Genomic DNA, 56,177 nt, shown 5'->3' on the forward strand with positions numbered 1-56,177 from the left:
CCTGCATCCGGATGAACTGCCGGAGCTGGTCGCAGTCGAAGTGGCCGGTGGTTCACCCGCTTACCTGGCCTGGGTCGCCCAACAGACCCGCCCCGGAGACTGATCGAATGTCGTCATGGATGCCCAATGCGCCGGCGGCCCGCCGCGTGCGCGCCCTGCTGTCGGGCATGGTGCTGTGTTGTGCCTCGTTGCTGGGCACGGGCGCCCGCGCCGCCGTCGATCCCTCGCAACTGCTGCCGGTCGACCAGGTCTTCGTGCTCAGCGCGAGCGCGCCCTCCCGCGATCGGATCGAACTGCACTGGAAGATCGCCGACGGCTACTACCTGTATCGGCACCGGATCGGCGTGCAATCCATCGGCGACGGTTTCGCCGCCGATGCCTTGCAGTTGCCGCATGGCGACAAGCACCACGACGACTTCTTTGGCGACGTCGAGACCTTCCGCACGCAGCTGACGGCCGTGCAACCCGGCACCGCGGCCAGCGGCGCATCCACGGCGACGCTGCGCGTGAAATACCAGGGCTGCGCCGACGCTGGCGTCTGCTATCCGCCGCAGACGCGTACGCTGACGGTCGCATTGCCGGGCGCGGCTGCCGCGCGACCGGCGGCGGATGCCGCGACCGGCGATGCCAGCTTCGCCGCGCTGGGTCGCGCGCTCGGCGCCGGCGCGGCAACGCCGTCCGGCACCCTGCAGGCGGGCATGAGCGCTGCCCAGCCACTGCCGGCGGAGCAGGCGTTCGGCTTCGAGGCGATCGTCGGCGATGCCAACACCCTGCTGCTGCGTTTCACTCCCGCCAAGGGCTATTACCTGTATCGCGACAAGACCGCGCTGCGCCTGTCCGGTGGCAGCGGGATTGCGCTCGGCCAGCCGCGATGGCCGCAGGGCACGCTGCATCGCGACGAGCATTTCGGCAACGTCGTCGTCTATTTCGACCAGGTCGACGTGCCGCTGCCGCTGCGTCGCGCCGCATCCGGCCCAGTCGAGGTGACGCTGACCGCGACGTTCCAGGGCTGCCAGACCGGTGGCATCTGTTATCCGCCGATGGTGCGCAAGGTGTCGCTGGCGTTGCCTGCAGCGATCGCCGCGACGACTGCCGCGGCCGCTGCACCCCTGGCTGCCGATGGCGGCGCCGATGCCAATGCCGCAACTGCCGCGCCGCAGCCAGCGGTCGCCGCTCCGACGCAGGCCGGCAAAGGCGCAATCGCCGCGGTCGCCGGCACACCGCTGCTTGCGGATACCGGGCAATCCGAGGACAGCCGGCTGGCATCGGGGCTGGCCGGGTCCAACCGCTGGCTGACCTTGCTGGGGTTCTTTGGTGCGGGCCTGCTGCTGGCGTTCACGCCCTGCGTGTTGCCGATGATCCCGATCCTGTCCGGGCTGATCGCTGGCCAGCGCACGCGGGTCGGCACCGGCGGCGCATTGCTGCTATCGCTGGTGTACGTCGTGGCCAACGCGCTGGTGTTCACCGCTGCCGGCGTCGTCGCTGGCCTGCTGGGTGCCAACCTGCAGGCGGCGTTCCAGAATCCGTGGATCATCGCCGCGTTCGCGGCGCTGTTCGTGGCGCTGGCGCTGTCGTCGTTCGGCTTGTTCGAGCTGCAGTTGCCGATGGGCCTGCGCTCGCGGCTGGGTGCGATCACCGATCGGCAGCGCGGCGGCTCGCTGGCCGGGGTCGCGGCCATGGGGGCGCTGTCGGCGCTGATCGTCGGTCCCTGCGTCGCGCCGCCGCTGGCCGGCGCGGTGCTCTACATTGGCCAGAGCCACGATCCGGTGCTCGGCGGTGCCGCGCTGTTCCTGCTGGCGATGGGCATGGGCATGCCCTTGCTGGCCTTCGGCGCCGCTGCCGGACGCGGGATGCCGACCAGCGGGCCGTGGATGATGACGGTCCAGCGCGTGTTCGGCTTCCTCTTCCTCGGGCTGGCGATCTGGATGTTGTCGCGCATCGTGCCGGCCGTGGTCGCGCTGGGGCTGTGGGGATTGCTGGCGCTGGCCGTGGCCGCCTGGGCCTCGACCGTGGCGACGTCGACATCGCGTGCGCGCTGGCTCGCCCGGTTCGCGGCGCTGGTGCTGGCGGTCGTCGGCGCGGCACAGCTGCTGGGCGCGCTGGGTGGCGGCAGCGATCCGCTGCAGCCGCTGGCGGGCGCGTTCGGTTCGCGCCTGCCGGCGACCGGCCTGGCGTTCCGCACCATCAAATCCTCCGCCGACCTGGACCGCGAGATCGCGGCCGCCGCCGCCGCCGGCAAGCCGCTGATGTTCGACTTCTATGCCGACTGGTGCGTGAGCTGCAAGGAAATGGAGAAGTACACCTTCACCGATCCGTCGGTGCACGCGGCCCTGGCCGACTTCGTGCTGCTCAAGGCGGATGTCACCGCGAATGACGCGACCGACCAGGCATTGATGCAGCGCTTCGGCATCATCGGCCCGCCCGCCACGCTGTTCTTCGGGAACGGCGCCGAACAGCGCGGCCTGCGACTGGTCGGCTACGAGGCCACGGCGCCGTTCGTTGCCCGCGTCCGCCGCGTGGCGCGATGAGGCCAACCGCCCGGATCCTGCTGGTCGCCGTGGTCGCGGGGGGCCTGGGCCTGACGGCCAGCCTGCTGACCACCGGTCCCGGCCCCTTGCTGCGCAGCGAGCTGGGCCAACGCGCGCTGGGGGCATTGCTGGCCGCACGTGCGCCGGAACCGGCCGCGGGCACCGTGGTGGCCAAGCCAGGCGAGCCCCTCCCGGCCATGACCCTGCCCGACCTGCGCGGCCAACCGGTCTCCCTGCCGACGGCCTATGCCGGGCGTCCGTTGCTGATCAACCTGTGGGCATCATGGTGCGGCCCCTGCGCCAGCGAAATGCCCGAATTGCAACGCTTCTCTCGACAACAGGCAGCCAATGGCGTGCAAGTGGTCGGCATCGCGCTCGACGATCCCGCCGCCGTGAAGGCCTTCGTCAAGCGCCTCGGCGTGAGCTATCCCGTGCTGCTGGACGCGCCCGGCCCAGCCGATGCCGGGGTGCGGCTGGGCAATCCAGCCGGCGTGCTGCCGTATACCGTACTGGTTTCCCCGCAGGGGATACTGCTGAAGCAGCGGATCGGCCCGTTCGGTCCCGGCGAAGTAGCGACCTGGGCAGCGCCGTGAACCCACGGCGGACAATCGCCTAAAACCCGGCAACGTCGTCGAACTGGACACCATCGCCGGGGTCACGCAGACTGCGCGTCCCCCGCCCGGTGTCGACGGATGGCCAAGCTGCTGGTCCTGCACGGTCCCAACCTCAACCTGCTCGGCACACGCGAGCCGGCGGTGTACGGCCACACCTCGCTGGACGCCATCGATACAGATCTGCGCAGCCGCGCCGAATCGGCCGGGCATGCGCTGGAGAGCTTCCAGTCCAATGCAGAGGCTGCCCTGGTCGACCGTGTGCAGGCCGCGCGCAACGACGGCACCGCCTTCATCGTGATCAATCCGGCGGCATTCACCCACACGTCGATTGCGCTGCGCGACGCACTGGCAGCCGTTGCCGTGCCCTTCATCGAAGTGCACCTGTCCAATCCGCACGCCCGCGAGCCATTCCGGCACACCAGCTATTTCAGCGACCTTGCCCTCGGCGTCGTCAGCGGTTTCGGCGCCGACAGTTACCGCTACGCCCTCGACGCCGCGCTCGCCCGGATCGACCAGCCGGCCGCGATCCAACCTGGTGCGCTGCCGCGTCAGCACACCCCCGAATCCACTTCCTGAAGAGAACCCCGAATGGATCTTCGCAAGATCAAGAAGCTGATCGACCTGCTCGAGGAATCCAACCTCGCCGAAATCGAGATCAAGGAAGGCGAGGAATCCGTGCGCCTGGCCCGCACGCCGCGCGGCGCCTACGCCCCGGCGCCGGCCATGTATGCCGCGCCACCGGCACCGGCCGCGCACGCCGCGCCGAGCATGCCGATGCAGTCGCCGACCGAAGCGGCGACCGGCGGGCAGTCCAAGGCAGCGTCGGACCTGCCCGATGGCGACATCGTGCGGGCACCGATGGTCGGCACGTTCTACACCTCGCCGGCGCCGGACAAGCCGGCCTTCGTCAGCGTCGGCCAGGCGGTCAAGGCCGGCGACACCCTGGGCATCATCGAGGCGATGAAGATGTTCAATCCCATCGAGGCCGAGGTGTCCGGCACCGTGCTCAAGGTGCTGGCCGAAAGCGGCCAGCCGGTCGAATTCGACCAGCCGTTGTTCGTGATCGGGTGAGCGGGGCTTTCGAGCGGCGCCTGCCGCGAGCCCGCGAACGCACGCCGGCATGCAAGCCGGCGGGCCGGACAACTCTTATGGAATCAAACCATGCTGGATAAAGTCGTCATCGCCAACCGCGGCGAGATCGCGCTGCGCATCCTGCGCGCGTGCCACGCGCTGGGCATCCGCACGGTCGCCGTGCATTCCACCGTCGACCGCAACCTCAAGCACGTCGCGATGGCCGACGAGTCGGTCTGCATCGGTCCGGCGCCCTCGTCGGAAAGCTATCTCAACATGGCGTCGATCATCGCCGCGGCGGAAGTCACCGACGCGCAGGCGATCCATCCGGGCTACGGCTTCCTCAGCGAGAACGCGGATTTCGCCGAGCGCGTGGAGCAGTCGGGTTTCGTCTTCATCGGGCCGCGCGCGGAGACCATCCGCCTGATGGGCGACAAGGTCGAGGCCATCCGCGCGATGAAGGAAGCCGGCGTGCCCTGCGTTCCCGGCAGCGGCGGCCCGCTGGGGGACGACACCGGCACCAACATCGAGATCGCACGGACGATCGGTTACCCGGTCATCGTCAAGGCGGCCGGTGGCGGTGGCGGCCGCGGCATGCGCGTGGTGCATACCGAGGCCGCGCTGGCCACGGCGATCGCGACCACCAAGCAGGAAGCCAAGGCCGCGTTCGGCAACGACATGGTCTACATGGAGAAATTCCTGGAGAACCCGCGCCACGTCGAGATCCAGGTGCTGGCGGACGGCCAGGGCAACGCGATCCACCTGGGCGAGCGCGACTGCTCCATGCAGCGCCGCCACCAGAAGGTCGTCGAGGAAGCGCCCGCGCCCGGCATCACGCCGGAGCAGCGTGCGGCGATCGGCAAGGTCTGCGTCGACGCCTGCATCCGCATCGGTTATCGCGGTGCGGGCACCTTCGAGTTCCTGTACGAGAACGGCCACTTCTATTTCATCGAGATGAACACCCGCATCCAGGTCGAACATCCGGTCACCGAAATGATCACCGGCGTCGACCTGGTCCGCGAGCAACTGATGATCGCCGCCGGCCTGCCGCTGTCGCTCAAGCAGAGCGACATCGTGATCGACGGCCATGCGATCGAGTGCCGCATCAATGCCGAGGACCCGGATACCTTCATGCCGTCGCCCGGCCTGATCCAGCACTTCCACGCGCCCGGCGGTCCCGGCGTGCGCGTGGACTCGCACATCTACGAAGGCTATCGGGTGCCGCCCAACTACGATTCGATGATCGGCAAGCTCATCGTCCATGGCGCCGACCGGCAGCAGGCGATCGCCCGCATGCGCGTCGCGTTGAGCGAACTGGTGGTCGACGGCATCAAGACCAACATCCCGCTGCAGCAGCGCATCCTGTCCGACAGCGGCTTCCAGCAGGGCGGGCAGAACATCCACTACCTCGAAAAACGCCTCGCGGAGCGCAAAGAGAAATCCTTGTCGATCGTCTGACATGCCCTTCCTCGAACTCATCGTCCCCTGCGGCAAGGCGGAGCAGGCGCGCTACGAACACGCGCTGGAAGACCTCGGCGCCCTCGCTGTGACGTTGCTCGACGCCGATGCCGACAGCAGCAACGAACACGCCATCCTCGAGCCCGGGGTCGGCGAGACGCCGCTGTGGGACGCGCTGACGCTCAGCGCCCTGTTCGCGCATGACACCGATGCGTTGTCGCTGCTCGCCGCGCTGGAGGCGTTCGACGGTGGGCTGGACTGGTCGCAGGCCCGACTGCGTGCGGTCGCCGACCAGGACTGGGAACGCGTCTGGATGGACCAGTACGTGCCACTGCATTTCGGCAAGCGCACCTGGATCGTGCCCTGGAACCAGCCGTTGCCCGACGACGCAAACAACACCGATGCGGCGGTGGTGCGACTGGATCCGGGTCTGGCATTCGGCTCGGGCACGCACCCCACGACGTCGCTCTGCCTGCAGTGGCTGGACGCCATCGCCTACGAAGGCGGCCTCGCCGGGGCAACGGTGCTCGATTTCGGCTGCGGCTCGGGCATCCTCGCACTGGCCGCGCTCAAGCTCGGCGCGGCGGGCGCGGTGGCCGTCGACAACGACCCGCAGGCGCTGATCGCCACGCGTGACAACGCCGAGCGCAACGGTGTCGCGGACCGCTTGACCGTTGCCGCCGCCGACCAGGAAGTCCCTGCGCGCTATCCGGTGGTGGTGGCCAACATCCTGGCGTCCGCGCTGGATCGCCTTGCCGATACGCTGGCCGCACGCGTGCAGCCCGGCGGATGCATCGCGCTGTCCGGCATCCTGTTCGGGCAGGAAGACGCGCTGCTGGCGCGCTACGCAGCCTGGTTCGACGACTTGCAGGTGGTGCGCGAGGACGACTGGGTCCGCATCGACGGACGCCGTCGCGACTGACGCGGATTGGCGCGCGCGCCGTGCTTGAATAGACCGATGTTCGTCCTCTGCCCGCACTGTCAGTTCCTCGTTGGCCTGGAGCCCGGCAACGAGCTACCCCCCGAACGCTGCCCGCGTTGCCGGCAGCCGCTGCAGGCTGCGCCCGCGCCTGGGCTTGCGTCCGTGCCTGGGGAAATCCTGCCGCCGATGCCCGTGCCTGAGCCGGAGGTGGCGTGCGCCCCGCCCGCGGACGACGCGCCGATTGCCGAACCGGTCGAACCCGCCCCGGAAGCGACAGCCGACGACTTGGCGATGGCGGAGCAGCGCGACGAGGCCGCTGCCGCAGCCGCGACACGACTTGCGGCCGAATTGCCCGTCGCGCCCGGCAGCGAGCAGTTGATCGACGACGACGTCGTTGCATCCACATCGGTTGTCGATGATCCATCGGCAGCGATCGTTCCGGCCATCCCCGCTCCGCGAAGCGGGCGGTCGCGCACCTGGCGGCCACCCGCCGCCGCGAGGCGCTGGATCATGCTGGCCAGCATCCCGGCGCTGCTGGTCCTGCTGGCATTGCAGTCGCTGCTGTCCGATCGCGCGCGCCTCGCCGCCGATGCGCGATGGCGGCCCGTGGTGGCCGCAGTCTGCGGCGTGCTGCGCTGCGAGCTGCCGCCGTGGCACGAGCCTGGAGCATTCACGCTGCTCGATCGCGATGTGCGGCCGGATCCGGCCAGGCCGGGCGTGTTGCGCGTCACCGCGGTGTTCCGCAACGACGCACGCTGGGCGCAACCATTTCCATCGTTGCTGCTGACCTTGTCCGATGCCGACGGCCGCATCGCCGGCGCGCGCTTGTTCACGCCCGGCGAGTACCTGGGTGACGCGCCGCATACGCAAAAAGGACTGGGCAGCGGACAGAGCGCACGCGTCACGCTGGACGTCGTCGAGCCCCCGCAGGGCGTCGTCGCATTCACCTTTGACCTGCGTTGAATTTCAGTGACCCGGCATTGGCGCGGGCGCCGACCCCGCGCTAGACTCGCTCCCCCGTCATGCACTGGCGGTGTGTCGCACGCTGCATTGGGGACCCTCGTTGAATTCCGCCGACCGATCCGATTCCATCGGCAATCCGAATCGCGCCAGCGCGCGGGCACCGTTGCGCGAGCACGTGGCCACTTCGGTCCGCCGCTACCTGCGCGACCTCGATGGATCGTCGGCCGACGACCTCTACGAAATCGCCCTGCGCGAACTCGAGATCCCGCTGTTCGCCGAAGTGCTGAACCATTGCGACGGCAACCAGAGCCGCGCCGCGGCGATGCTCGGCATCCACCGCGCAACCCTGCGCAAGAAACTGCGGGATTACGGCATCGCCTGAGGGCCGGGGTTCAAGAACGCCCGCACGCGGGTCCCGTTTGCGCGCGGCGGCGCGCCGGACTTTCGAGCCATACGCCTGCGATCGCGGCGCCCCGCTATAATTCGCGGCCCTCGCCGACCCCCGACTCCCGCATGTCCGCAGACCATCTCCCCGTGCGTCGCGCGTTGCTGTCGGTGTCCGACAAGACCGGCCTGGTCGAACTGGCGCAGGCGCTTGTCGCACTCGGCATCGACCTGGTCTCGACCGGCGGTACCGCCGCGGCCATCCGCGACGCCGGATTGCCGGTGCGCGATGTCAGCGACCTCACCGGCTTCCCGGAAATGATGGACGGCCGCGTCAAGACGCTGCATCCCATGGTCCATGGCGGGCTGCTTGGCCGCTCGGGCACCGACGATGCGGTCATGGCGGCGCACGGCATCGAGCCGATCGACCTGCTGGTCCTCAACCTGTACCCCTTCGAGACCGTCGCCGCCAATCCCGATGCCTCGATGGAGGACATCATCGAGAACATCGACATCGGCGGCCCGGCGATGCTGCGTTCGGCGGCCAAGAATTACGCGCGCGTCGCCGTCGCGACCGATCCCGCGCAATATGGCCAGGTCGTCGCCGAGCTGCAGACCAACAAGGGAACCCTGTCGGCGGCGACGCGTTTCGCACTGTCGGTCGCGGCATTCAATCGCGTCGCGCGCTACGACGCCTGCATCAGCGACTACCTGTCCTCGCTCGATGCCGCCGGCGGGCGCGCGCTGTTCCCGGCGCAGCAGAACATCACCTTCGTCAAGGCGATGGACCTGCGCTACGGCGAGAATCCGCACCAGCAGGGCGCGTTCTATCGCGACGTGGATCCGGTTGCCGGCGCCCTGGCGACCTTCACCCAGTTGCAGGGCAAGGAGCTGAGCTACAACAACCTGGCCGATGCCGACGCCGCGTGGGAATGCGTGCGCCAGTTCGACCGCGCCGCATGCGTCATCGTCAAGCATGCCAATCCCTGCGGCGTCGCCGAGTCGCAGAGCTGCCTGGACAGCTACGAACAGGCCTATGCGACCGATCCGACCTCGGCATTCGGCGGCATCATCGCCTTCAACCGCAAGCTCGATGCGCGGACGGCGAAAGCGATCCTGGACCGGCAGTTCGTCGAGGTGCTGGCCGCACCGGACTACGAGCCCGGCGCGCTGGAAGTCTGCGCGAAGAAAGCCAACGTGCGCGTGCTGCGGATCCCCGAAGGGCCGGCCCGCAACCGCTTCGACTTCAAGCGCGTGGGTTCGGGCCTGCTGGTGCAGACCAGCGACGACCGCGAAGTGACGCGCGAGGAGCTCAAGGTGGTGACGCGCCGCGCGCCGACGCCGACCGAACTGGACGACCTGCTGTTTGCCTGGCGCATCGCCAAGTACGTCAAATCCAATGCGATCGTCTATGCGCGCGACCACCGCACGATCGGCATCGGCGCGGGGCAGATGAGCCGCGTGATCAGTGCGCGCATCGCCGCCATGAAGGCGGAGGACGCCGGGCTCGGGGTGAAGGGCTCGGTGATGGCCAGCGATGCATTCTTCCCGTTCCGCGACGGCATCGACGCCGCTGCGGCCGCCGGCATCGTCGCGGTGATCCAGCCCGGAGGATCGATGCGCGACGCCGAAGTGATCGCTGCCGCCGACGAGCACGACATCGCGATGGTCTTCACCGGCATTCGTCATTTCCGGCATTGAGGACTTCATGAAAATCCTCGTCGTGGGTGGTGGTGGGCGCGAACACGCGCTGGCGTGGAAGCTGGCGCAGTCGCCGCGCATCGATGCGGTGCTGGTCGCACCGGGAAACGCCGGGACCGCCGCCGAGCCGAAGTGCCGCAACGTCGCGGTCATGGCCGATGACATCGACGGCCTGCTGGCGCTGGCCCGCGACGAGTCCGTCAGCGTCACGGTCGTCGGTCCCGAGGGCCCGCTGGTGGCGGGCATCGTCGATCGATTCCGCGCCGCCGGCATGCGCATCTTCGGGCCGACGGCAGCGGCCGCGCAGCTCGAAGGCAGCAAGGCCTTCGCCAAGGATTTCCTCCAGCGCCACGGCATCCCGACCGCGCATTACGCGGTGCACACCGATGTCGCTGCCGCGCTCGCGCACGTGCGCGGCATCGGTGCGCCGATCGTGGTCAAGGCCGACGGACTGGCCGCCGGCAAGGGCGTCGTCGTCGCGATGACGCTGGCCGAGGCCGAAGCGGCAGTCACCGACATGCTTGCCGGCAACACGATGGGCGCGGCGGGTGCGCGCGTGGTGATCGAGGAATTCCTCGCCGGCGAGGAAGCCAGTTTCATCTCGATGGTCGATGGCGTCACCGCGCTGCCGATGGCGACCTCGCAGGACCACAAGCGCGTTGGCGACGGCGACACCGGGCCCAACACCGGCGGCATGGGCGCGTATTCGCCAGCGCCGGTCATCACCGCCGACGTGCATGCGCGCGTGATGCGCGAGGTCGTCGAACCCACCGTGCGCGGCATGGCCAGCGATGGCATTCCCTTCACCGGCTTCCTTTACGCCGGGCTGATGATCGATGCGTCCGGTGCGCCGAAAGTGATCGAGTACAACGCGCGCTTCGGCGATCCGGAGACGCAGCCGGTCCTGATGCGCCTGCAATCGGACCTGCTCGACCTGGTCGAGGCGGCGATCGATGGCCGCCTGGACCAGGTGCAGGCGCAGTGGGACCCGCGCGCATCGCTCGGCGTGGTCATGGCCGCCGAGCATTACCCCGCGACACCGCGCCTTGGCGACCCGATCAACGAGTGGGACGTGCCCGACGTGGCCGACACCAAGGTGTTCCACGCCGGCACGCGCCAGGTCGACGGCAACATCGTGACCTCGGGCGGACGCGTGCTGTGCGTGTGCGCGCTGGGCGTTTCCGTCGGCGCTGCGCAGCGCAAGGCCTATGCGCAGGTGGCCGGGATTTCCTGGCATGGCGAGTTCCACCGGCACGACATCGGCTGGCGGGCGATCGGGCGGGAGCGCGGCTGAAGCGCAGGACGGCCACGCACCGACCGCTGTCATTCACCATGTCCAATCTTGATTTCGCAGCGATCGCTGCCTTCCTCGACGGCTATGCCGCGGAGCTGAAAGGCATCCTTGGATACTCGCGCGGACAGTGGGACAAAGGCGACCTGTACGGCGAGGCCTGCCTCGCAGCGATCGCACTGGGCGACAAACAAGGATGCGCCCTCGACCTCGATGATCTGGAGGATGTCGATCGCTTGCTGCGCCGCCTGCGCAGCCGCGCCCGCAGCGCGGGTGGTGTGCTGCGCAGCGCCGAGCGTCCGGACCAGTTCGCGCCTGATGCGGGAGAACGCGGGCCTCGCTCATGGGATCGGTTGGCCCCGAACGAAGCCGAGCATCCGTTATCGCTGCTCGAAGCACTCGAATCCGTCGTCCCCGAACCCGAGCCGGTCGACCCCTATCACTCCGAAACCGCAGCGTGGCGATGGCTGGTAGAGCGTTTCGACCGACGCATGGTCGATATCGCCGCATTCCTGCTGATATCCACGTCCTGGTGCCGGGTGCGTCGGCGGCGCGCCCGGCATCGCGCCAGTACCCAATGGCAACTGCCGCATCGGTTGCTGGTCGGCGGGGCTGACACCAACGCGATCCAACCCTGGCGCAAGTTCAAGTTGCCGGCACGCGATCCGGCAGCGCCAGGGCAACTCGTGTTGAACTACTGGACGCGGCCGAAGCAGCCGGCCCGCGGGCAACTCTGGCTGCTGTAACGCTAGACACCCTTCGATCCGATGCGTGGCGCGGACAACGCCATGATCAGTTCGCGGACCAGCTTGCGCTGCGCAACCGGCAGGCCGACAAAAGCCTCGAACACCGCACGATCCTGGGTGCTCATGGCTTCCCAGACGGCCGGACCCTCGCCGATCCGTGACTTGCCACCGAACTGCAGCTCGTGCGGTTCCAAGCCCACGATCGCCGCCAGCACCCGGATCTTGTCCTGCTTTGGCATCGACTTGCCATTGAGCCAGCCGGATATCGCCTGCGCGGTCACCGGCGCTCCCCGGTAGCGGGAATTGAACCGCTTCTCGATCACCGCGGGGCTGGCCTCGATGCCGGCGTCTTTCAGGGCGGTGCGCAATCGCGCTGCAAATTCCGCTTTCTCGTCCTTCATGGCACCGGACGGTAGTGGCCGCGCGGACTGGCATTGGAAGTTTTTCTTTCACTTTGATGAAAGTTTTGCTTTCATGTCGACTCAACGCGCGAACCCGCCGGGTCCATGCCCAAGTCCCTCCTCGAACAACTGCCAAGGATCGTTGCCGAGGGACGGCAGCAGGCGGAACGCATCCTGGAGAGCCTGGAAAGCCGCCATCGGGTGGCGTTGCAGACGCGCGAATGGGTGCTGCCATCGAAGGACACCGCCGCCGCCGACTGGATCGCTACTGCGCAGCGACGCGCGCACCTGCAGGGCGACACCAACGGCGAAGCGGGCTGGAGCAACCGCCTGATCTACGGCGACAACCTGCTGGCGATGGCCGCGCTGCTGGCAGGCGACGCGCACACACCGAGCCTGCGCGGCCAGGTCGATCTGATCTACATCGACCCCCCGTTCGACTCCAAGGCCGACTACCGCACCAAGGTCACGCTACCGGGCGTTGAACTGGAACAGCGGCCGACGGTGATCGAGCAGTTCGCCTATTCCGACACCTGGTCGGATGGCACCGCCTCATATCTGGCGATGATCGTGCCGCGGCTGGTGCTGATGCGCGAACTATTGCGCGATACCGGGTCGATCTATGTGCATCTGGATTACCACGTAGGTCATTACGTGAAATTGGTGATGGATGAAGTATTTGATCGAAAAAATCTCAAGGGCTGTTTGATATGGCAGTTGGGTACGGGTGCTAAAGGTCGACAAGAATGGAGCAACCAGCACAACGACATTCTTTGTTATTCAAAATCGACTGCGTTCACATTCAATCATGCAGTCGAGCAACTCCGTCAGCCCTTTGCCGAAACAAGCCAGGCAATGCATTTCACAAACATCGATGCCGACGGACGTCGATACCGAGAACGCATTGTTAATGGGAAGAGCTACATCTATTACGCAGACGAAGGCAGGCTGGTTGGAAGCGTCTGGACGGATTGCCCATCAATGGCAGCCAACTCCCCGATCCTTAACGAATCGGTGGGCTATGACACACAAAAGCCAGAAAAGCTTCTCGCCAGAATTATTGCCGCCTCATCTAATTCTGGCGATCTAGTCGCCGACTTCTTCGGTGGCTCCGGCACCACTGCCGCCGTTGCCGAAAAACTCGGCCGCCGCTGGATCACCAGCGACCTCGGCAAGCCGGCCTGCATGATCATGCGCAAGCGCCTGATCGACCAGGGCGCGAAGCCGTTCCTGTACCAGGCGATCGGCGATTACCAGGTCGAGGCGGCGAAAAGCTCGCTCGGCCGCAACTTCCGCATCGGCGACCTGTCGGGCATCGTGCTGTCGCTGTACGGCGCGCTGCCGCTGCAGCCGGAGGACAACCCGCTGCGCAACCTCGGCGCGGTGGTCTATGCCGGCAAGAAGACGCTGGTGCTGGTCGATTCGCCCAACAAGCTCACCGGTGACGCCACCCTGCGCAAGGCGATCGCGCAGCGCGAACACCTGCTCGGCGGCTGGGATCGCGTCGTGGTGCTGGGCTGGAACTTCGAGCCGTCGATCGGCCAGAGCATCGCCGCGCTCAACGATCCGCGACTGGAAGTGCTCGTGATCCCGCCGGACCTGCTCGACCGCCTGCGCAAGAAAGGCGGCATCGAGAAGCTGCGCGGGCAAGTGCGCTTCTCCACCCTGCAGTACCTGACGGTCAAGCCGGTGCAGCGCCAGCGCAGCGGCGACAACGACCAGCTGCGCGTCACCCTCGACAACTACGTGCTGCTCTCGCCCGAAGCGATCAACCTCGACGAGGACAACCGCGGCAAATTGCACAAGGTGATGAACGCCGAACCGCTGGCGCTGATCGAATACTGGGCAGTGGACCCGGATTACGACGGCGAAGTGTTCCGTTCGGTCTGGCAGGACTACCGCGGCAATACCGCCAACGACGGCGATGCGTTGCGTGTGGTCACCGAAGCAAACTTCACCGTGCCAAGCAAGGCCGGCGCGCGCCGCGTCTGCGTGCGCGCGGTCGACGTGTTCGGCTTCGAGGCCGAAGTGGTGCAACTGGTGAAGGAATGAACCAGCCGCGTCTATGCGGCGAGGCGTCGCACCTTGCCCAGGCTACCCTTGAGTTCGCGCTCGGCGATCTTGAGGTCGTAGCTGGTTTGCCAGTTCAGCCACATCTGCGGGGTCTGGCCGAAAGCGCGTCCGAAGCGCAACGCGAGTTCCGCCGTGACCGGCCGTTCGCCGCGGATCACGTGCGAAATGCGCATAGGCGAGACATCGATCGAGCGCGCGAAAGCGGCCTGGCTCATGGCGAGATCATGCAGGATTTCCTCGAGCAGTTCGCCGGGGTGAATCGGCGGCAGACCATTCTTGATGGCGGGAATGGACATGATTGCGGTTCCTCAGTGGTAATCAACGATCTCGACGTCGAAGGCGTCACCACCCTCGAAGCGGAAGCACACCCGCCATTGATCGTTGATGCGGATGCTCCATTGGCCTGCGCGGTCGCCCTTCAAGGCTTCGAGACGATTGGAGGGCGGGTAGCGCAAATCCTCCGGACACGCGGCGAAGTGCAAATGCTGCAGGCGCCCTATCGCACGTCGCACGATGCCTTGCGGAAGTCGCCGCGACCGTCCTGTTGCGAACAGCGATTCGGCTTCCCTGTCGACAAAGCTCCTTATCACCCGGTCACTCCTGTTTACCCGGCGAACTCCCGCCCAATCACCATAAACAATTTGTTTACTCCTTGCAAGCGCGTGGAGCAGGATCATGCGTGAGCCCGCCAATCCGCTGGCGCTGGCCGAAGCACTGACCGCACGCACGCAGCAGTTGTGCATCGGCCTGGAACACGGCATCGCCGACCTCTACGACCTGGTCACGCCAGTAACTGCGGAACTGCTGCGCTGGTGGTTCGGCGAGGATGCCTGCCAGTCGCGCGCGTTCAACTTCCACCCGGGCCAGCGCCAGGCGATCCTCAATGTGATCGTCGCGCATGAAGTGCTCGCGAGCCCCAACCTCGCCGATCTCTACAAGCAGGTCTGCGCCGAGGCACTGCTCGAAGGCACCCGCCTGGCCGAAGTCACCCAGGGCAAGCACGCACACCCGAAGTACTGCCTGAAGATGGCGACCGGCACCGGCAAGACCTGGGTGCTGCAGGCGCTGCTGATCTGGCAGCTGCTGAACAAGACCGCGGCGCTGGACGAAGGGCGCGACGATCCGCGCTTCACCCGCCGCTTCCTGATCGTCGCGCCCGGGCTGATCGTGTACGAGCGCCTGCTGGATGCCTTCCTCGGTAAGGAACGCGAAGACAAGAGCCGCGACTTCGCGAGCTCCGACATCGCCTCCTATGCTGACCTGTTCATGCCGCCGGCGCGGCGCGAGCGGATCCAGCAGTTCGTGCGCGGCAATTTCTGCATCAAGCAGGACATCGGCCTGAAGGCCACCGGCAACGGCATGATTGCGGTGGCCAACTGGCACCTACTGAGCGAAGTCGAAGAAGAGCAGGAAGCGATCGAGGCCGAGGATGCCATCGATGCACCGGCGCTGGTTGCGGATGCCGACGTCGTCGCACGCATGGTGCTGCCGCTGGCACCAGGGCGCGCCACCGGCAACAGCCTGGACATGCTCGACCGCCGCTGGACGCGCGGCAACGTGCTGTCCTTCCTTGCCGAACTGCCAGACCTGCTGGTGTTCAATGACGAAGCGCACCACATCCATGAACTGAAGAAGGAAGGCGAGTCCAGCGAGGTCGAATGGCAGAAAAGCCTGTCGCGGATCGCCGAAGGCAAAGGCCGGCGCTTCGTGCAGGTCGACTTCTCCGCCACGCCGTACAACGACATCGGTACGGGAAAGAAGAAGGGCAAGCTTTACTTCCCGCACATCGTGGTCGACTTCGACCTCAAGACCGCGATGCGGATGGGGCTGGTGAAGTCGCTGGTGCTGGACCGGCGCAAGGAGCTCGGCGCGCTGCCGCTGGAGTTCAAGGCCGAGCGCGACGACGATGGCAACATCAACCTGTCCGAAGGGCAACGGGTGATGTTGCGTGCCGGGTTGTCGAAGCTGCGCAAACTGGAAGCCGACTTCGCCAGAATCGACCCGGGGCGCCATCCCAAGCTGCTGGTGGTCTGCGAGGACACCAAGGTCTCGCCGCTGGTGGCCCGATTCCTCGTGGACGAGGGCCTGCACGAGGATGATGTTCTGACCGTCGATTCGGGCAGGAAAGCCGAACTCGGTGAGAAAGAGTGGGCACCGCTGCGGCAGAAGCTGTTCAACATCGACAAGCATGCACAGCCGCGCGCGATCGTCAGCGTGCTGATGCTGCGCGAGGGCTTCGACGTCAACAACATCTGTGTGATCGTGCCGTTGCGCGCCAGCGGCGCGCAGATCCTGCTGGAACAGACCATCGGCCGCGGCCTGAGGCTGATGTGGCGCGAGCCAGAATATGCCGACCTCAAGCGCGAGAACCGCGAGCGCATCAACCACGGCGAGGAGCCGGGCAGCCTGATCGACATCCTTTCGATCGTCGAGCATCCGGCGTTCCAGGGTTTCTACGACGACCTGATGGCCGAAGGCCTGGTCGGCATCACCGGCGACGATGACGACACGACGGCGACCGGCGACCTGCTGGCGGCGGAGCTGCGCGAAGGTTACGAACGCTTCGACTTCGCCATCCCTTTCATCCTGCGCGAGGCTGACGAGAACGTCGACCACCTGCCGATCGAGATCGCGTCGCTACTGCCGTTCGCGGCGATGCGCCGTTCCGAACTGCAAAGCCTGCTCGGCAAGGGCGACACGTTCACGTCGCAGGACCTGCAAAGCAGCACATTGTTCGGTGACTACCGCGTCGACGGCGCGGTGATGAACGTCAGCGGCTACAACGAGCTGCTGTCGCGACTGACCCGGCGCATCGGCCAGGGCCTCAACGAGCCATTGCCTCGGGGCAACCGCATCGCCGAACACCTGGCGACGCCTTACCTGCAGATCAATACGGTGCAGCTGGCGACAGCACTGGATGACTACATCCGGGAGCGCCTGTTCGCGGAGGCGTTCGAGCCGTTCGACGAGGAGGGCTGGAAACTACTGCTGTTGCAGCCGGTGGTCGACCACATCGTCAAGGTCTTCGGGCTGGCACTGGTGAAATCAGAGGATCGCGTCGTCGTCGGCGAGACCGAAGTGCGCCATCGTCGCCTGTCGGAAGTGTCGAAGCTGATGGTCCGCGAGAGTTCTTCTCTTGAGGTCGGCAAGTGCATCTACACGCGGCTGGCATATCCGAGTCGCAGCGGCGGTCTGGAGAAAGCCTTCATTGAGTGGGCGCAGGCCGACAGCGGCATCGAGGCCTTCTGCAAGATCAGCGAGAACCGCCACGACTTCGCCCGGATGCGCTACGTCAAGGACGATGGCCTGCCGGCGTTCTATTTTCCCGACTTCATGGCACGCACGGCCGACGCGATCTACATGGCCGAAACCAAGGCGCAGCAGCAGGTCGCGCATCCCAATGTGCAGCGCAAGCTGAAGGCGGCGGCGACCTGGTGCGAGCGGATCAATGCGTTGCCAGCGGAACTACGCGGCGAGCGCAACTGGCATTACGCGCTGGTCGGTGAGTCGCTGTTCGAGGATTGGCGACAGAAAGGCGCGCGCCTCGGCGAGCTGCTGGCGTTCGCGCGCGTGCGCCCAGCTTTGCGCGCGGACGCGCAAGGCGACCTCGGTTTGTAGGAGCGGTTTATAGCCGCGAGCTTTTCGTCCGTGTGGGGAAGAAGATCAAGAACTCGCGGCTATAAGCCACTCCTGCGAAAAGCTCTGCTCTGCTAGGCTCCCGCGGAATCGCTAGGGGGCCACATGGCGCACGGCATGCCGCACAACCAGTTCGCGCTCCTGCGCCAGCGCAGGTTCGCGCCGTTCTTCGTCACCCAGGTGCTGGGGGCGTTCAACGACAACGTCTTCCGCAACGCGACCATCGTGCTGATCGTCTCCCAGCTCGGGCTCGCCGCCAGCCAGGCGTCGTTGTACGTCTACCTCGCGCCAGCGCTGTTCATCCTGCCGTTCTTTTTGTTCTCCGGGATGGCCGGGCAATTCGCCGAGAAATACGAGAAGACGCGGCTGATCCGCTGGATCAAGCTGTTCGAGATCGCGGCGATGTCGATTGCGGCCTGGGGCTTCTACGCACACCACGCAGTCCTGCTGCTGGTGGTGCTGTTCCTGATGGGACTGCATTCGACGATGTTCGGGCCGATCAAGTACGCGATCCTGCCGCAGGCGCTGCATGCCGACGAACTGGTGGGCGGCAACGGCCTGGTCGAAATGGGCACTGCACTGGCGATCCTGTTCGGCATGATGCTCGGCGGGGGCCTGATGCTGTCGCCGGTCCACGGTCCGCTGCTGGCATCGCTTGCCGTGCTCGCCATCGCCATCACCGGTTACGCCAGCAGCCGCGCGATCCCGCCGGCCCCGCCCACTGCGCCGGGCTTGCACATCAGTTGGAACATCGTCGCGCAGACGGCGCGCGCATTGTCGCTGTGCACGCGCCAGCGCGCGGTCTTCAATTCGGTGCTGGGCATCTCATGGTTCTGGTTCTTCGGCACGGCATTGACGGCGCAACTGCCGCTGTACGCGAAGGACAACCTCGGCGGCGACGGGTCCTTGTTCCTGCTGGCCCTGGGCGTGTTCTCGGTCGGGACCGGCATCGGTTCGTTGCTGTGCGAGCGGCTGTCGCGACGCACGGTGGAGATCGGACTGGTGCCGCTGGGCGCCTTCGGCATCACCGCCTTCGCGCTCGACCTCTACTTCGCACGCCCCGGCATGGCGACGGTCCATGGCCTCGGCATCGCGGCCTTCATCCAGGCCAATGGCAGCCTGCGCATCCTGTTCGACCTGGCGATGATCGGCGTGTTCGGCGGATTCTTCCTCGTGCCGCTGTTCGCGCTGGTGCAGCACCGCACGCCAAAGTCGGAGCTCTCGCGGGTCATCGCCGGCAACAACATCCTCAACGCACTGTTCATCGTCGCGGCGTCGCTGTCCTGCGTCGCGGCGCAGCGATGGCTGCACTGGAGCATCCCGCGGTTCTTCCTCGGGCTGGCCATCCTCAACGCCGTCGTCGCGATCTACATCTTCACCCTGGTGCCGGAATTCCTGATGCGGTTGTGCAGCTGGCTGCTGGTGAACACCCTGTACCGGCTGCGCGTGGACGGCATCGAGAACATCCCCGATGAAGGGCCGGCGCTGATCGTGTGCAACCACGTCAGCTACATGGACGCGCTCATCCTGGGCGGCAGCATCCCGCGCCCGGTGCGCTTCGTCATGCACTACCGGATCTTCGACATCCCGGTGCTGCGCTGGATCTTCCGCACCGCGCGCGCCATTCCCATTGCCGGTGCGCGCGAGGATCCGACGCTGATGCAGCGTGCGTTCGCCGACATCGAGGCGGCGCTGGATGCGGGCGAACTGGTGGGGATCTTCCCCGAAGGCAGGCTCACGAGCGACGGCGGGATCGCGGCATTCAAGTCGGGTATCGAACGCATCCTCGCCGCGCGCCCGGTCCCCGTCGTGCCGATGGCATTGCGCGGCATGTGGGCGAGCATGTGGAGCCGCCGCGACACCCGCCTGGGACGCCTGCGCGCGCCGCGTAGGATCCGCGCACACGTCGACGTCGTGGCCGGCGCCGCACTCGATGGCGCGGCGAGCAACGCGGCAGGACTTGAGGCGCAGGTGCGCGCGTTACGCGGTGACGCCGCCTGACGCTTGCTCAGCTGACCCAGGCTCAGCCGACCCAGCCGGCGACCACGAACAAGGCCATCACCACCAGCCACAACAGCAGGCTGCGCCAGACCAGGCTCATCGCATCGCGCAGTTCCGGCAACTCGCCCATGACGGCGGTGAGGATGCCGGGCGCCACGACGCCATGGTCGGCGTAATCCATGGCTTCGTCGGCCAGTTCGGTGCGCACGCTGGCGCGCGCGGCAGCGGCGAGGAAGTTGGCATCGAACTGCATCGATGCACCACCGTTGTCTTTCCAGGCGCCGACCACGCTGTCGAAATCGCCCACCAGCGCCAGCGCCAGCGTCATCAGCTGGGCAACGGGCCAGTCGAGGAACGCCAGCCACGCCTTGGCCCCGGCGCGCGTCTCCGGCGGCAGGTCGGCGGCATCGCCCTCGGCCGACCATGCGCTCAGCCGGTAGAGCAACGCACCGACCGGACCGAGCAGCAGGAACCAGAACAGCACGCCGAACCACCGGCGCTGCGCCGCGGCGAACACGGCTTCGACCAGCGAGGGCGCATCCAGCGCGGGACTGCCGCCGAGCCTTGTCGCGGCCTCGGCTCGCGCGGCCTGGTCCGGCGCGTCGACGATCGCCTCGACATCCAGGTCCAGGTCGCGCGGTCCCCAGCTGTAGAACAGGATCGCGATGGCGAACAACAGGCCGGCGAGTCCGAGCAGCGGCTTGGACAACGCGGCCTGGAACAGTCCGACCAGCAACAGCGGCGGCAGCAATGCCAGCACCAGTCCGTGCTGCCCGCGCCAGAAACCGGAAGGGAAGCGCGCGTCGAGCCACTGCAGCCAGCGCCGGTACCAGGTGAAATCGCGGACAGCCGATGCGAGCGTGGGCGCCACGTGTCCGAGCACGAGCGCGACGACGGCGGCGATGAGCGTGAGCGACATGGCCGGGATTGTACGCAAAGCCGATGACGGCCCAGCGACCCCGGACGGCGATCCATGGCGCGACGAGGGAGCGCCGCTTTCAGCTGCGGCCGTCGATCTCCGCCAGCCACTGCTCGACCAGCCAGCGCGAGATCGAGATCGCGGGCGACAGCACGATGCCCGGCGCGCCGTCGGCCAGCGACTCGCGGCCGTCCCGCGCGAGGCCTTCACGCACCTCGTCGGGCCCGAACCAGCGCGCGTCCTCCAGCTCCTCGCCGATGACGGGTTCGTCAGGCTCCGCCTGTGCCATGAAGCCCAGCATCAGGGAACCGGGGAAGGGCCAGGGCTGGGATGCCAGGTAGCGGCAGCCGAGCACGCGCACGCCGGCTTCCTCGAAGACTTCGCGGGCGACGGTCTGTTCCAGCGATTCGCCCGGCTCGACGAATCCAGCCAGCACCGAGTAGCGACGCGATGGCCACGGCGACTGGCGGCCCAGCAACAGGCGGCTGCCGTCGGTGACGGCGGCGATCATGGCCTGGTCGGTGCGCGGGTAATGCTCGCTGGCGCACTGGCGGCAACGACCGAGCCAGCCGGCGCGGACGAATTCGATATCCCCGCCGCAGACGCCGCAATAACGATGTCGCGCGTGCCAATGCAGCAATGCGCGCGCCTGCGCGAAGACCGTCGAATCAGCCGCCGACCACAGGCCCGCCGCGGTCCGCAGGTCCACGCGCTGCGGTGCTTCCTGCTCCACCGTCACTGCCCGCGCCGCGAACCACGCTTGTTTTTCCCTCAGGCCGAGGAAGACCGCACCTGCCGGCATGCCTTGCAGGTCGCTGCCGCTGGGCGCATGCAGTTGCTGCGAGGAGTCGGCCAGGGCTTGCCCGTCGTCATCGAGCAGCACGACGCGCGCGTCGGGCCAGAGTGCCGTGAGCGTCCCGGGGTTGTCGCGCAAGGCGTCGGCACGATCCAGCGCGCCGTCGACGAAGGCGAAAGGCCATCGCGGGGCTTGCGGCGCCACGTTGTTCACACGGTGAACGATGAACCGCAGCCGCAGGTTGTCTTGGCGTTGGGATTGCGGATCACGAACTGCGCGCCGTGCAGGCTCTCGCTGTAGTCGACCTGGGCGCCCATCAGGTATTGCAGGCTCAGTGGATCCACCAGCATGGTGACGTCGTCGGTGACGATGGCCAGGTCATCCTCGCCTTGCTGCTCGTCGAATTCGAATCCGTACTGGAAGCCCGAGCATCCGCCGCCCTGGATGTAGACGCGCAGCTTGAGCAGCGGATTGCCTTCCTCGCGGACCAGTTCGCGCACCTTGGCGGCGGCTGCGGCGCTGAAGTCGAGCGGCCGGGCCGGCACCTGTCCTTCGGTGAGGTCGGTGGCCTGCGCGAGGTGGGCGTTGGCGTGAGCGGTTTCCATCCCTGCAGGATGGGGGGCTGGCGTCCGCGATTCAACCGCAAGCCAGATCACTTGCCGCCGATATGTCGTCAGCTGGCGGCCGCGCGCGCAGGCCGGTGGTCACGTCCGCAAGCGGTGTGTCCCGTACGGCGTGGCCTGTCGACAGGCACCCGACCGCTCAGCCACCCTCGCCCGGCCGGGCGATCGCTTCAGCCCATGTGAACGACTGTTCGACGGCGGCCGCGCCGTCCGGCTGCAGGCGCACGATCACGCGGACCGGCGACAGGCCCGGCGGCAGCAGGATGTCGCCCTCGGCCTGCTGGAAGTACTTGAACGAGTAATCGACGCCGGGCGCGCTGGCCTGCTGGCGCAACTGCGGCCAGTCCAGGCGCTGGAGATGGCCGTCACGGCTGCCTTCCACGGAGAGCATGAGTTGGCCACGGTTGACCGCGCCACGGTTCAGGTTCTGCGTCAGCGTGGCGGTGAAGTGCCAGGCCTGGCCGGTCTGGCGCTGCAGGTGCAGCGCGTGCACGTTGAGTCCGCGGCGTTGCGCGGTGCTGCCGACGAAGCGCTGGTAGAAGGCGACATCCGCGCGCAGGCCGGCGATTTCCTCATCGCGTTCGGCCAGCGTTCCTTGCAGGTCGCGGTTGGCGTCGCGGCTGATCTGGTCGGATCGGGCGAGCGTCGCGGTCCGCTGCTCGAGGGCATCGATCCGCGCCTGCTGCGCCCGCAGCATGGCCCGCGGATCGCCCTGCGGGGGCATCAGCACCCGCCAGGCACCCCATCCGCCAAAGGCGAGCGCAAGCAGGAACACCGCGATGAGCGCGTAGGCGAGCCCATGCCCCTCGGGATGATGATCGGCCCCGGACGCCGGTGCGGGAGTCTGCGGTGCGGGAGGCCCGGACGACGGCTGGATCATTGGATGGATATAGCGATCCGCTTTAGCCCGCGTCAAGCCATTCGCGTGTATAGCTGCGGTTGCGGTGGCCGGCGCGTGGCGGCCGGGAGCGTGCCGTCATGACCGAAGCCCACCTGTTTGCGATCGGCGTCCTGCTTGCCTGGCTGGCGGGCATTCGCGTCTACCTGACCGTATTCGGCCTGGGCCTGGCCGGCGCCCTGGGCTGGCTGGACCTGCCGCATGCCCTGCAGGTGACGCAGTCGCCCTGGGTGCTCGGCGTGTCGGGTGCACTGGCACTGGTGGAATTCTTCGCCGACAAGATCCCGGGCGTCGATACCGGATGGGACCTGCTGCATACGCTGCTGCGGGTTCCGGCGGGCGCGTTCCTGGCGGCATCGGCCATGTCGCCGGATGGCCATCTTGGTGCGGGCATGCTCGCGACCGGTGCCGGTGTGGCGCTGGCCAGCCATGCGCTGAAGACGGGAACGCGGCTGCTGCTCAACACATCGCCTGAGCCAGTCAGCAACTGGACCGCGTCGACCACCGAGGACGCCGCGGTCGTCGGCGGACTCGCACTGGCGTTCGTGCACCCCTGGCTTGCACTGGTGCTGGTGGTGGCGATCGGCGTCTCGTTCGCCAGCGTCGTGTGGTGGTTCTGGCGTGCCTTGTTTCGCGGCAGGCATCGACCGGAGCCGGGCTGAGGCGCGCGATCGCCGTGGATGTCCGTTCGGACGGCGAAAATCCGTGCGATGACGCGAGCCGCGTGGACTCGCATAATGGCGACTCGCACGAGGCGCGCATGACCGCATCCCCAGTTTCACATTCCGATGCTTCCGTGGCGTCGACGGAGCCGACAACGGCTGACGCGCCAGCTGTGGCCGCTGCCGACCGGCAAGAGCCCCCCTATCGCGTGCTGATCGCCGAGGACGATGCCAGCCAGGCGTTGTTCGCGGAAACCGTGTTGCGCGGAGCGGGCATCGATGCGCGCGCGGTGCAGACGGCATCGAACGTGCTGCCGGAAATGGAACAGTTCCACCCGGACCTCGTGCTGATGGACCTGCACATGCCCGGGATGAGCGGGACCGACCTCATCGGCCTGATCCGGCTGCATCCGGATTTCGCGCACATACCGGTCGTGTTCCTCACCGGGGATCCAGACGTGGAACGTCAGTTCGAGGCACTCGAGCAGGGCGCCGACGACTTCCTCAACAAGCCCATCCGACCGCGGCACCTGATCGCGGCGGTGCAAAGCCGCATCAAGCGCGCGCGGGCGCTGCAACGCCAGCGCAGCAGCGACACCAGTCGCAATGCAACCACCGGCCTGTACCACCGCCCCTTCGTGCTGCAGTCCGTCGCCACGGCATTGACCGGTGGCGGCGGGGGAGCGCTCTTCGTCGAAATCCAGGGCGTCCCGGCCCTGCGCGATCGATACGGTTACTCGGGCTTCGAACAGTTGATGCACGATGCCGGCCGGCGCCTTGCCGAGGTCGCCGGCGACTGCATGTGCGCGCGACTGAACGACAACGCGTTCCTCGTCTTCGCCCAAGGCTGCGGCGACTCCCAGCTCGAAGCCCTGGCGCGCAAGCTGCGCGATGGCATCGGCCAGGTCGTCTTCGACTGCGAAGGCATTCCACAACGCCTGCGCCCGGTGATCGGTTTCGCGACACTGGCGCCCTTCGCCGAGCCGGGGGCGGTGCTGGGCGCGATCGAACGCGCCGCACGCGCCGCACGTTCCGAGGCGATCGGGATCGCCGCCCACGTCGCGGACACGTCCGAGGGCACGGTGGCCGACATGCTGGTCGAAAGCCTGCATGCCGGCCTGCGCGACGGCGCCTTCGAGCTTGCCTTCCAGCCGGTCGTCGCGGTCGCGGGCGGTGATGAGCCGCAGTTCCAGGCGCTGCTGCGGATGCGCGACGCCGATGGCACGCTGAAGCCAGCCGGCGTGCTGGTGCCCGCGGCGGAGTCCGCGGGGCTGATGCCGCAAATCGACCGATGGGTACTCGCGCAGGCCATCGAGCGCCTGCATCGCCGCCACGAATCGCAACGCGCGCTGCGCCTGTTCGTGACCCAGTCATCGCGGTCGCTGGCCGACGAACAGCATGCGCAGTGGCTGCTCCAGCAGCTCGCAAGCCAGCCCATCACGGATGGTTCGCTGGTCATCGACCTGCGCCTGGACGACGCACTGGTGCACCCGGAGATGCTGCGACAGTTCTGCGATGCGCTCGGGCCCTCGGGCCCTCGGGCGTATTATTCTGTCTCAGCCAGTTCCTGCACGGGTCCGAACCGGATGCATTGTTGCAACAGTTGCCGCTGCGCTATGTGCGATTGTCGCCGCGCTATTCGGGCGCCCGCGCCGATCCGGCCCTCAGCGAGCGATTGCGCGGCGTGATCGACAACGCGCACCGCCTGGGGCTGCTCGTCATCGGTCCACAGGTCGAGGAGCCGCAGGGAGCGGCCACCCTGTGGATGAGCGGCATCGACCTGATCCAGGGCAACCTGGTACAGCAGGCCGATGGCAACCTCGACTTCGACTTCGCGCACGCGGTGCTGTAGGTGACCGCGCCACGCGGCACATCGCCGATCACGCGCTGGCTGGCCCTGGGCGCGGCCGGTGGCGCCGCGCTGGCGGTGGGGCTCGACAACTGGGGGATGGCCGGCCCATGGCAAAGCATCGCGCTGCTGCTGGCGCTGCTGGCCGTCTTTGCAATCAGCGCCTTCCTCTTCTACGCCGGGCAACGCGAGAAGGAATGGTCGCAGACGGATGCGCGCGCCCGCCGTGGCGAGGAAGCGGTGGACGCGCTCCAGCGCGAGATCAGCCGGCATACGCAGCTGGAGCAGGAGCTGCTGCTTGCCAAGCAGGTGGCCGAGTCCGCAGTACTGGCCAAGGGCGAATTCCTGGCGACGATGAGCCACGAGATCCGCACCCCGCTCAACGGCATCGTGCCGATGCTGGACCTTCTCCTGCACGCGCCGCTGGCACCGGAGCACCTGGACCTGGTGCGCACCGCCTTCACCTCTTCGCACCAGCTGCTGCGCATCGTCGACGACATCCTGGATTACTCCAAGCTCGAGGCCGACCGCCTGGAACTGGAAACCACCGCCTTCAACCTGCGCGAACTGCTGGAGATGGTGATCCAGCTGATGGAGCGCCCGGCGCAATCCAAGGGGCTGCGGCTGACCCTGCAGATCGATCCGGCGGTGCGCCTGCCGGTGCGCGGCGACCCGGTCCGCTTGCGACAAGTGCTGGGCAACCTGATCAGCAACGCCGTCAAGTTCACCGACCACGGCATCGTTGCGGTCAGCGTGCGGCGCGTCGGTGAGACCGCGGCGCAGCACCAGCTGCATTTCGAGGTGCGGGACACCGGCATCGGCATCACTCCGGACGCGCAGTCGCGCCTGTTCCAGGCATTCAGCCAGGCCGATGCATCGACCACCCGCGTCTACGGCGGGACCGGACTGGGGCTCGCCATCTGCAAGCGCATCGTCGACCTGATGGGTGGGCGCATCCAGGTACAGTCCGAACCAGGCCGCGGGGCGACCTTTTCGTTCGAAATCCCCCTGCTCAAGGTGCAGGGCGACATGCCCGCGCGCGAGCTGGAATTCGGCGGTGGCCGCCTGCTGCTGCTCAGTGGCGATGCCAAGCTGCGATTGCGCCTGAGCATGCTGTTGCCCAACTGGGGCCTGCGCGTGACCACGGTGGAGACGACCCAGGACGCGCTGGACCGCTTGCGCGCGGCCGCTGCGCAGGGCGCGCCATGGGCCTATTCGACCGTGCTGGCGGACCTCAGCGGCATGCGCAATACGGCGCTGGCGCTGCATCGCAACCTCGAGCGCCACGCCATCTTTGGCGACGTGCGACTGGTATGCCTGACCGGCGACGACCCGGTCCCCGATGAACTGGCGCGCAGCATCCTGCTACTGGCCCGCAACGTTCCCGACGCCGACCTGCGGGTCGCCCTCACCAGCAAACCAGTGGCCCAGGTTGCGCTGCCGGTCCGGGACGAATCCGCTCCTCCCGCCGACACGCCGCAACGACCGATCGGCAGCGCCCGGGTGCTGCTCGTGGAGGACAATCCGGTCAACCTGATGGTCGGGCAACGCTTGCTGAGCGTCCTGGGCGTGGACTGCGATACCGCCAACAATGGCGAGATCGCATTGCTGCGGATGTCATCCATCCGCTACGACCTGGTACTGATGGATTGCCAGATGCCGGTGGTCGACGGCTACACCGCCACCCGGCGCTGGCGCGAAGGCGAAGCGGCGGCGGGCGACGGCAACCACCTGCCGATCGTGGCAATGACCGCCAACGCCATGGCTGGCGATCGCCAGAAATGCCTGGACGCCGGCATGGACGATTACCTCGCCAAGCCGGTGACCCGCGCCGAACTGGAACGCTGCGTGCATCGCTGGTGGCGCCCGAAAGCTTCCGACATGCGCACCGCAATCGGGGCGTCGACGCCCGACGTTGCCGAGCCGGCGCCGGTCGCCACGGAATCCGCCGAGGTCATCGACATGATCGAGCCTGCACTGCCGCAAGCGCCGCCCGCCGATGTGGTTCCCGTCATCGATGAAGGCGTGATCAGTGAGTTGCGCGATGTCCTGGGCGGGGAAATCGACCGGTTGATCCGCCTGTTCCTGGAGGACACGCCAATGTTGCTGGCGCGGCTGGAGGCTGCGGCCCTGGCTCCGGACTACGGCGAATTGTGCGAAGCGGCCCACTCGCTGAAGTCCTCCAGCGCCAACCTGGGCGCGATGGCCCTGTCGGCCGCCGCCAAACGCGTGGAATTGGGCGCCAGGCTGCAGACGCTGGATCGGCCGGCTGTCGCCGTTGCCATGATCGCTTCCGAATTCTCCCGCGCCCGGGCAGCACTGGAAGCCAGTGCCGACGCCGGAACCATCCCGGTTTCCTAGCCGTAACTGCGGGGCCGGCCCTCGGCTGGCGGTCTCACGAAGCCGCCCTGGTGCGCGGATGCTGGCGACTCGAACTTGACCAGGATTCGGCCGCGGCCGGTGGAATTGCCTGCGGACCTGCGATCTGCCGTGCGAATGGGGCCAGATGCCGCAGCGCACTGGCGTAGACGCCGCGCTTGAAAATCACCACGTGCTCCAGCGGATACCAGAAATCCACCCAGCGCCAATGGTCGAATTCAGGTTTCTCGGTCAGGTCCAGGCGCAGGTCGGATTCTTCCCCGGTGAACTGCAGCAGGAACCACACCTGTTTCTGGCCAATGCAGACCATGCGGTCGCTGCGCCGGATCGCGCGCTGCGGCAGCCGGTAACGCAGCCAGCCGGGGGTGACACCGAGCACGGCGACGTGTTCCGGCGCCAGGCCGGTTTCTTCCTGCAACTCGCGATACATCGCTTCCAGCGGCGTCTCGTCGGTGTTCATCCCGCCCTGCGGGAACTGCCAGCCGTCACGCCGCACGCGCCGCGCCCAGAACACGCGACCGTCGGGATGCATCAAAACGATGCCGACATTGGGTCGGAAACCGTCCGGATCGATCACGATGCGGACTCCAAATGGTTGACTTTCGTCACTGTCCCCGACTCTGCCACGCGCCGCGTGAGGGGACAAGCTAGAACGTCACAATTGACGCCGCCGCGGTCGGCATGGACAATTCGCGGTTCGCCGCGGCCCCTGCGCCGCCCGAATGGCTATGTAGCTCAGCCGGTTAGAGCACAGCACTCATAATGCTGGGGTCGGTGGTTCGAGTCCACCCATAGCCACCAACGATCGCAAGCCCTTGAAACGCAAGGGCCGCAAGCATTTTCGACTGGTTCCGCCCCCGAATTACAGGAGGCGTTACAGGAAATGCTACAGCGCAGACGACACAGTTTTGCTTCGCGGATCCTCGTCCCAGCGGACTTGCAGCTCCTTGTCGGCCGCGCCGAGATCACCCGCTCCCTCCGAACCGCGGACCGCAAGCTGGCGGCCCGTCGGCTGGCCTTGTGGGAAACTCACATCGGGACTTACTTCGCCGGAGTTCGCAGGCGCGCCATGACGCCAGAACAGCTCGACGAGCTCACACGCCGATACCTCGCTGCCACCTTCGCTGAGATCGAGGAGCACATGGCGCTGGACTGGCAGCCAGCCGGTCTCGACGCCCTTTCGTTCGACTTGAATGATGAGGCTCACCGCTTGAGCGGGCTGCTATCGCTTAACGAATGGGGCGAGTTCCTGGACACCGCGCGGGCAATGGTTCCACGCGCCGAGGACAGCACACACCGCAAGCTGGCAAGGCGACTGATTGAAGCAAAGCTGGAGGCGATCAAGGCGGAACTGGGAGCCCTCAGCGGCCGGCCACTACGCCCGCTCTCGCTCGGCGGACCCCCACAAGCGCAAGTGAAGAAGACCCCGCGGGTGTCCGAGGTCGGTCGGCTGTACGGCGACGAACGTGTGTCACTACGGCAGTGGTCGGCCAAGACCGAATTACAAAATCGAACCATCCTCGCCGTCCTTGCCGATCTTTTGGGCGATCCGCCCATAGGAGACGTCTCCAAGGACGACATTCGACGGCTGGGCCTGGCGATCGTCAGCCTGCCCAGCAACATGACCAAGCGATATCGCGGCATGACAGCGCGCGAGGTCATTGCGGCCACCGCGGGTGACTCCAACGTGACACGACTGGAACCCCGAAGCGTCAACAAATACCAACAGATGGCGCGCTCGCTGTTCGCATGGGCGACAGAACACGATTACATCGCACAGAGCCCGGCAGCGATCCTTAGGGACGTAAAAGAGGGACGCGCACGCGACGACCGGCACCCCTTCAGCGATGACGACTTGCGCGCCTACTTCGCCAAGCTCGATGAGGAACCTGAGCGGCCGGAGCTGTATTGGATTCCGCGAATTATGGCTTACTCAGGAATGCGCCTGGGCGAGGCTGCACAGCTCACCGTCGCCGACTTGCGAATGGAGCGCGGCATCTGGGTTTGGGACGTCAACGAGGAAATGGATTCCAAGAAGCTCAAAACGGAAGCGAGCCGGAGACTTGTACCGGTGCACTCGCGACTCATGGATATCGGCGTGCGGGACTTCGTCGGGAGATGCAGCGGCCATCTGCTCGCCGCGGAGTGGCGGACCACAAACAATCCCACACGCGGGGCGGTAGACAAGCTATCAAAGCTGTTGAATCGCCGGCTTCGCGACGCTGGAATCGGCGACCCCAAAAAAACCGGGGCTCACAGTTTCCGCCACACGGTTTCCGCTCGGCTGCGAGACGCGAGCGTACCGGTATATCAAATTGCCGACATCCTGGGTCACGAGGTGGAGTCGATCACTACGGGCCGATATGGGCGAGTCACGGATGTTGCGCAGCTAGCTAAGGTGATCCAGTTGCTCGTGTTGCCCGTATAGGGTTCTTCGGGGGCTTAGCTCCTCAAGCGGGACGCGCTGTGTTTGAAAACAATATCCTGTTTTCTGTTGCCTCAGCGCGTGCAGAGCAAGCGATGAATCGCTACTGCCACGGTAGCGACTGCAACCAAGTGTGGAAGCGTGTAGTCAGTGAACGCTCGCTCGCGATATGCCGCGCGTGGAAACGCAAGCACCCAAGCACGCCAGAACGCCCAACGCTCTGCACTCGGTATTGGAATACGATTCGGGCCTGCATCGAATCCTCCAGCTCCGCCGCGACCATGATCTATCGAGCGAGGCCAAACGCTTTTAAGTGACAAGTACGGCTTTACGCCCTCCCAGTAGACCCGAGGTACATTTCCTGTAGGGGACTGTATTTTGTGCCGAAATTCGTGCGCTTGTTCGGCTGGGGTGACCTCGACAAAGCTCGCGGCAATTCGCCTGATTGCTTTAGAGTCTCCCGCCTGCCACTTGACGTCGTATAAATAGCTATCGTACGGCCCCTCTTCGCTGATCAACCAGAAGCGCATCCAAAAGTAGAAGAACCCAACCCATGCAGCCGCCAAAATATAGATGGGCCGCCCTAGGTGTACCGAGAAGACGCTTCCCACTGCAGCTTGGTCGACAAAGCCTCCCCTAGCCAGATTGAAGAGCAAAAGTCCGATTGCAAGCGAGTACAAGTCGCGGCGCTGACGCAGCACGTCGGCGGGAATGTCGCTGCGGTTCGCAAGGTTGCGTCTTCCCATAATCAGTCCCCTTTACTTTCTCTCTAACGCAGCATATCTGGTCGCCAACTCTGTCAAAAATCCGTAGCCGAGGATTCACAGAAAAGATGGGCCAAGTCACCGCCAGGCCCTCCGCGGTTGGAACGCCATACCCGGGACACGGGCCGAGGTCTTATGCCACTATCTGGCGGATTTTGAGCGTAACTAACCAAGGAGAAGGGAATGCTGTTACTTACTCGCAAGGACGGCGAGTCGATCACCATCGGTGACGACATCACGGTGACCATTGTTCGCTCCAGCAATGGTCAAGTTCGCCTTGGCATCGAAGCTCCCCGCCACGTGGCCGTCCATCGCCAAGAGATCGCCGCCAGGATTAGGGATAAGCCAGCCCTGGCCCGGGTCTGCGGCGGTGGGGTAGCGTGCAGCAGCGTCTAATGATTTATTCGATCCGGAGCCGCTTTCACGGCACGGCTAAGTTCAAGCATTTGACGTAATTGGGGGTTCCGTGGATCTACTCTCCAAAGCACTAGCGTTGATGGCTTCTATAGCAGCGTTCGCATCTTTCGCACTCGTGGCCCCGCGGCTTTCCATGCTCCGCCAGAATGATTCGAGACTGCGATCGACAAAGCGAAGTTCATTGCCTCTTGGGGTAGGCGTGCTTGCAGCTGCCGCGATATATGCAGCGCGACCGGACGGGTTCGGTCTCGTTCTCTCGATATCACTCGGGTTCGTTCTCTGGAACTCAATCTCAGACCAATGCGCGCTAGCAGTTATTCTCCATGCTGGGGATGAGGTCTAAAAATTCATTTAAAGCCGAAGCCGCTACGCTTGCCCGGCATTGGAGGGCTTGGAGTCAGTCGCATGCAACGAGATATGGATCTGCTTCGGCAAATTGTCCTTTCGGCCGAGGCTGGCCCGCCCTTTCCCGCCATCGGCGGCTATACAGAAGATGCGATCAAGTACCACAAGATGCTGGCCATAGAGGCGGGCTTGATTCATGGAAAGTGGTTAAGGGACAACACGCGGATAACGGAGATTCCAGCAACGGTAATGGTCACGGATGTTACTTGGGAAGGTCATGATTTCCTTCAAGCAATCCGCGACGAGGCGAATTGGGGCAAAGTCAAGACGTTTCTTGCTGCCTCCGGCAAACAGCTTTCCATAGAGATGATCAAAGTTGCCGTCCGCAGCCTGTTCGGTCCAGGCTGAGCCCTCAGCAATTCAGTTGAGCCGCGCCGCTTCGCGGCACGGGGATCCCTCAGGGGGTATTGAAAAAACGGAGATTGCGGATGCCGCTATACCACGCGACGCTGAGAGAATACTCGGCCGGCCAGATTGTCCAAGCCACAGAAAGGAGCTCTTTTTATCCAGAGGCCCTGTCAGCATTGGAGGTGACAAGATCACAAGATGTTCCGTCGCGTTCGATCTGCCTATTCGCGGCTGACAACATAGAGTTTAGCTATCTCTTTGCATTGAGACAGCAGTGGGCCAAAGAAAAAATCAACATCTATGAAGTAGACATGGATTCTTCTCGCAAAGCGCCAATGGCTATTGTTCACGCACTTCAACGAAAGATCGAGAAAGGGCTGCCCACTGAAAAACTCACTAGCGAGTATTGGAGTCCCGCCCAATCTTGGAATTTCATGGAATTCTTCGGCCCATCTATGGTCGTTTTGCGGCAGATGGCAATTCCGAGCATTAATGAGTTCGCATTGAGTGCTAGATATCACCTTGAGGCAGATCGAGCATCGCAATTGTGAGCTAAAAATTCAGCTTAAGGCGAAGACGCTTCTCGGATCAGCTTTAATTCACGCGTAGGCCTTCTTGGAGAGCAAGCAGCGATGAACGTTTTTCTTAGCTGGTCGGGCGAACGAAGTAAGAAAGTTGCTTGCTTTCTAAGAGAGTGGCTATCTTGCGTAATTCAAAGTGTAGAGCCGTGGGTTTCCTCCAAGGACATCGATCGTGGCTCGCTCTGGTTTACGGAGATTAGTCAACGCTTAGGTGAGACAAGCGTGGGCATTATTTGCCTTACTCAAGAGAACAAGGAGAAGCCTTGGATTCTTTTTGAGGCCGGGGCCTTGGCGAAAGGGCTTAACTCAGCGCGCGTTTGCACACTGCTAATTGACCTTGAGCCGAAGGATATCGGCGATCCCCTAGCGCAGTTCAACCATACGCTTCCCGATAAGAGCGGAATTTTTGAGCTTGTGTCCACGTTGAACTCCTCCGCTGGCGACAAAATTCTTGACGACCAGGTTCTTTTTCGCGTCTTTGAGACCTACTGGCCCCAGTTTGAGAAGGAATTTAAGGAGATTCTTGAGTCAACAAAAAGCTCGCACGCCAAGCCAAGACCCAAGGATGACGTGCTTACGGAGATTCTCGAGAACACTCGATCGCTCTCCTCGAGAATTCGGAAGCTTGAAGAACAGCCTCTTCGGCAAAAGCAGGTTTCACGATTCGACCCGAAGGATCCAGTTCTGTCCGACTATCGCGCCTATTTGGATGAAACCGCCTTCAGTGAAGAAATGGCGCGAAGGGCGGCCCTCGCCTTGGGAGTTTCTAATACTGAGGAACTCCGAAGGAAATATCTTTTCAATAAGCCCACGAAGGATGAGGGCTAACAAGTAAGTCGCGGCGAGCCGCTCAGCCGCGGCTTAAGGCTCTGCGCAAAGGACTACCAGTAAACACTAGGTCCGTGTCGGCCATTTTTGGTGGGCGCAGTTAAAGGCAACCCTTGCAAGGTGGACCACTCCCACCCCCAAAGCTTGTGCGCTTCAGGCTAGGCGGTGTCACCGGAATGTATGTGTGTGTAACGTCGCAATCTTGCGAAGGAGAAGCTCAGAGATGGCAGGCCATTTAAAAGTCGTCGACACGACTGTCCCGGGTGTATTGGAGGCGCTTCGCAACGGCGAATGGCTGATCCCGCAATTTCAGAGAGATTTTGTTTGGGGAACCGAGCAGGTTTCTGAGCTCGTTCAGTCAATTTTGGCGGCTCGCCCGATCGGAATGGTCACGCTGTGGGAGCAGAGAACACAGACGCCGATGACGCTTGAGCGACTTTCAATTCTCGATGCCAACCCTGTGACAGGAAAATCGGAGTTTCGGTTCTTTCCTTCGGAGGAGGTGCGTGCGCAAAAAACCTACGCCGTTATTGACGGAAAGCAACGCTGTACTGCGATCGCAATGGCGTTTGGCGGATTCCGCGCGAAGAACGGGAAATATCGCTATTCGGGACGGTATTTTCTTGACCTTGTGACGGAAGACGCTTCGAAGCGCGTGCGCTTCATCAAAGAGACACTAGTGAAAGAGGATGGACTGGATTCAGACACAACTTGCATTCGAATGGGTCTTCTTCCGCTGGCCTCAAACCAAGAGGGAGAGGAAGTACTTAAGCAATGGATGCGCTACCTCCGCCTGCTTTCCAGTCCAGATTGTTACGGCGACGGCTGCATGCCCAACGAAGACGAAATAGCCAGGAGAACAAAGATCTTGGAATCTTGCTTCGAAGGGATAGTAAATACGAAGCTTGCGGTCTACACGGTTCCCGATGTCTATAGCCTGACCGACATATGCGAAATCTTCGACACACTAAACACTACCGGAACAAAGGTCTCAACGGTCGATCTCATTCATTCCCTGCTGTATTCCGAGACATTTAATGATCCCCAAGGGCCACTGCTCTTGCGCGAATGGATGAAAGATCTTGGACAACGTGATGGCGCATACGGCTGGTCCAATTCTCAAGATCGTCCCGAGCTAACAACTCAATTAGTTACTGCTACCTATGTGGCACTGAACGACAGACCGCCGCCCCGCCGCCTCAGCACTAAGGAGTCAGACGTTACGTCGGTAAAGGCGGGCGACATGCTCGCAGTTCCGAGCGCCTATTGGCGCTTTGTGGAATCGGAGAGTGAGACCTTTGCTCAGTACTTGGGCGACGGACAAAGGCTGGTCGCGGGCGGCAACTTTGGATGGCAGACATGTCCATATCCTGTCTCCATGGGCATCTATGTCGCGCTTCGTTGGCATACAAAATTTGACTACGCGAATGGCGCCCCATGGAGTCGGGATGAAGTGGACGCCTTATTTCGTGCGTTCTTCTGGAGAAACGCGCTGAGTCGCCGATATGATCAGGGTTTCTTGACCCAGATCGGCACAGATTTGGTTCACCTGAAAAGAATTTTGGCGAAGCGTCCGACGTTTGCTTCGAGTGCACAATGGGCATCCGAAGCCTCGGCGGAGCTCACCGACCTATTCCTTAAAGGATTTGCGAAGACCCCGTCAGTGGACGAATTAAAGGACTTCGTTCTCGATGGCCAGATTGGCGGTGCCCTGTGGAAGGCTATCAGCCTGCCCACCCGAGTGGGCGTAAAGAGGGACTTGATAAGCGGCGTCTCCCTGGCATTTCCGAACGACCATCAAGTAGAGATGCATCACATCTTTCCTAGGGCATGGTGTCGAAACAACAAACGCCACGAAAGGCTGTCTAGAGTCTTGGACAAAGACGTCTCTGGGCGCGATTACGTAAATTCACTCGCAAATCTAATACCTCTCAGTCGCAAATCCAATAACGAGTGGCAGCAGAAGCACCCGGGCCAGTTTGTGGGTGAGCGCGGGCTTACTTACTCCGCGATGAAGGAAACCTTCGCGCACCTCTTCATTACCGAGGAAATGTTCCAAAGCTTTCGATCAGAAGATGAGCAAATTCTCGAGTTTTGGAAGGTTCGCGCCGGGTTAATTGCGGCAGACCTGGCTAAGCGAATGGAAGTGTGGCTGTAAGACGCATCCGGTGAATTTCACAGACGACCAATTAGAGTTGTGCACGGCTGTTCGCGTGTCGCCGCGGCAGTTGACGCTTCGAGAATTGCTTGAAATCTTCGTCCCTTCACCTGACGAATCATCAATGAGCTCGCTTCAGCGATTGGCGCGACTTGAAAAGACGATTGAGATTTTAGGGCTGCAAATTAGCCCTGCGATTGACGGCAACCTCGACGATAGGCGCCTACTTTCCAGTGCGGCTCCTGCGGCCTCTGAGCACCGGATACGAGATGAGGTTAAGCACGGAGAGGACCAAACGACGGAGTACAAGTCGTCACTCTCTTGCTGCTTGAGAACATTAGCGGCGAAGGATGACCTTCATCCGCATCAGTACAAAAGTGCCGATGTTGAGGACTCCTGCTTGACTGCCATAGCGGGAATGATGAATACGACCGGCGGCGTAATCCTGGTCGGAGTTACTGACGACCAAAGGGTGATTGGTTTATCTCCGGATTTCCGGGCCCTAGAAGTCAACAGTACGGATCGCTGGCTGCTATATCTGCGAAGTAAGATTTTGAGTTGCTTCATAGATGGTCGGGTAGTTAGTTCGCACGTCCGGGTGACTTTTTCTGATGTTGACGGCTTGCTTGTCGCACGCCTTGCAGTTCAAGCGCGCGTGACGTTAACGTTTCTCAAGAATTTTGAGCACCCTAAGTGCCCGCCACGCCTGCTACGGCGCCTCGATAATCAAACGATTGAGGTGACCGCCACTGAGTTGGAAGAGTTTTTTGAACAGCGATTCGCATCGCACAGTCAAACAGAGACGCGGTAAAAGGGCGAGAAGTCGCCGACAGAATCACAGAAGCGGAAGTTAGCGGAGATTCTCATGGACGACCGAGCATTTTTGGCTAAGCGCATCAAGGACATTGAGGCTTCTGTTGCATATTTCTCGCCGGGCAACAAACAAGTTGCGGAGCGTTGGATTGCAGCCTCGTTTATAGAGAATCTCCGAGTTTCGCACGCTGAGAGCGAGATCATCAGCCCAAACGATGACCCACCTGATGTGGTGTTCCGCGACGCTCGATTTGAGATCAAAGAAATCCTTGATCCAGGTCGGCGTCGACATGACGAGTACAAAGCAGAACTGGCGCGTGCAAAGACCCTCAGTGACCCAAAAGATCTCTTGCAAATGTGCGCGCCGAAGGATGAGTCACTTGGAGAGGTCTACCACCGCTGTGAGGAGGCGAGTTTAGCGCTACACAGAAAATATCCGCTGGCGGTTCGTTCCAGCTTGGATCTGCTGTTTTACGTCAATCTTTTGGACGTATTCAAGCTCATTGAGATCCCATATCCGGACACGACAGGTATAGAAGCATCAGGTTGGCGTTCTGTTTCCTTTGTAATGGGCCAACGTAGTGGTTGCTTCTTTGCGCGAGAGGACGCGCCTGCCTTCATAAGGCGTGCTCTTGGTGGCGTGTCGCATCTGCATCCGCGATAGGGTGAGTTCTAGTCAAGCCAAAGTAAGAATTGCGGCCGGCTCAATTCAGGTGTTAGGTGACTATGAAAAGTTTCGTAGACGCTTTATCAGATAACAGCCTAGACGCCCTAAGGCGCCACAAGGCGCATTTTCCAAGCGGCGCGGAACTTTCTCTCCAGCTACTGAAGGGGCACTTACTAGTGGAAGAGCTCATTCGCGAGTTAGTAGATGCGCGGCTGACAGACCCTGGGGCACTCGGGGGTGAGTCCGGAGCGTCCTTCAACTGCCACCAAATGATCTGCCTAGCTGAAGCGCTGACGCCTAACGCAAGGGAACGACCATGGACATGGAAGGCGACCAAGAGGCTCAATGCTATGCGCAATAAGCTGGCTCATCACCTTGACTATGCAGTGCTACAAAAGGACGTAGATGGGTTCATCGCCTTCTGCGTGAAAGAACAGCCAGACATCGAAGAGGATATGGCTACTGTTGGCATTCCCAAGGTCCACTTGTTCGAGAGCTGCATCATGTCTATTAGCACTGCGCTTGTCGCCTTCCGGGGTTAGTTATAACAAGCCATTCGAGTCGCCGTCCGACGGCGCGGCACATCTCGGGCGCTAATCAGGGACGAATCGTCGCATGTCGATCAATGAAACCGTCTTGGAGATGCACTTTCATCATGCCCTGATGGATCTATTTCGATCCACATTTGGCGTCGGCCCTGCTGGAAGAATTAGCTTTTATAAGTACTCGCCACAGAAGGAGTGCTTCGTTGGATTCGACCAAGCATGGGTGATGACTGACGTTTCAGACGATCAGTTATTCAACGATCTTAAGGACGCTGCACAGGGTAATTCCTATAACTTGGGCACCAGGTACGTCGGATATTTCCTTCAGTACAAAGTGGTCAAGCGAATGATCCGGCACTCCAAGAACAACCCGCCACCGGTAACGTCGGCGGAGTACGGTCGAGCGGCTGTCAGCAATCAGGCCAACGCCAATACCGGAAAGTCTCAGCATGAGCTCTTGTTTAACCTTTGCAAGAATCTGGGCGCACTAACTTATTACGCGTGCCCCGCAATCTTCGACAAGGCGGAGCTTTATCGTGAGAGCGTCGACTTAAACAAGTTGACTCTAGTGGATCTCTCAAGCTGCCCAAGTGAATTCAAGGACAATCAGAAGCATTACATTTACTTCGATTTTCCTTCCATGAAGCCAACCTGGTGCAGCGAACCCGTACTGGGAACTTCGATCGACGCCATTCAAATGGCCCGCTCGCTTGAGAGGCGATTGAACCAAGACCAAAAGATTGAGACAGATCGGCTTTTAAGCTGTCTTTTCTACTTAAACTGGCAGCGAAGAGTGCAGAGAGGAGGGCGCCGAGTGCAAGAATATGAGCCGGACAAGGATCTCGACTCAGCATTGCAAGCGCTGACTGTCATCCGCGTGGATTCAAGAGGTCGCACCTAAGCTCGGCACGTAGGCGGCGTCTAGTCCATGGCCAGCCGGTCGGGCTCGTACACAGGTGAAGATCGGGTCGATCGATTCACGTCCGTGGCGTACTTGGATGCCTCGACCATCAGGAATGTGTACGTACAGAGACCGTTCCGACGTTAGACGAAATAGCTTGCCCACGAGCTCGGTGATTCTCTTAGGAAAATTCGGGGCGTTCTCGATCGGCTGGGGCGCTGCAATTCCCCCCGTAGGGGTGTCTCCAACTTCAAGGCACCGAGAGCTAGGCCGAGGTGTACCAAAAGGGCTCCGGATCGAGTCGCTGAACCCCGCGCGGAGTTAGAGCCGCCAACAGGTTCTTGCGCTGTATCAAAATGGGGTGTAATGGTACGCCCTCTCCCCACCCTTGGAGAGCCACCATGACCACCCAGGCCAAGGCCAAGCGCGTCGCCATCTACGTACGCGTGTCGACCGGCGAACAGACCACCGAGAACCAACGAAGGGAGCTCTTGGAGGTCGCTGAGAGCGCCGGCTGGGACGTCGTGGGGGTGTTTGCCGATGAAGGGATCTCGGGCGCCAAGGGACGGGACAGGCGGCCGCAGTTCGATGCTGTCCTGAAGCTAGTCACGCAACGCAAGGTGGACCTGGTCGCGGCGTGGTCCGTGGATCGGCTCGGGCGATCGCTGCAGCATTTGGTGGAGACCCTCAGCGAGCTCCAGGCCGCAGGCGCCGACCTCTATCTGCACAAGCAAGCCCTGGACACCACGACGCCGGCCGGCCGCGCGATGTTCGGGATGCTCGGAGTGTTCGCGGAGTTCGAGCGGGAAATCATCCGGGAGCGCGTCGTGAGCGGAATGCAGCGCGCTAAGGCGGGCGGGCGGACCTTCGGGCGACCGAAGCTGGCCGACGGAACAGGCGAGCGCGTGCGGGCATTGAGAGCCCAGGGACGGTCACTGCGCCAGATCGCCCAGGAAGTCGGATGCGGGCTCGGGAGTGTCCAGCGGGCGCTAGCCGAGGCTGCCTGATTTAACGCGGCTTAGTGTTCTTCCACCAGTCCTTACGCCCCCGACCCTTCCGGCGTGCGTCTTCTTTAGCGCGTTGCTCTGGGGTAGGAACACTGCCGCGTACCAGCAGGTGCGCTAACGAAGGCATTGGCGGAGGAGTTGCGGGCGGAGGGTCTGGTTTGTCCTTGTCCATACCTGCAATCGTAAACACGAAACGTCGCAGGGTGTTTTTTGCGCAAGAGGCGGATTTCGTGAGTCGTCCTGCATACGTTTTCTAAATCTATGATTAATGGCGAACACGAGGTTAGTTAACGCCACTCGTTCGTCATTTGTGCCGAAGTGTGTCAACGCGTATTCGGCCCACCGCATCGCTTCAACGCGCGCACTGGATATATGTGCCGATGCGAAAAATTGCGCGCGCGTCTGGGGCCCCGTACCTGCCTGAAATCTACGCTCGCCCAGTTGATTGCCGAACGCGAGTGGCTAGATTGGTGCCATGACAAACGTTCAACGATATGCAAAGTGCGCCGCACCTGGCTGCTTTGACACCCCTAGAAAATTCTCCCGGTACTGTGGATTTCACTACCGACGGCTTGAGAGAACGCGCGACTTGAGAGGTCGTGTGCTCACTAAGGGAGAACTGCGGGGGCACCGCGAGCTCGCTTGCGAGTTTCTTGATGCAAACGCAATGCACCCAGCGGTGATTGCCGCACACGAAATTATGGCCGACTTTCTGCGCGACGATGGGCGCGCAGGCTTTTTGAAAGGTGAGTTCAAGCGACTGAGCGAGAACGGCGCCACGCCGCGCGCGATGCTTGCCGCGTTCCTTGCGGTCTGGGGTTGGGCCGACTGTCACGAGCAAGATTTGGCAGATCGATGCGTCGACTTGAACCTTGGACGGGCAGTACTGAGTGTGGTGCCCGCTCGGCGGTGCAAGAGCAAGCGGGGCAAAACGTACTACGCCCGCGTATCACCAGGACACGCTGAGGCTCTTGGGCAAAACCTTCGCTCGGACTTAGGACTGTTCGCGCTGCAGTCAGTGAAACATATCGAGCGCATGGCGGCTCGAGGCCATGTCAACACTGAAAGGATCAAAGCGGCCCTGGAGACAGTGCCCTTTGTAGCCGCGGGAGAACCCGCATCACCCCCAACCACAGGAGAAGATGAATCTAAGTAACTTTCGGACTGACAAAGTCCACGCAGCACTGCTGCAACGGCGTGCCCAACTAGACCGACTGCTATCACTCAAAGACCAGACACTACCGCATGAATTTGGACAAGAGTTTGTCTATCTGATTCGTGGGCCAGAGCGACTGCGAATTGAAGACGAGGCAGAGTTTGTTAGGTCATTACTAGTGGTTCTAGCACCGCCTTCGGTATGAGGTTAAAGGGTCCCTTGCGCGTGCACTGCAGACGCGCTTGGGGCTCCCTATTCCTACTGCAGATTGGAAAACAGAGCGAAAAAAGTATGAGCAACAACGATTCACCCAAGCCAGGGACGCAGGAATATGACCTGGCGATGGCCGAGAAGTACCGCGCGCAAAAGGACGGCGTGAAAGACGTCCCGCTGGCGGATGACGGCAGGAAGGCCGACAGCTATGACCACATCCGCGACGACGATGGAAACGTGCGCTTGTCGATTCGACGCGAGTCGACGGTGAGCGATCCAAGCAAGCCCGTGCACTTCTCGGCGGAGATGGCCGACCCGGCACAGCTCGCGGCACTGGAGCGGGAAGCCGCCAGGATCCGCGAGGAGCTAGCGGAGGTGACCGGATACGACCCAAAGACTGGCGAGCCGATCATGCGGTACACGGCGCAGCAACGCAGGGCGCGTGAGCTGCGGCTGGAGCACCTGGAACGGATGGAGATCCCGGCGCTGCAAGCCCTCCAGGCGGTTGCTAGCGAATGGCGCGCGGCCAATGTGCCGTCGACGCTGCAGGTCCTGGCCGACGAGAAAGAGCGGCGAGACCGACTGGCCGAGCGGGCCCAGGAGATTGCCGACGAGCGGGAGGCGCAGGCGTTGGCCGATCGCATCCAGCGACAGCGGCGCAGCTAAGGCCCCTTAGGCGGCGATAGATGCCGCCACGGTGACCCCGCGGTGGACCCCTGCCCGACCCCTGCCGATTACGGTTGGCAGGCAGTAGGAGAACAGAGGGGAAACCGCGGGGGCCGTTTTAGCGAAGTTGGAGCTCGCGCTGCCACTCGCTGAGCGGGCGCGCTTGGATCAATCCATGCCGTTGCATGAGCAAGCTCATCGCGTCGTGGGCGATATCGAGCAAGGGGCGCGGAGTAGCGCACAGCACCGCTTCATAGCGGCGATGAACGGTGTCGACCAAGGCATCGCCATCCAATTGCGCACAGAGCGAAGGGAGCGCGCAGGCGAATTGCTGCAGGCGCTCTCCCAGTTGTTTCTTCCCCATGCGGACATTTTACGGACGCGATTCCGGACCGGTACGGACGGAAGTCATGCAAACGGCTGCGCATGGGCCGAAGTGGGACGCAGATACAGGAGACAGACAAAACGAATGGAGCTGAGACAGGTTCCGATAGCGGACATCAAAACACACCCGGCGCTGCAGCCGCGCGATCCAGCCCTGCTGAAGCAACGCGAGCAGCTCCGCCAGGAGCAGCAGTCAGAGCTGCACGTACACGATATGGCGCAGTTGTTGAAGGCGGACCCCAGGGCCGATCTGGTGCCACTGCAGGTGGCCGAGGTGGACGGAGGGCTGTACGTCGTCGACGGGCACCACCGGCTCAGGGCGTATCGGCGCGCCAAGCGCGAGACGGTCCCCGCGAAGGTCCAGGCGATGACGCTGGCCCAGGCGAGCCACGCCTCGAAGCTGGCGAACATCACGCACACGAAGCTGGAGATGCGGCCGCCGCACAAGCGCAATGCGCTGTGGCACCACCTGGCCGCGATCACGCACCAGGGAAGCCTGCAGCTCCCCAAAGGGGTCTCCCAGCGATCGCTGCAGGGTCACTTCGGGGTGTCGCTGGATACGGTCCAGCGGATGCTCCGGAGGTTGCCTGAGGTGGACCCGACGAAGTACCCGGAGGAGCACTGCGACGGCATTACGCGGTGGCCCCATTGGCGGTACGTGTGCCGGACGGTCCGCAGTGACATGTACCAGGCCATGACCCCGGATGCCCGGGTGGAGTGGGAGGCTCAGAAGTACCTCAGGAAGCTCCTCAAGCTGTGGGAGCAGACCGACCGCAGGGCGCTTGAGGCGGCGCATTGGTGGCTGCTGAGGGACGCTGAGGATGAGGACGATAAGGCGCTCGCGGTGGAACTTCAGGGGGCCCTGAAGGTGTCCTTTGGGGGGGACGGAATCGATGACTTTTGACCGAAACAGAGACCTTACACGCCGGTCAAAAATGACCGATTCGGTCAGCCAGCGGGAGGCACTGGAGGCCCCCCTAGCGGAGGCGCTCGCCAGCATTGAACGGCGCCAGAGAGAGAACGCTAAACGGAAGCCTAAGACCGACGCCCAGCGGAAACGGGACGCGGTCAAGGCACGGCTCCGAAGTTGCGGAAAAGGAATAGACGACCTGGCCGCGGACCTGGAACGGGCTCACGGCGACAAGTCCGGGACATGGCACTACGCGATGTTGCCGCTGTTCGAGTCGCGGATGCGGGGTGCGCCGTACAGGCCCGGGCTGCTGGATCAGTTCGAGCGCATCGAGCGAGAGGCCAAGGAGGGGTGCGAGCTATCGGCCGCCTTCATCGAGACATACGGGCCGCTGCTGCGCCTCTGCGAGCACATGCGCCACCTCAGGCCACCCCCCAGGGCTCCGGACTACGACCCCCTGGCATTGCTGACGCCGGACCAACGGGAATGGATCAAAGGGGCCGGATGATCGGCCCCTCCATTCCTGCCCGTACTAGAGCACCTAGCGGATCAGGTCGACGATCAGCCGCCAACCAAAGGCGGCGAGCTCAATGCATCGGCCGTAGGGCTGGGGCGACGACGCGAATCGCGGGGCTTGTTCTGAGGAGAACAGTGTTTCAGTAGCGAATTGCAGACGCATGGCGGTGTCTCCTGGTGTGGTTGGGGTGGTCTCCCTTGGTTTCGCCCGAAGCTACACCCGGAGGATTCTGAGGTGGTCCCGTGCAGGGAACTAAATGCGGGGGGACGCCGGCGCGGTGCGAGAACCGTTTATCTCCCCGCCAGTTTTAGGCTCCCGGGAGCGTTCCAGGCGGTGCTACATTTCCGCTCGAACAGCGGACGCAACTGGTTGAATATGCTGGTGCAGGGGATAGCCACCGCGCTTCCACCCATAGCCACCAATCCTTGCAGTCCTGGAATCGACGGCATTCCGCTCGTTGTTGGCTCGTGCCACGCGGGTGCGTCCACGCACCAGGATGCCTTCCCGCTGCAACCTGACGACGGTAGACCCGCATTCCCCACCTTGGGCCACGCGGATTCCCGATCGCGTCCGGGGTCACGCCTGCTCCCGTGGCAACACCGTCGGCAACGATGGATGATGGAATTCCCGCCCGTATTGGCGCAGGCCGGCCCCACTCGCCGCATCGGTACCTGGCCGTCATCGTTGGCCACAGCGCGGTTGCTCTGGATGCCTGCCAAGCGAGATCGCGTGCGTGTGTGTCGGCTCGTCGACGCCGACGCCGTTGCGAATTGACCCGGGTCAAGGCGGTCGGCCGCGAAGCCCCCTAACGTCGCAGACATGGCTACCTCTTCCCCTGTCGATGCGGAACTGCTGCGCCGGTACGACCGGCCCGGTCCGCGCTACACCTCGTACCCGACGGCGCCGCAGTTCAGCACCGGCTTTGGCGAGGCGCAGCTGCGCGAGGCCGCGCTGGTCAGCAACGGGGACCCGATCCCGCGGCGGCTGTCGCTGTACGTGCACGTGCCGTTCTGCATGAGCCCGTGCTTCTACTGCGGCTGCAACCGGATCATCACCCGCGACCTGTCGCGCGCGGAAACGTACCTGGCACGCCTGTATCGCGAGATCGACATGACAGCGGCGCTGTTCGACCGCGATCGCGAAGTGATCCAGCTGCATTTTGGCGGTGGCACGCCCAACTTTCTCTCGCCGGCGCAACTGCAGGACGTGGTCGACTGCCTGCGCCGGCATTTTTTGTTTTCGTCATCGCCCGAGCGCGACCTGTCGATCGAGCTGGATCCACGTTTCATCTCCGCCAGCGACGTGGCTGCACTGGGCGCGATCGGTTTCGACCGCGCCAGCCTCGGCGTACAGGACTTCGATCCGCTGGTACAGGATGCGGTCAACCGCGTGCAGAGCGTCGAGGAAACCCGCACGGTGGTCGATGCCTGTCGTGCGAATGGATTCCGCTCGGTCAACATCGACCTGATCTACGGCCTGCCAAAACAGAATGCCGCCGGATTCACGCAGACGCTGGATACGGTCATCGACATGCGTCCGGACCGGCTCGCCGTGTACAGCTACGCGCACCTGCCGGAGCTGTTCAAGGCCCAGCAGCAGATCGATGCCGCCGACCTGCCCGATCCGGACACGAAACTGGGCCTGCTGCAGCTTGCGATCGACAAACTGACGCAAGCCGGATACGTCTACATCGGCATGGATCATTTCGCGCTGCCCGATGACGCGCTGGCGCAGGCGCAGGACCGCGGCAACCTGCACCGGAACTTCATGGGCTACACCACGCACGCCGACAGCGACCTGATCGGCCTGGGCGTCAGCGCCATCAGCCATATCGGCAACAGCTTCAGCCAGAACCCGCGCGACCTGCCGACCTGGCAGGCGGCCATCGATTCCGGACGGCTTCCGGTCGCCCGGGGCATGTCCCTGAACGAGGACGACCAGCTGCGCGCGGACCTGATCCAGCAGCTCATGTGCCAGGGCGAGATCCCGGTGGCGGCGCTCGAACGCCGCTACGCAATCGATTTCGACACGTATTTCGCCGACGCCCTGCTGCAGCTCGAGCCGCTTGCCGCGGACGGCCTGGTGCGGCGCGAACCGGGCCGGATCCTCGCCACGACGCGCGGCCGCCTGCTGTTGCGTAATATTGCCATGTGCTTCGACCGATACCTCTCCCAGCCAGCGGCCACCAGCCACACGCCACGGTTTTCCCGCGCCATCTGATCGCGGTGGATCGGTCGTGAGCGATACCGCCTTCCCGCGCACCGACCGGCGGATCCTCGCCGATGACGGTGATGCCCTGCGCTTCTGCAGCACCTGCGCGTTTTCGCAGGCCTGCCTGGCCGAGGGCATGGACAAGAACGCGCTGCTCGACCTGCATGTGCTGGTCGAGCACGTCGGCCCGCTGCACGCCGGCGACCACGTGTTCCGCGAGGGCGATCCGTTCGAAGCCATTGCCGCGGTGCGTGCCGGCACGGTCAAGACCTACGTGGTCGATCGCGATGGCCACGAACACGTGCTGGGATTCCACCTGCCGGGCGAGGTCATCGGGCTCAATGCGATCGATGGCCATACGTATCCCTGCAACGCGATCGCACTGGATACGGTGATGCTGTGCCGGTTTTCGTTCCCGAAGATCTCGGTGCTGGCTACGCGCGTGCCCGGGCTGCAGCAGCATCTGTTCCGGCTGCTCAGCCGCGACATCGGCAATGCCGCATTGCTGGCTGGCGACTGGTCGGCCGACCAGCGCATGGCCGCGTTCCTGATCGCGCTGTCGCGCCGACTCGCCGCCCGCGGCTTCTCGGCCGATCGCTTCCAGCTGACGATGGCGCGAACCGACATCGCCAACTACCTGCGCCTGGCGCCGGAGACGGTCAGTCGCGTGCTCAAGCGATTCCAGGACGAAGGCGTCCTGAAGGTCGATCGGCGCGAGATCGAACTGGTGAAGCGCGCGCAGCTTGAGGCTTTGGCTGCGCCGATCCTGAGGCACTGACCGATTTTTTTCTTCGCTTTAAACGCTTTCGCCGTTGGCGAGTTACTTTTCTTTGAGAGCCACAAAGAAAAGTAACCAAAAGAAAGTGGCTTTCCCCGATCACAGCTCACTTCACTGGGCGTAGGCAGTCGTGATTTTCCGACTCGCCATCCATGGCTCGGTCGGAAAACGGCGCGCGTCCTGCGCGCCGCCCTCCGGGTCTGCGGGGTGCAGCAGTGCCCGCATATCGTTAGCGGCAACGGCGGCGACCGCGATGGATGCGCGTCGTCGCCAAGCGGACCGCGTAACCGCTTTCGCAGGAGTTGCGGCAGCTGCGATCGGGCGCTTCGACGCTCGTGAAGGCCGCAACGCGACGTATCGCGTCGCAGCTGCCACAACTCCCATTAGGGGCCAGCCCTTTGCCAATCTCGATGCCGATGACGCCGCCGGCGTGGGCGTGCGCGGACACCATTCATCCTGCCCTTGCCGCTGAAGATGTGGATCGAGCCGCGTGCTATGCCCACCCGGAGGGCGGCGCACATGGATGTGCGCCGTTTTCAGCCGAGCCAGGATGGCGAGTCTGAAAATGGCCGATCCACTCGCTAACCAAGTGAGCCCTGATCGGGAAAGCGCCCTTTCTTTTGGTTACTTTTCTTTGGGCGCTATCAAAGAAAAGTAACTCGCCAACGGCGAAAGCGTTTAAAGCGCCGCAGGCAAGCCCGACGCGGCGATCCGTAGTCATGGATCTCCGGGCGGCGAGATCGCCTCCGCCCACGCTTGTCTTGATTTGAATCAAGCTCGGCCCCGCGCGCCTCGCTGAAAATACGCGCGCCAACGCCCCGGGGACTTCCATGACCGCCAACCCAGCTACCCCACCAGCGCGCCAGGCGGAGACAGCGCCGACCAGCGGGTTCTACAACGACAGGGTCGTCCGCCAGTTCGCCATCGCCACGATCCTCTGGGGCATCGTCGGCATGGCGGTCGGCGCCTTCATCGCCGCCCAGCTGTATTGGCCGGCCCTGAACTTCGACACGCCCTGGCTCAGCTATGGCCGGCTGCGTCCCCTGCACACCAATGCCGTGATCTTCGCCTTTGGCGGCAGCGCGTTGTTCGCCACCAGCCTGCACATCGTGCAGCGCACCTGCCATGTTCGGTTGATCTCCGACCGGTTGGCGGCGTTCGTGTTCTGGGGTTGGCAGGCGGTCATCGTGGCGGCCGCCATCACCTTGCCGATGGGCATCACCCAGGGCAAGGAATACGCCGAACTCGAGTGGCCGATCGACCTGCTGATCCTGGTCGTGTGGGTCTGCTACGGCGTGCTGTTCTTCGGGACGATCGCCAGGCGCAAGGTGAAGCACATCTACGTCGCCAACTGGTTCTACGCGGCGTACATCATCGCCATCGGGCTGTTGCACGTCGTCAACAACCTGGCGATCCCGGCCGGATGGGACAAGTCGTATCCGATCTACAGCGGCGCGGTCGACGCGATGGTGCAGTGGTGGTATGGCCACAACGCGGTGGGCTTCCTGCTGACCGCCGGCTTCCTCGGGATGATGTATTACTTCGTGCCCAAGCAGGCCAACCGGCCGATCTATTCGTACCGGTTGTCGATCGTGCATTTCTGGGCGCTGATCGCGGTGTACATGTGGGCCGGACCGCACCACCTGCACTACACCGCGCTGCCGGATTGGGCGCAGTCGGTCGGCATGGTGTTCTCGCTGATCCTGCTGGCGCCCAGCTGGGGCGGCGCGCTCAACGGCATCCTCACGTTGTCGGGCGTTTGGCACAAGCTGCGCACCGATCCGATCCTCAAGTTCCTGATCGTCGCGATCAGCTTCTACATGATCGCGACTTTCGAGGGGCCGATGATGTCGATCAAGACGGTCAACTCCCTGAGCCATTACACCGACTGGACCATCGGACACGTGCACGCCGGTGCGCTGGGCTGGGTGGCGATGATCACGATCGGATCGCTGTATTCGATGCTGCCGCGCCTGCTGGGCCTTCCGTCGATGTATTCGACGAAGTGGATCGACCTGCACTTCTGGATGCACACGCTGGGCGTGGTGTTCTACATCGCCGCGATGTGGATCGCCGGCGTGACGCAGGGCCTGATGTGGCGCGCGACCAATGCCGACGGCACGCTGACCTACAGCTTCGTCGAGGCGCTCGCCGCCACGTATCCGTATTACCTCGTGCGCCTGGGCGGCGGATTGCTGGTCCTGGCCGGGATGCTGCTGATGGCCTTCAACACCTGGAAGACCTACGCCCTTGCGAAGCAACCCGCGCAGCAACCCATCCTGCCGCCGCATGCCTCCGAGGCACTGGCACCGACGGTCGCCTGAGGACGCCATGACCAATCCACATGAAAAGATCGAGCGCAACGTCGGCCTGATGGCGGTGCTGATCGCGATCGCGGTGTCCTTCGGCGGCCTGGCGGAGATCGTGCCGCTGATGTACCAGGCCGAGGCGATCAAGCCGCTGCCGGGGGTGAAGCCCTACCCGGCGCTGCAGCTGGCAGGGCGCGACATCTACGTGCGCGAGGGCTGCTACAACTGCCACTCGCAGATGGTGCGCACGCTGCGTTTCGAGACCGAGCGCTACGGCCATTACTCGCTGGCCGGCGAGTCGGTGTACGACCGCCCGTTCCAGTGGGGATCCAAGCGCACCGGGCCCGACCTGGCCCGCATCGGCGGACGCTATTCGGACGACTGGCATCGCGTGCACCTGAACAACCCGCGCGACGTCGTGCCGGAGTCGAACATGCCGTCGTTCCCGTGGCTGGCGCAGACGTCCGTCGATGGCCAGCGCATCGCCACGCACATGCGTGCGCTGCAGCGCCTCGGCGACCCGTACTCGGATGCCGAGATCGCCGCCGCACCGGCCGACGTGGATGGCAAGACCGAACTCGATGCCGTGGTCGCCTACCTGCAGGCACTCGGCACGCACGCACCGCGGGGAGGCTGAGATGCTGTCGGGAATCATCACGCTGCTGCTGTTGCTGCTGTTCCTGACCGGATGGGCCTGGGCGTGGCGTCCCGGGCGCCGGGCGGAATTCGACGCCGCCGCGCGCATGCCGCTGGAAGACGACCGGGAGCCGCTGCGATGAGCACCGGCTGGTCCTGGTACGTGATCGCACTGGTCGCCTTCAACATCGGCGGTTGCGCGTGGCTGCTGTGGTGGACGGCGCGCCGGCGTCCGGGTGATCCCGCGCCGACCGACACCAGCCATGTATGGGACGGCAACATCACCGAATACAACAAGCCGTTGCCGCGCTGGTGGATCAACCTGTTCTACCTGACGATCGTGTTCGGCATCGGCTATCTCTTCTGGTTCGGGGGGCTGGGCAAGTACGCCGGTTACAGCCACTGGTCGTCGCGAGGCGAACACGCGCGCGACAAGGCGGCGGCCGATGCGCGCCTGGATGAAACCTTCGCGCGCTTCAAGGGCCAGCCCATCGACGTGCTGGCGCGCGATCCGCAGGCGTTGGTGCTGGGACGTTCGATCTTCAGCAACACCTGCGCGGGCTGCCATGGCTCATCGGCGCAGGGCGCGATCGGCTACCCCAACCTCAGCGACGACATCTGGCATTGGGGCGGCGCTCCGGATCGCGTGCTGCAGACCGTGCTGGATGGCCGCGACGGCGTGATGCCGCCATGGGGCAAGGTGCTGACGGGCATGGGTGGCGCCAACGCGGTCGACTATGTCGCCGCCTATGTGCGCACGCTGTCCCACCCGGATGAGCTGAGCCGGGATTTCCTGGCGGCGCAGGGCAAGCCGCTGTACGACAACATCTGCGTGGCGTGCCACGGCATCGATGGCAAGGGCAACCAGCAGATGGGCGCGCCCGACCTCACCGACCGCTACTGGCTGTACGGCGACAGCAGCGAGGTGATCGCGAAGACAATCCGCGACGGCCGCCACGGCGTCATGCCGGCGCATCGCGCACTGCTAGGCGAGACGCGCGCGCGCCTGGTGGCGGCCTATGTCTGGTCGCTGTCCAACCCGCCACGCAAGGCGGCAGCGGGCGCGTCGCCATGAGCGGCGTGCCGGACCCCGCGCCGCGGCCGCTCGCGCAGCGCCTGGGTGCGGTGTTGTGGCCCAGCTTCTTTGCCGCTGGCGTGTCGACGATGGTGTTCTTCGCCTTCATCGACCCGTTGCAGCTGCGCGACATGACGTTTCCCGACATCGCCATCTCGCGCGGCGTGGGTTATTCGATCGGGTTCTTCATGTTCTGGATCGCGACCGCCGCATCGAGCCTGTTCACCTGGATCCTGCTGCGTCCGGCCAGCCGCTTCAATCGCGCGCTGCCGCCGGACAATTGAACGACGATGAGCCGCCGCATCCCCATTGAAGTGCTGGCCCCCGAGGCCGGCTCGCTGTACGCCAGCGAAAAGAAGGTCTATCCGCGCGACGTTGCCGGACGCCTGCAGAACCTGCGCATCGCCGCGGTGATCTGGTTGCTGGGGATGTTCTACGCATTCCCGTGGCTGCGCTGGGACGGCCGCCAGGCGGTGCTGTTCGACCTGCCCGCGCGCAAGTTCCACGTGTTCGGGCTGACGTTCTGGCCGCAGGATTTCCTGTTCCTGGCCCTGCTGCTGATCATCGCGGCGCTGGCGCTGTTCTTCTTCACCGCGCTGGCCGGCCGGCTCTGGTGCGGCTATGCCTGCCCGCAGACGGTGTGGACCGAGGTGTTCCTGTGGATGGAACGCTGGACCGAGGGTGACCGCGCCAGGCGCATCAAGCTCGACGCGGCACCGTGGAGCGCCACCAAGCTGCTGCGCAAGGGCGCCAAGCACACGCTGTGGCTGGTGTTCGCGCTGTGGACCGGCTTCACCTTCGTCGGATTCTTCACGCCCATCACGCAACTCAGCGCGCGCCTGCTGGCGCTGCAATGGGGCGGCTGGGAAACCTTCTGGGTGCTGTTCTACGCATTCGCCACCTGGGGCAATGCCGGCTTCCTGCGCGAGCAGGTGTGCAAGTACATGTGCCCGTACGCGCGCTTCCAGAGTGCGATGTTCGATCGCAACACGCTGATCATCGCCTACGATCCGATGCGCGGCGAACCGCGCGGCCCGCGCAAGCGCGGCCTGCCCAGCGTGCTCGAGCGCGCCCGCGGCCTGCTCGACAAGATCACCGCCTACGATTACGTCTTCCGCGCCGCGCAGCATCCGACCGCCGCGGACAACCGGTTGCAGGCGCGCGGCACGATCACCTTCGACACGGCCGCCGCGGAGGCGCAGCCACTGCCGAAATTCCCGATCGATGCACTGGGCGACTGCATCGACTGCACGATCTGCGTGCAGGTCTGCCCCACCGGGATCGACATCCGCAATGGCCTGCAGTACGAGTGCATCGCCTGCGGCGCCTGCATCGACGCCTGCGACGACGTCATGGACAAGATGGGCTATCCGCAGGGCTTGATCCGGTACACCACCCAGAATGCGATCGATGGCAAGCCGACGCGGCTGCTGCGACCGCGCATCATCGTGTATGGCGCCATCCTGGCGACACTGGTGCTGGGCTGGAGCTGGGGCGTCACCCACCGCAGCATGCTCATCGCCGAAGTGCTGCGCGACCGCAATGCGCTGTACCGCGACGCCGGCGACGGCGAGATCGAGAACAGCTACACGCTCAAGCTCGTCAACAAGACCGACCGTCCGCAGACCTATCGCCTGACGCTCGACAATGCGCCGCCCGGCGTCGAGTTGGAGCACGCCGCCAGCACGATCCGTGTGGGCGCCGGTTCGGTGGTGTCGCAGCCGATCACGCTGGAAGCGCCCGACAGCGTCCGCGGACGGCATGCGGTGCGGTTCATGGTCGTCTCCCTGGACGGCAGCCTGCGCGCCGTCGTCGACAGCAGTTTCTTCGGACCAATGTGATGGACAAGACGCGTTCACCCTGGCGTGAGCCGATGGTGTGGTTGCTGGTCGCGTTGCCGCTGTCGGCCGTGGTGGCAGCGTTCGCGCTGCTGTTCGCGGCGGCGCGCAGCAGCGGCAACAACGACCTGGTCGCCGATCCGGTGCAGCAGACCGGCCAGATCCAGGTGGCCGACCTCGGGCCCGACACGGTTGCGCAGCAGCGTCAGCTCAGCGCGGTGTTCCACGTCGGCGCGCGTAGTGTCGAAGTCATCCCGGTGACCGGTGATTTCGATCGGCATGCCGGATTGCGCTTGTCGCTGCGCCACCCCGCGCGTGCCGCATCCGATCGCGAACTTGCCCTGAAGCCATCCACCAATGGCTGGCAGGCGATGACCGCCGTGGATGCGAGCCACGACTGGATCGTGCGACTGTCGCCCGCCGATGGCAGCTGGCGCATCGAAGGGCGCCTGCCCCGGCAGCAGCGCGCGGTGCGCCTCGCACCGCGACTGGCGCCGGATTGAGGTGATGGCAGTGCCGGCCCTGGCCATCGACGCGGTGTCGGACAGCGCGCTGCAGGCAACGCAAGCGACGTGCTACCACTGCGGCGAGGCGGCGGCGAACGGCGTCGAGATGGTCTTCGAGCAGGCGCCGCGAACCTTCTGTTGCGAGGGCTGCGCGGCTGCGGCGCAATGGATCGGCGATGCCGATCTCGGCGACTACTACCGCCTGCGCAGCAGCAACGCCAGTCGCGTCGATGCCGCAGCGGTGGATCTGGGCGTCTGGGATCGCGAAGACCTGCTCGCCGGACACGCACGCGCGATCGATGGCGGTCGCGAGATCACCCTGCTCGCCGACGGCATGCGCTGCGCCGCATGCGCATGGCTGATCGACCGCGCGCTGACCCGCCAGCCCGGCGTGCTGGAAACCAGCGCCAATGCCGTGACGGGCCGCATCCGCCTGGCCTGGGATCCGGCGCGGACGAGCCTGTCGCGACCGCTACGATCCCTCGTCGCGCTGGGCTATCGGCCCTACCTCGCCACCGGCACCGCGCACGAAGACAGGCGCCGGCAGGAACGCAACCGATGGCTGTTGCGCCTGGGAATCGCCGGCCTTGGCGCGATGCAGGCGATGATGTTCGCCGAGGCGCTGTACCTGGACACCGCGCGACAGATGCCGTTGCCGACGCGCGATTTCCTGCGCTGGGTGACGTTCCTGGTCTCCACGCCGGTGGTGTTCTATTCCGGCTGGCCGTTCCTGGCGGGCGCATGGCGCGAATTGCGCCATCGCCGGCCGGCAATGGACACGCTGATCGCCGGATCGACGCTGCTGGCGTACCTGGCGAGCCTGGTCGAGACCCTGCGCGGCGGTCCGCACGTCTGGTACGACGCCGCGGTGATGTTCGTGTTCCTGCTGCTGGTGGCGCGCATGCTCGAACAACGCGCGCGCGGCATCGCCAGCGCCCAGGTCGATGCGCTGGCGCGGGCGCGTCCCGCGCTGGCGACGCGCGAGCTCGCCGATGGCCGGCGCGAATCCATTGCGTTGTCCGCGCTCGATGCCGGCGACGTCGCCTGCGTGGCCGCGGGCGAGATCGTCCCCGCCGATGGCGTCCTGCTGGACCGTGCGGCGCGATTCGAGGAAGCCCTGCTCACCGGCGAATCGCATCCGATCGACAAGGCTGTCGGCGAGCGCATCCTCGCCGGCACCATCTGCCGCGACCGCCCCGTGCGCATGCGCGTCACCGATGTCGGCGCCGCCACCCGCCTGTCGCAACTCACCGCCCTGGTCGAGCGCGCGCAGTCGCATCGGCCCAGGCTGGCGCTGCTGGCCGATCGCGTCGCCAGCCGCTTCGTCGCCGCATTGCTGCTGGTCGCCGCAGCCACCTGGCTGGGCTGGCACTGGTACCAGCCCGGGCGCGCGTTCGAGGTCACCCTCGCCCTGCTGGTCATCAGCTGCCCGTGCGCGCTGTCGCTGTCGGTGCCGGCCGCGCTGGCTGCCGCACATGGCGCCCTGGCCCGCATCGGCGTGCTGGCGGTGCGCCCGGAGGCGCTGGAGCGGCTGGCACGCGCGACCGACGTGGTCTTCGACAAGACCGGCACGCTCAGCGACGGCGTGCCCGCGCTGGTCGACGTGAGCACCTTCGACGGCTTCGATCGCGACACGGCACTGCGCATCGCCGCCGCGCTGGAGCGCGACAGCGGCCATCCGCTGGCGGCGGCCTTCACCGGCATCGACACTGCGGCGGACGCATCGATCTCCACCGACGTTGAAATGATCGCCGGTACCGGCGTGCGCGGACGCATCGATGGCGTCGAATGGCGGCTGGGGCATGCCGGGTTCGCCGCCGGACGTGCCGATGACGACGCGATCTGGCTGGGCGATGGCGCGCACGCGGTCGCGCGCTTCCTGGTGCGGGAGTCCCGGCGCGCGGATGCGGGCGCGATGGCCGACGCGTTGCGCGGGCTGGGCCTGCAGCTGCACCTGTCCAGCGGCGATGCCATCGCGCCGGTGTCGCGGCTTGCCGCCGAAGTCGGCATCGCCGACGCCAGCGCGCGACAGACACCCGAGGACAAGCTGGCTGCGGTGCGCCGGCTGCAACAGCGCGGACGGATCGTGGCGATGGTTGGCGACGGCATCAACGACGCGCCGGTGCTCGCCGGCGCCGACGTCTCCATCGCGATCGGCGCCGGCGCCGCACTGGCACAACGCGCGGCGGACCTCGTGCTGACCGGTGATGGGCTGCTACGGATCCCGCAGGCGATCGCGCTGGCGCGCCGCAGCCAGCGCGTGATCGCGCAGAACCTCGGCTGGGCGATCGCCTACAACCTGCTGGCCGTGCCGCTGGCGGCGGCCGGCATGGTGACGCCGTGGATGGCGGCACTCGGCATGGCCGTGTCCTCGCTCACGGTCACCGCCAACGCACTGCGGCTGACGCGGGCGCCCGCTCGATGAACATCCTGTTGCTGCTGGTACCGATCAGCCTGCTGTTGCTCGGCGTGGCGATCTGGGCCTTCGTGTGGGCCGTGCGCCGTGGCCAGTTCGACGACCTGGACACGCCGGCGCTCGACATCCTCGTCGACGACGAGCACGACCAGCCGCCGGGGCGCAGCCGTGCCGATTGACTGGCTCACCCTGGGCGCGGCCGCGCTGACAGGCCTGATGGGCGGCGTGCACTGCGCGGCGATGTGCGGCGGCATCGCGACGGGTTTCTCCGCGATGGCTCCGCGCACGGGCTGGCGGCAGGCGCTGGAACCCAACCTGGGACGCGTGCTGGGTTACATCGCGGCGGGCGCGCTGGCTGGCGGCCTGGGCGGCGGCGTGCTGCGCGTTGCCCGCAGCGAATGGCTCGCCCTGGGCCTGCGGATGGCGGTCGGGGCCGTGCTCGTGGTCGCGGCGCTGCGGCTGCTCGATCGTCGCGGCCGGCTGTCGTTCTTCGCTGGCGGCGGCGGTGCGCTGTGGCAACGCCTGCGGCCGCTGCAGCGGCGCCTGTTGCCGGCCAACACCACGCCGCGACGGCTCGCACTGGGAATGCTGTGGGGCTGGATGCCCTGCGGCTTGAGCACCACCTTGCTGGCGGCGGCCTGGTTGCAGGCCGATGCCGTCAACGGCGCCGCGACCATGGCGGCATTCGGCCTGGGCACGCTGCCGGTGATGTTGCCGCTGACCTGGTCCGGCGCGCGGATCGGGCAGCGCCTGCAACGCGGTGGCTGGCGGATGGCGGCCGGCTCGCT

Annotated in this window: 54 protein-coding genes, 1 tRNA gene and 2 pseudogenes (2 of these 57 running past the window's edge); 46 read left to right on the forward strand and 11 right to left on the reverse strand. The window is 64.5% G+C overall.

Annotation, left to right across the window (positions count from 1 at the left end):
* The 12 genes from cutA to GST15_RS07170 all read left to right on the forward strand — a co-directional run.
* On the forward strand, nucleotides 1-103 hold the 3' portion of the coding sequence (gene cutA / locus GST15_RS07115; protein WP_159016576.1) for a divalent-cation tolerance protein CutA. It extends 221 nt beyond the left edge of the window; only the last 103 of its 324 coding nucleotides appear in the window; its start codon lies off the left edge, out of view; it ends in the stop codon at nucleotides 101-103.
* A gap of 4 nt (nucleotides 104-107) precedes the next feature.
* Nucleotides 108-2,528: a protein-disulfide reductase DsbD gene (locus GST15_RS07120; RefSeq protein ID WP_159016577.1), complete on the forward strand. Its 2,421-nt coding sequence runs from the start codon at nucleotides 108-110 to the stop codon at nucleotides 2,526-2,528.
* Entirely contained in the window at nucleotides 2,525-3,121 is a 597-nt protein-coding gene (locus GST15_RS07125) for a TlpA family protein disulfide reductase (protein WP_159016578.1), read from the forward strand. The genes GST15_RS07120 and GST15_RS07125 overlap by 4 nt, the downstream gene beginning before the upstream one ends.
* 99 nt (nucleotides 3,122-3,220) lie before the next feature.
* Nucleotides 3,221-3,718, forward strand: a complete 498-nt coding sequence (gene aroQ, locus GST15_RS07130) for a type II 3-dehydroquinate dehydratase (RefSeq protein ID WP_159016579.1) — start codon at nucleotides 3,221-3,223, stop codon at nucleotides 3,716-3,718.
* A 12-nt stretch (nucleotides 3,719-3,730) separates the two neighbouring features.
* Nucleotides 3,731-4,213 (forward strand): acetyl-CoA carboxylase biotin carboxyl carrier protein, encoded by a 483-nt coding sequence (gene accB / locus GST15_RS07135; protein ID WP_159016580.1) that lies wholly within the window; start codon nucleotides 3,731-3,733, stop codon nucleotides 4,211-4,213.
* A 90-nt stretch (nucleotides 4,214-4,303) separates the two neighbouring features.
* Nucleotides 4,304-5,671, forward strand: a complete 1,368-nt coding sequence (gene accC / locus GST15_RS07140) for an acetyl-CoA carboxylase biotin carboxylase subunit (RefSeq protein WP_159016581.1) — start codon at nucleotides 4,304-4,306, stop codon at nucleotides 5,669-5,671.
* A gap of 1 nt (nucleotide 5,672) precedes the next feature.
* On the forward strand, nucleotides 5,673-6,593 hold the full coding sequence (prmA, locus tag GST15_RS07145; protein WP_159016582.1) for a 50S ribosomal protein L11 methyltransferase: 921 nt from the start codon (nucleotides 5,673-5,675) through the stop codon (nucleotides 6,591-6,593).
* A 186-nt stretch (nucleotides 6,594-6,779) separates the two neighbouring features.
* Nucleotides 6,780-7,556, forward strand: a complete 777-nt coding sequence (locus tag GST15_RS07150) for a DUF3426 domain-containing protein (RefSeq protein WP_233263096.1) — start codon at nucleotides 6,780-6,782, stop codon at nucleotides 7,554-7,556.
* Nucleotides 7,557-7,656: 100 nt separating this feature from the next.
* Nucleotides 7,657-7,938, forward strand: coding sequence for a DNA-binding transcriptional regulator Fis (fis, locus tag GST15_RS07155; RefSeq protein ID WP_159016584.1), 282 nt, complete (start codon nucleotides 7,657-7,659; stop codon nucleotides 7,936-7,938).
* A gap of 131 nt (nucleotides 7,939-8,069) precedes the next feature.
* Complete coding sequence (purH, locus tag GST15_RS07160; RefSeq protein ID WP_159016585.1) at nucleotides 8,070-9,641, forward strand: bifunctional phosphoribosylaminoimidazolecarboxamide formyltransferase/IMP cyclohydrolase; 1,572 nt, start codon at nucleotides 8,070-8,072, stop codon at nucleotides 9,639-9,641.
* A gap of 7 nt (nucleotides 9,642-9,648) precedes the next feature.
* Nucleotides 9,649-10,935, forward strand: coding sequence for a phosphoribosylamine--glycine ligase (gene purD, locus GST15_RS07165; protein ID WP_159016586.1), 1,287 nt, complete (start codon nucleotides 9,649-9,651; stop codon nucleotides 10,933-10,935).
* 38 nt (nucleotides 10,936-10,973) lie between these two features.
* Nucleotides 10,974-11,678: a hypothetical protein gene (locus GST15_RS07170; protein ID WP_159016587.1), complete on the forward strand. Its 705-nt coding sequence runs from the start codon at nucleotides 10,974-10,976 to the stop codon at nucleotides 11,676-11,678.
* Nucleotides 11,679-11,680: 2 nt separating this feature from the next.
* On the opposite strand, the gene GST15_RS07175 is transcribed toward GST15_RS07170, so the two are convergent.
* Nucleotides 11,681-12,079 carry a transcriptional regulator gene (locus tag GST15_RS07175; RefSeq protein ID WP_159016588.1) on the reverse strand — a complete coding sequence of 133 codons (399 nt, stop codon included), beginning with the start codon at nucleotides 12,077-12,079 and terminating at the stop codon, nucleotides 11,681-11,683.
* A gap of 201 nt (nucleotides 12,080-12,280) precedes the next feature.
* On the opposite strand from GST15_RS07175, the gene GST15_RS07180 reads away from it, so the two are divergent.
* Nucleotides 12,281-14,131, forward strand: coding sequence for a site-specific DNA-methyltransferase (locus tag GST15_RS07180; RefSeq protein ID WP_233263097.1), 1,851 nt, complete (start codon nucleotides 12,281-12,283; stop codon nucleotides 14,129-14,131).
* An 11-nt stretch (nucleotides 14,132-14,142) separates the two neighbouring features.
* Here the strand turns inward: GST15_RS07180 and GST15_RS07185 are convergent, their stop codons facing one another.
* Together GST15_RS07185 and GST15_RS07190 are read right to left on the reverse strand one after the other, a co-directional pair.
* A complete protein-coding gene (locus tag GST15_RS07185) occupies nucleotides 14,143-14,448 on the reverse strand; it encodes a HigA family addiction module antitoxin (protein WP_159016590.1) in 306 nt (101 codons plus the stop codon).
* Nucleotides 14,449-14,460: 12 nt separating this feature from the next.
* The gene (locus GST15_RS07190) at nucleotides 14,461-14,742 is read right to left on the reverse strand and encodes a type II toxin-antitoxin system RelE/ParE family toxin (protein ID WP_159017091.1); all 282 of its coding nucleotides are present in this window, start codon (nucleotides 14,740-14,742) and stop codon (nucleotides 14,461-14,463) included.
* Nucleotides 14,743-14,827: 85 nt separating this feature from the next.
* Between GST15_RS07190 and GST15_RS07195 the strand changes: the two genes are divergently transcribed.
* Entirely contained in the window at nucleotides 14,828-17,770 is a 2,943-nt protein-coding gene (locus tag GST15_RS07195; RefSeq protein WP_159016591.1) for a DEAD/DEAH box helicase family protein, read from the forward strand.
* A 135-nt stretch (nucleotides 17,771-17,905) separates the two neighbouring features.
* Nucleotides 17,906-19,789, forward strand: coding sequence for an MFS transporter (locus tag GST15_RS07200; RefSeq protein WP_159016592.1), 1,884 nt, complete (start codon nucleotides 17,906-17,908; stop codon nucleotides 19,787-19,789).
* Nucleotides 19,790-19,811: 22 nt separating this feature from the next.
* On the opposite strand, the gene GST15_RS07205 is transcribed toward GST15_RS07200, so the two are convergent.
* The 4 genes from GST15_RS07205 to GST15_RS07220 all read right to left on the reverse strand — a co-directional run bounded on the left by GST15_RS07205 (nucleotide 19,812) and on the right by GST15_RS07220 (nucleotide 23,007).
* Nucleotides 19,812-20,708 (reverse strand): hypothetical protein, encoded by an 897-nt coding sequence (locus GST15_RS07205; RefSeq protein WP_159016593.1) that lies wholly within the window; start codon nucleotides 20,706-20,708, stop codon nucleotides 19,812-19,814.
* A 79-nt stretch (nucleotides 20,709-20,787) separates the two neighbouring features.
* Nucleotides 20,788-21,708, reverse strand: a complete 921-nt coding sequence (gene nudC / locus GST15_RS07210) for an NAD(+) diphosphatase (RefSeq protein ID WP_159016594.1) — start codon at nucleotides 21,706-21,708, stop codon at nucleotides 20,788-20,790.
* A gap of 5 nt (nucleotides 21,709-21,713) precedes the next feature.
* Entirely contained in the window at nucleotides 21,714-22,109 is a 396-nt protein-coding gene (erpA, locus tag GST15_RS07215; protein WP_159016595.1) for an iron-sulfur cluster insertion protein ErpA, read from the reverse strand.
* Nucleotides 22,110-22,266: 157 nt separating this feature from the next.
* Complete coding sequence (locus GST15_RS07220) at nucleotides 22,267-23,007, reverse strand: DUF6776 family protein (RefSeq protein ID WP_233263098.1); 741 nt, start codon at nucleotides 23,005-23,007, stop codon at nucleotides 22,267-22,269.
* A 98-nt stretch (nucleotides 23,008-23,105) separates the two neighbouring features.
* Here GST15_RS07220 and GST15_RS07225 point away from each other — a divergent pair, with 98 nt between their 5' ends.
* The 4 genes and pseudogenes from GST15_RS07225 (at nucleotide 23,106) to GST15_RS07240 (ending at nucleotide 27,897) form a co-directional block, all read left to right on the forward strand.
* The gene (locus tag GST15_RS07225; RefSeq protein WP_159016596.1) at nucleotides 23,106-23,687 is read left to right on the forward strand and encodes a DUF4126 domain-containing protein; all 582 of its coding nucleotides are present in this window, start codon (nucleotides 23,106-23,108) and stop codon (nucleotides 23,685-23,687) included.
* A gap of 98 nt (nucleotides 23,688-23,785) precedes the next feature.
* Nucleotides 23,786-25,174 (forward strand): annotated as a pseudogene (locus tag GST15_RS07230) (EAL domain-containing response regulator); the annotation flags it as partial.
* Complete coding sequence (locus GST15_RS12920) at nucleotides 25,093-25,539, forward strand: EAL domain-containing protein (RefSeq protein ID WP_267902545.1); 447 nt, start codon at nucleotides 25,093-25,095, stop codon at nucleotides 25,537-25,539. The pseudogene GST15_RS07230 and the gene GST15_RS12920, both read left to right, overlap by 82 nt.
* A gap of 39 nt (nucleotides 25,540-25,578) precedes the next feature.
* Nucleotides 25,579-27,897 (forward strand): hybrid sensor histidine kinase/response regulator, encoded by a 2,319-nt coding sequence (locus GST15_RS07240; RefSeq protein ID WP_159017093.1) that lies wholly within the window; start codon nucleotides 25,579-25,581, stop codon nucleotides 27,895-27,897.
* A 34-nt stretch (nucleotides 27,898-27,931) separates the two neighbouring features.
* Here the strand turns inward: GST15_RS07240 and GST15_RS07245 are convergent, their stop codons facing one another.
* Entirely contained in the window at nucleotides 27,932-28,492 is a 561-nt protein-coding gene (locus tag GST15_RS07245; RefSeq protein ID WP_159016599.1) for an RNA pyrophosphohydrolase, read from the reverse strand.
* A 147-nt stretch (nucleotides 28,493-28,639) separates the two neighbouring features.
* Here GST15_RS07245 and GST15_RS07250 point away from each other — a divergent pair.
* The 3 genes and pseudogenes from GST15_RS07250 (at nucleotide 28,640) to GST15_RS07255 (ending at nucleotide 30,343) form a co-directional block, all read left to right on the forward strand.
* A tRNA-Met gene (locus GST15_RS07250) sits at nucleotides 28,640-28,716 on the forward strand.
* 82 nt (nucleotides 28,717-28,798) lie between these two features.
* Nucleotides 28,799-28,966: pseudogene (locus GST15_RS12960) on the forward strand (DUF6538 domain-containing protein); the annotation flags it as partial.
* 18 nt (nucleotides 28,967-28,984) lie between these two features.
* A complete protein-coding gene (locus GST15_RS07255; RefSeq protein WP_159016600.1) occupies nucleotides 28,985-30,343 on the forward strand; it encodes a tyrosine-type recombinase/integrase in 1,359 nt (452 codons plus the stop codon).
* A gap of 71 nt (nucleotides 30,344-30,414) precedes the next feature.
* On the opposite strand, the gene GST15_RS07260 is transcribed toward GST15_RS07255, so the two are convergent.
* A complete protein-coding gene (locus GST15_RS07260) occupies nucleotides 30,415-31,086 on the reverse strand; it encodes a hypothetical protein (protein WP_159016601.1) in 672 nt (223 codons plus the stop codon).
* Between the two features lie 201 nt (nucleotides 31,087-31,287).
* On the opposite strand from GST15_RS07260, the gene csrA reads away from it, so the two are divergent.
* From csrA to GST15_RS07310, 10 genes are all read left to right on the forward strand, one after another.
* Complete coding sequence (csrA, locus tag GST15_RS07265; RefSeq protein WP_159016602.1) at nucleotides 31,288-31,500, forward strand: carbon storage regulator CsrA; 213 nt, start codon at nucleotides 31,288-31,290, stop codon at nucleotides 31,498-31,500.
* Nucleotides 31,501-31,926: 426 nt separating this feature from the next.
* A complete protein-coding gene (locus GST15_RS07270) occupies nucleotides 31,927-32,274 on the forward strand; it encodes a DUF2513 domain-containing protein (RefSeq protein ID WP_159016603.1) in 348 nt (115 codons plus the stop codon).
* An 80-nt stretch (nucleotides 32,275-32,354) separates the two neighbouring features.
* Nucleotides 32,355-32,825, forward strand: coding sequence for a hypothetical protein (locus GST15_RS07275; RefSeq protein WP_159016604.1), 471 nt, complete (start codon nucleotides 32,355-32,357; stop codon nucleotides 32,823-32,825).
* 81 nt (nucleotides 32,826-32,906) lie between these two features.
* Nucleotides 32,907-33,683 carry a toll/interleukin-1 receptor domain-containing protein gene (locus GST15_RS07280; protein ID WP_159016605.1) on the forward strand — a complete coding sequence of 259 codons (777 nt, stop codon included), beginning with the start codon at nucleotides 32,907-32,909 and terminating at the stop codon, nucleotides 33,681-33,683.
* Between the two features lie 223 nt (nucleotides 33,684-33,906).
* A complete protein-coding gene (locus GST15_RS07285) occupies nucleotides 33,907-35,841 on the forward strand; it encodes a DUF262 domain-containing protein (protein WP_159016606.1) in 1,935 nt (644 codons plus the stop codon).
* Between the two features lie 10 nt (nucleotides 35,842-35,851).
* Nucleotides 35,852-36,652, forward strand: a complete 801-nt coding sequence (locus GST15_RS07290; protein ID WP_159016607.1) for an AlbA family DNA-binding domain-containing protein — start codon at nucleotides 35,852-35,854, stop codon at nucleotides 36,650-36,652.
* Between the two features lie 54 nt (nucleotides 36,653-36,706).
* A complete protein-coding gene (locus GST15_RS07295) occupies nucleotides 36,707-37,318 on the forward strand; it encodes a DUF1780 domain-containing protein (RefSeq protein WP_159016608.1) in 612 nt (203 codons plus the stop codon).
* A 618-nt stretch (nucleotides 37,319-37,936) separates the two neighbouring features.
* On the forward strand, nucleotides 37,937-38,767 hold the full coding sequence (locus GST15_RS07300) for a hypothetical protein (protein ID WP_159016609.1): 831 nt from the start codon (nucleotides 37,937-37,939) through the stop codon (nucleotides 38,765-38,767).
* Nucleotides 38,768-39,168: 401 nt separating this feature from the next.
* Nucleotides 39,169-39,774 (forward strand): recombinase family protein, encoded by a 606-nt coding sequence (locus tag GST15_RS07305; RefSeq protein WP_159016610.1) that lies wholly within the window; start codon nucleotides 39,169-39,171, stop codon nucleotides 39,772-39,774.
* A 1,447-nt stretch (nucleotides 39,775-41,221) separates the two neighbouring features.
* Nucleotides 41,222-41,809: a hypothetical protein gene (locus GST15_RS07310; RefSeq protein WP_159016611.1), complete on the forward strand. Its 588-nt coding sequence runs from the start codon at nucleotides 41,222-41,224 to the stop codon at nucleotides 41,807-41,809.
* 118 nt (nucleotides 41,810-41,927) lie between these two features.
* Here GST15_RS07310 and GST15_RS07315 read toward each other — a convergent pair whose 3' ends face one another.
* Entirely contained in the window at nucleotides 41,928-42,173 is a 246-nt protein-coding gene (locus GST15_RS07315; protein WP_159016612.1) for a hypothetical protein, read from the reverse strand.
* A gap of 105 nt (nucleotides 42,174-42,278) precedes the next feature.
* On the opposite strand from GST15_RS07315, the gene GST15_RS07320 reads away from it, so the two are divergent.
* Together GST15_RS07320 and GST15_RS07325 are read left to right on the forward strand one after the other, a co-directional pair.
* Nucleotides 42,279-43,097, forward strand: coding sequence for a ParB/RepB/Spo0J family partition protein (locus GST15_RS07320; protein ID WP_159016613.1), 819 nt, complete (start codon nucleotides 42,279-42,281; stop codon nucleotides 43,095-43,097).
* Nucleotides 43,098-43,128: 31 nt separating this feature from the next.
* Nucleotides 43,129-43,611: a hypothetical protein gene (locus GST15_RS07325; protein WP_159016614.1), complete on the forward strand. Its 483-nt coding sequence runs from the start codon at nucleotides 43,129-43,131 to the stop codon at nucleotides 43,609-43,611.
* Between the two features lie 33 nt (nucleotides 43,612-43,644).
* Here GST15_RS07325 and GST15_RS07330 read toward each other — a convergent pair whose 3' ends face one another.
* Nucleotides 43,645-43,782 (reverse strand): hypothetical protein, encoded by a 138-nt coding sequence (locus GST15_RS07330; protein ID WP_159016615.1) that lies wholly within the window; start codon nucleotides 43,780-43,782, stop codon nucleotides 43,645-43,647.
* Between the two features lie 657 nt (nucleotides 43,783-44,439).
* On the opposite strand from GST15_RS07330, the gene hemN reads away from it, so the two are divergent.
* The 12 genes from hemN to GST15_RS07390 all read left to right on the forward strand — a co-directional run.
* Complete coding sequence (hemN, locus tag GST15_RS07335; protein WP_159016616.1) at nucleotides 44,440-45,840, forward strand: oxygen-independent coproporphyrinogen III oxidase; 1,401 nt, start codon at nucleotides 44,440-44,442, stop codon at nucleotides 45,838-45,840.
* Nucleotides 45,841-45,856: 16 nt separating this feature from the next.
* On the forward strand, nucleotides 45,857-46,609 hold the full coding sequence (locus tag GST15_RS07340; protein ID WP_233263099.1) for a helix-turn-helix domain-containing protein: 753 nt from the start codon (nucleotides 45,857-45,859) through the stop codon (nucleotides 46,607-46,609).
* Between the two features lie 830 nt (nucleotides 46,610-47,439).
* The gene (ccoN, locus tag GST15_RS07345; RefSeq protein ID WP_159016617.1) at nucleotides 47,440-48,933 is read left to right on the forward strand and encodes a cytochrome-c oxidase, cbb3-type subunit I; all 1,494 of its coding nucleotides are present in this window, start codon (nucleotides 47,440-47,442) and stop codon (nucleotides 48,931-48,933) included.
* A gap of 7 nt (nucleotides 48,934-48,940) precedes the next feature.
* Nucleotides 48,941-49,555 carry a cytochrome-c oxidase, cbb3-type subunit II gene (ccoO, locus tag GST15_RS07350; protein WP_159016618.1) on the forward strand — a complete coding sequence of 205 codons (615 nt, stop codon included), beginning with the start codon at nucleotides 48,941-48,943 and terminating at the stop codon, nucleotides 49,553-49,555.
* Between the two features lies 1 nt (nucleotide 49,556).
* A complete protein-coding gene (locus GST15_RS07355) occupies nucleotides 49,557-49,697 on the forward strand; it encodes a cbb3-type cytochrome oxidase subunit 3 (protein ID WP_159016619.1) in 141 nt (46 codons plus the stop codon).
* Nucleotides 49,694-50,629, forward strand: coding sequence for a cytochrome-c oxidase, cbb3-type subunit III (ccoP, locus tag GST15_RS07360; RefSeq protein ID WP_159016620.1), 936 nt, complete (start codon nucleotides 49,694-49,696; stop codon nucleotides 50,627-50,629). Before GST15_RS07355 ends, ccoP begins: the two co-directional genes overlap by 4 nt.
* Nucleotides 50,626-50,913, forward strand: coding sequence for a hypothetical protein (locus tag GST15_RS07365; protein ID WP_159016621.1), 288 nt, complete (start codon nucleotides 50,626-50,628; stop codon nucleotides 50,911-50,913). Before ccoP ends, GST15_RS07365 begins: the two co-directional genes overlap by 4 nt.
* A 6-nt stretch (nucleotides 50,914-50,919) precedes the next feature.
* Nucleotides 50,920-52,470, forward strand: coding sequence for a 4Fe-4S dicluster domain-containing protein (locus GST15_RS07370; protein ID WP_159016622.1), 1,551 nt, complete (start codon nucleotides 50,920-50,922; stop codon nucleotides 52,468-52,470).
* Nucleotides 52,470-52,970: a FixH family protein gene (locus GST15_RS07375; protein ID WP_159016623.1), complete on the forward strand. Its 501-nt coding sequence runs from the start codon at nucleotides 52,470-52,472 to the stop codon at nucleotides 52,968-52,970. The genes GST15_RS07370 and GST15_RS07375 overlap by 1 nt, the downstream gene beginning before the upstream one ends.
* 4 nt (nucleotides 52,971-52,974) lie before the next feature.
* On the forward strand, nucleotides 52,975-55,398 hold the full coding sequence (locus tag GST15_RS07380) for a heavy metal translocating P-type ATPase (protein ID WP_159016624.1): 2,424 nt from the start codon (nucleotides 52,975-52,977) through the stop codon (nucleotides 55,396-55,398).
* On the forward strand, nucleotides 55,395-55,568 hold the full coding sequence (gene ccoS / locus GST15_RS07385) for a cbb3-type cytochrome oxidase assembly protein CcoS (RefSeq protein ID WP_159016625.1): 174 nt from the start codon (nucleotides 55,395-55,397) through the stop codon (nucleotides 55,566-55,568). The genes GST15_RS07380 and ccoS overlap by 4 nt, the downstream gene beginning before the upstream one ends.
* Nucleotides 55,558-56,177, forward strand: the 5' portion of a protein-coding gene (locus GST15_RS07390) for a sulfite exporter TauE/SafE family protein (protein ID WP_159016626.1). 106 nt of this gene lie beyond the right edge of the window; 620 of the gene's 726 nt are visible here — the first part of the coding sequence; its start codon is at nucleotides 55,558-55,560; its stop codon lies beyond the right edge, outside the window. The genes ccoS and GST15_RS07390 overlap by 11 nt, the downstream gene beginning before the upstream one ends.

The sequence above is a fragment of the Cognatiluteimonas profundi genome (assembly GCF_009792795.1).
In the GTDB taxonomy this organism is placed as follows: domain Bacteria; phylum Pseudomonadota; class Gammaproteobacteria; order Xanthomonadales; family Xanthomonadaceae; genus Cognatiluteimonas; species Cognatiluteimonas profundi.

What these genes read in the sequence shown, in the direction of transcription:
- GST15_RS07125 (WP_159016578.1), top strand. Translation starts at nt 2,525, where the DNA reads ATGAGGCCAACCGCCCGGATCCTGCTGGTCGCCGTGGTCGCGGGGGGC.
- GST15_RS07270 (WP_159016603.1), top strand. Translation starts at nt 31,927, where the DNA reads ATGCAACGAGATATGGATCTGCTTCGGCAAATTGTCCTTTCGGCCGAG.
- GST15_RS07355 (WP_159016619.1), top strand. Translation starts at nt 49,557, where the DNA reads ATGCTGTCGGGAATCATCACGCTGCTGCTGTTGCTGCTGTTCCTGACC.
- GST15_RS07170 (WP_159016587.1), top strand. Translation starts at nt 10,974, where the DNA reads ATGTCCAATCTTGATTTCGCAGCGATCGCTGCCTTCCTCGACGGCTAT.
- GST15_RS07220 (WP_233263098.1), bottom strand. Translation starts at nt 23,007, where the DNA reads ATGATCCAGCCGTCGTCCGGGCCTCCCGCACCGCAGACTCCCGCACCG.
- hemN (WP_159016616.1), top strand. Translation starts at nt 44,440, where the DNA reads ATGGCTACCTCTTCCCCTGTCGATGCGGAACTGCTGCGCCGGTACGAC.
- GST15_RS07225 (WP_159016596.1), top strand. Translation starts at nt 23,106, where the DNA reads ATGACCGAAGCCCACCTGTTTGCGATCGGCGTCCTGCTTGCCTGGCTG.
- GST15_RS07370 (WP_159016622.1), top strand. Translation starts at nt 50,920, where the DNA reads ATGAGCCGCCGCATCCCCATTGAAGTGCTGGCCCCCGAGGCCGGCTCG.
- GST15_RS07120 (WP_159016577.1), top strand. Translation starts at nt 108, where the DNA reads ATGTCGTCATGGATGCCCAATGCGCCGGCGGCCCGCCGCGTGCGCGCC.
- erpA (WP_159016595.1), bottom strand. Translation starts at nt 22,109, where the DNA reads ATGGAAACCGCTCACGCCAACGCCCACCTCGCGCAGGCCACCGACCTC.
- GST15_RS07255 (WP_159016600.1), top strand. Translation starts at nt 28,985, where the DNA reads ATGACGCCAGAACAGCTCGACGAGCTCACACGCCGATACCTCGCTGCC.
- GST15_RS07195 (WP_159016591.1), top strand. Translation starts at nt 14,828, where the DNA reads ATGCGTGAGCCCGCCAATCCGCTGGCGCTGGCCGAAGCACTGACCGCA.
- accB (WP_159016580.1), top strand. Translation starts at nt 3,731, where the DNA reads ATGGATCTTCGCAAGATCAAGAAGCTGATCGACCTGCTCGAGGAATCC.
- ccoN (WP_159016617.1), top strand. Translation starts at nt 47,440, where the DNA reads ATGACCGCCAACCCAGCTACCCCACCAGCGCGCCAGGCGGAGACAGCG.
- ccoO (WP_159016618.1), top strand. Translation starts at nt 48,941, where the DNA reads ATGACCAATCCACATGAAAAGATCGAGCGCAACGTCGGCCTGATGGCG.
- GST15_RS07295 (WP_159016608.1), top strand. Translation starts at nt 36,707, where the DNA reads ATGGACGACCGAGCATTTTTGGCTAAGCGCATCAAGGACATTGAGGCT.
- GST15_RS07300 (WP_159016609.1), top strand. Translation starts at nt 37,937, where the DNA reads ATGTCGATCAATGAAACCGTCTTGGAGATGCACTTTCATCATGCCCTG.
- GST15_RS07330 (WP_159016615.1), bottom strand. Translation starts at nt 43,782, where the DNA reads ATGCGTCTGCAATTCGCTACTGAAACACTGTTCTCCTCAGAACAAGCC.
- GST15_RS07375 (WP_159016623.1), top strand. Translation starts at nt 52,470, where the DNA reads ATGGACAAGACGCGTTCACCCTGGCGTGAGCCGATGGTGTGGTTGCTG.
- purD (WP_159016586.1), top strand. Translation starts at nt 9,649, where the DNA reads ATGAAAATCCTCGTCGTGGGTGGTGGTGGGCGCGAACACGCGCTGGCG.
- prmA (WP_159016582.1), top strand. Translation starts at nt 5,673, where the DNA reads ATGCCCTTCCTCGAACTCATCGTCCCCTGCGGCAAGGCGGAGCAGGCG.
- GST15_RS07320 (WP_159016613.1), top strand. Translation starts at nt 42,279, where the DNA reads ATGGAGCTGAGACAGGTTCCGATAGCGGACATCAAAACACACCCGGCG.
- purH (WP_159016585.1), top strand. Translation starts at nt 8,070, where the DNA reads ATGTCCGCAGACCATCTCCCCGTGCGTCGCGCGTTGCTGTCGGTGTCC.
- GST15_RS07175 (WP_159016588.1), bottom strand. Translation starts at nt 12,079, where the DNA reads ATGAAGGACGAGAAAGCGGAATTTGCAGCGCGATTGCGCACCGCCCTG.
- GST15_RS07275 (WP_159016604.1), top strand. Translation starts at nt 32,355, where the DNA reads ATGCCGCTATACCACGCGACGCTGAGAGAATACTCGGCCGGCCAGATT.
- GST15_RS07305 (WP_159016610.1), top strand. Translation starts at nt 39,169, where the DNA reads ATGACCACCCAGGCCAAGGCCAAGCGCGTCGCCATCTACGTACGCGTG.
- GST15_RS07365 (WP_159016621.1), top strand. Translation starts at nt 50,626, where the DNA reads ATGAGCGGCGTGCCGGACCCCGCGCCGCGGCCGCTCGCGCAGCGCCTG.
- GST15_RS07205 (WP_159016593.1), bottom strand. Translation starts at nt 20,708, where the DNA reads ATGTCGCTCACGCTCATCGCCGCCGTCGTCGCGCTCGTGCTCGGACAC.
- GST15_RS07380 (WP_159016624.1), top strand. Translation starts at nt 52,975, where the DNA reads ATGGCAGTGCCGGCCCTGGCCATCGACGCGGTGTCGGACAGCGCGCTG.
- GST15_RS07200 (WP_159016592.1), top strand. Translation starts at nt 17,906, where the DNA reads ATGCCGCACAACCAGTTCGCGCTCCTGCGCCAGCGCAGGTTCGCGCCG.
- GST15_RS07280 (WP_159016605.1), top strand. Translation starts at nt 32,907, where the DNA reads ATGAACGTTTTTCTTAGCTGGTCGGGCGAACGAAGTAAGAAAGTTGCT.
- aroQ (WP_159016579.1), top strand. Translation starts at nt 3,221, where the DNA reads ATGGCCAAGCTGCTGGTCCTGCACGGTCCCAACCTCAACCTGCTCGGC.
- GST15_RS07310 (WP_159016611.1), top strand. Translation starts at nt 41,222, where the DNA reads ATGAGCAACAACGATTCACCCAAGCCAGGGACGCAGGAATATGACCTG.
- GST15_RS07260 (WP_159016601.1), bottom strand. Translation starts at nt 31,086, where the DNA reads ATGGGAAGACGCAACCTTGCGAACCGCAGCGACATTCCCGCCGACGTG.
- GST15_RS07315 (WP_159016612.1), bottom strand. Translation starts at nt 42,173, where the DNA reads ATGGGGAAGAAACAACTGGGAGAGCGCCTGCAGCAATTCGCCTGCGCG.
- GST15_RS07325 (WP_159016614.1), top strand. Translation starts at nt 43,129, where the DNA reads ATGACCGATTCGGTCAGCCAGCGGGAGGCACTGGAGGCCCCCCTAGCG.
- csrA (WP_159016602.1), top strand. Translation starts at nt 31,288, where the DNA reads ATGCTGTTACTTACTCGCAAGGACGGCGAGTCGATCACCATCGGTGAC.
- GST15_RS07150 (WP_233263096.1), top strand. Translation starts at nt 6,780, where the DNA reads ATGCCCGTGCCTGAGCCGGAGGTGGCGTGCGCCCCGCCCGCGGACGAC.
- accC (WP_159016581.1), top strand. Translation starts at nt 4,304, where the DNA reads ATGCTGGATAAAGTCGTCATCGCCAACCGCGGCGAGATCGCGCTGCGC.
- ccoP (WP_159016620.1), top strand. Translation starts at nt 49,694, where the DNA reads ATGAGCACCGGCTGGTCCTGGTACGTGATCGCACTGGTCGCCTTCAAC.
- ccoS (WP_159016625.1), top strand. Translation starts at nt 55,395, where the DNA reads ATGAACATCCTGTTGCTGCTGGTACCGATCAGCCTGCTGTTGCTCGGC.
- GST15_RS07285 (WP_159016606.1), top strand. Translation starts at nt 33,907, where the DNA reads ATGGCAGGCCATTTAAAAGTCGTCGACACGACTGTCCCGGGTGTATTG.
- GST15_RS07185 (WP_159016590.1), bottom strand. Translation starts at nt 14,448, where the DNA reads ATGTCCATTCCCGCCATCAAGAATGGTCTGCCGCCGATTCACCCCGGC.